Origin of the sequence: Streptomyces sp. AA1529, assembly GCF_000280905.1 — a bacterium.
Lineage (GTDB): Bacteria > Actinomycetota > Actinomycetes > Streptomycetales > Streptomycetaceae > Streptomyces.
This window is the reverse complement of record NZ_ALAP01000084.1, coordinates 1-55,682: the sequence shown is the minus strand read 5'-3', so window position 1 is coordinate 55,682 and position 55,682 is coordinate 1. Positions and strand designations below refer to the sequence as shown.

Genomic DNA, 55,682 nt, shown 5'->3' with positions numbered 1-55,682 from the left:
CAGCAGCGCGGGCAGAATCGTCACGGAGCCCAGCATCGCGATGCAGACGACCAGGATCGTGGCCACGGCGAAGCCCTTGAACAGCAGCAGCCCGGAGAAGAACATGCCCGCCATCGCCACCATCACCGTCAGCCCCGACACCAGCACGGCACGGCCGCTGGTGGCGGCGGCGATCCGCAGCGCGGTTTCCGGATCCCGCCCTGCGGCCCGCTCGTCCCGCTCCCGCCGCAGATAGAACAGGCAGTAGTCGACGCCGACCGCGAGGCCCATCAGCAGCATCACCGAGTTGGTCGTCTCGTCGATGTGCAGCGCGCCGGAGAGCAGCGCCAGGATGCCGTTCGCGGCGAGGAACGCGGTCAGCGCGAGCGCCACCGGCAGCAGCGCGGCCACCAGCGCTCCGAAGGCCACCAGCAGGATGCCCAGGGCCAGCGGGACAGCCGTCCACTCGGCCTTGGCGAAGTCGTCGCCCAGGATCCCGTTCAGCCACTTCATGGCGCTGGCCTCGCCGTACTGGCGGATCTCGATGCCGTCGCCGCGGTGCGCGTCGCGGACCCGGTCCACGGCGCCGAGCACCTTGTCGATCGGCTCCTCGTCGGCGCCGTCCGTCTCGTCCCGCATCCGGAAGCCGATCAGGCCCGCGCGGTCGTCGGCGGACGGTACGGGCTCGCGGACGTGTGCGACCTCGCCGGTCGCGCGGACGGCCCGGGCGACCTCGCCCGCCGCCGCCCGCCATCCGCCCTTGTCCGGGCTGGTGACCATCACCGACTCGGCCGGCGGCTCGTCGATCCCGGCGTCCTCCAGGATGGCGGTCGCCCGCGCCGAGTCCCGCACGGACTGCTCGCTCTCGGTCGGTTCCGTCAGCCCGGCCATCCCGCCGAGCGCGGTGGCGAGGACGACGAAGAGCAGCCAGCCGATCACGGCCGATCTGCGGTGCCGGACACTCCAGTCCGCGAGCCGCGCGGCCGCTCCCCGCGGGGCCGGCCGGGCGGCGCCTCCTGGAGGGCCGCTGGGTGTGGTCGCTCTGCGCATGGGTGCTCCCCGTCTCCTCGATACCGCGCCGATGGGCCCCGAAGCGGCCGCCGAACCTGTCCGCGCCGGGCAGGAACGACGCTAGGAACACCGGGTCGCCGCCCACAGCCGCCGAGCCCCCGTACCGCGGAGCGCCGAGCCCCCGTACCGCGGAGCCGGAAGGAGACCCCGGTGGTGGTGCTAGGTGCACCCCCGGGAAGGCGGCCCGGACCCGTGCCGGCGGGCCCGCGGCGACGCAGACTGGAGCCGTGCCCGGACGCCGGCACCGGGCCCGCTCCGCGGGCGGCGCGTACCCGGCGGACGAGACGTACGAGGCTTGAGGGACGTGCGAGGAAGGCGGGGACCAGCGGTGACCGGAGTCGAACGGTGGACGTGAGCGGAGCGGTCGAAGCCCGGGAGGCGGCGGGGCGTCCGGACGAGGGCCGGTCGGAAGCCGCGCCCCCGGGAAGGCGGGCGGCCGGCCCGACGGGCGCGGCGCTACTGGCGGCCGGGCGCGGCCTCGTCCTGATGGCGCTCTCCCTCGGCGTCTCACTGGCCCTGTTCGTGATGACGCTCGTGTCGCTGGCGCTGACGCTGCTCGGCATCGGAGCGGCCAGCACCCCGTGGCTCCTGCACGTCGTGCGGGTGCACGCCGACCAGCGCCGGGCGCTCGCCCGGGAATGGGCGGGCCTGGACATCGTCGGCCCCTACCGGCCGCTGCCGCCCGGCCCGCACGGCCTCACCGGGCACGTCGAGCGCTGCGTGCTGATGCTCAAGGACCCCGCCACCTGGCGGGACCTGTGCTGGCTGCTCACCGACGCCGTCGCCGGCTTCGTCCTCGCCCTGCTGCCGACCGCGCTGATCGGCTACGGCCTGGAGGGCTGGGTGATGTTCGCGGGCGTGTGGCGGGCCGTCGCGGGCGACTACTGGTACGGCTTCATCCACCTGGACACCTTCGGCGACGCGGCGCTGTGCGCGTTCCTCGGCAGCGCCGTGCTGGTGCTGGCCCGCTACGTCAACCCGCACCTGATCACCGCGCACTTCCGGCTGGCGGGGGAACTGCTGGCCCCCACCCGGGGCGCCCGCCTCTCCCGGCGCGTCGAGCAGCTGTACGAGACGCGGCACGACGCGGTGGACACCTCGGCGGCCGAACTGCGCCGCATCGAGCGGGACCTGCACGACGGCGCACAGGCCCGGCTGGTCGCCATGGGCATGAGCCTGGGCACCATCGAGGCGCTGGTCGAGCAGGACCCCGGAAAGGCCAAGCAGCTCCTCGGCCAGGCCCGGGCCTCCTCGGCGGAGGCGCTGACCGAACTTCGCGACCTGGTGCGCGGCATCCACCCGCCGGTGCTCGCCGAGCGCGGGCTGGGTGACGCGGCCGAAGCCCTCGCGCTGCGGACGCAGGTACCGGTCGAGACCGACATCGAGCTGCCCGGCCGGTTCGCCGAACCGGTCGAGTCGGCGGCGTACTTCGCGGTCAGCGAGGTTCTCACCAACGCGGTCAAGCATGCGCGGGCCGACCGCATCTGGCTGGACATCCACTACTCCTACGAAGCGGGCGGCATGCTGCGGATGTCCGTCACCGACGACGGACAGGGCGGCGCCGACGCCTCGAAGGGGTCGGGGATCGCCGGAATCGAGCGCCGGCTGGGCCCCTTCGACGGCATCGTGGCCGTCAGCAGTCCGCCCGGCGGCCCCACCATGGTCACTCTCGAGATCCCCTGCCGCCCGGTGCCCCGGGCCTGAGCCCGGCGCTGCTCCCGCCCCGGGCCCTGGGCGTGCGCCCGGTGGTCGCCCGCCGTGCCGCCACCCGGGCCCGCCCGGCCCGGCGACTCCCGGTCGGCTCCGTGCCCGGACGCGGGCCCGGACGCGGGCCCGGTGTTCAGGCCGCCGGCTCCGGGCCGGACCACAGTTCGCGGGCCAGCGCCGCCAGCTCCCGGACGGCCGGCGGCACCGAGCGGGCGGCGTGCCGGACGAAGAAGACGTCCAGCACCGGCCGGTGCTCCCAGGCCAGGGCGGCCAGTTCGCCGCGGGCGATCTCCCCGTCGACCGAGGAGGCCGGCGCGGCCCCCACTCCCAGGCCCGCCGCCGCACAGCGCCGCAGCGCCTCCAGGCTGAAGAACTCGACCGTGGGCGGGCACAGCCCCGCCCGGCTCAGTTCGCGCTCCATCACCACCCGTTGCACGCATCCCGGCTCCAGCAGCAGTACCGTCTCCCCGGCCAGCTCCTCCGTCGCGACCCGCCGCTTCCCGGCCAGCGGATGCTCCGGCCGGGCCACCAGCCGGAGGGGCTCGCGCCGCATCCGCTCGGCCGCCACCCCGGGCGCGGTGACCGCCTCCTCCTGGAGGAACCCCGCGTCGATCGTCCCCTCGGCCAGCGCGTCCAGCAGGGGACCGCGTCCCGCGGGCCGGAAGGCCAGGTGCAGCCGGGGGAAGCGGGTGCGCATGGCGCGCAGCACCGGCGGCAGATGGTGCGCGCACAGGCTCTCCGGCGCCGCCATCCGCAGCGTGCCCCGCATCTGGTCCGGGTCCTCGCCCGCGCCGCGCACAGCGTCCCGGGCCTGCTCGGCCCGGCCGAGCAGCACCCGCGCATGCCCGCACAGCTCCCGGCCCGATTCGGTCAGCGCCACCCGCCGCCCCGGGCGCTCGAACAGCGCCACCCCCAACTCCGCCTCCAGCGCCTTGACATGCGCCGTCACGCTGGACTGCACATACCCCAATTCCCTGGCCGCGCGGGTGAAGTGGAGGTGGCGGGCCACGACCAGGAAGGTCTCCAGATGCTTCAGCTCCATGGCCGTCGAGGCTAACTCCATGCATCGGCAATGCCGATGCGCCTGATCGGGAACGTTCGTTGGACTCGATGAGTACCGGCGTTCTACAACTCGTGTATGAGCACTCTCCCCTCCCGCCGCCCCCACCGGACGCGGTCGAGTTCCCCCGACCGCCCCTCCGCTGCCGCCGCAGTCGCAGCCGGAGGCCCGTCCGGTCCCGCGTCCGGGACGTCCGCCGCGCCCGGGCTGGCGAGCCGCGACTTCCTCCTCCTGCTCGCCGCCACCTTCGCCGTCTTCGGCAGCGCCACCCCGATGCTCTCGATCGTCCCGCTGTGGGCCGAGCACGGCGGAAGCGGACACGGCGGAGCGGGTGCGACGACTGCCGTGCACATGGCGACGACGGTGGCGACGCAGCTCACCACCGGCCGCATCCTGCGCCGGATACCGGCGTTCTGGGTGCTGGGCGGGGGCGCGCTGCTGATCGGCCTGCCCTGCCTGGGGTACGCGCTCACCGCGGCACTCCCGTGGACGGTGGCGGTCTCGGCCCTCCGCGGGACCGGTTTCGGCCTGGTCACCGTCGCGGGCAGCGCACTCGCCGCCCGGCTGGCCGGCCCGGGCCAGCGCGGCAGGGCGCTGGGCTGGTACGGCGTCGCCGTGGGGCTCCCGGCCGCGGCGCTGGTTCCCGCGGCGGTGTGGGCGGTGGCGGAGTTCGGCTTCGTCCCGGTCTTCGCGGTCTCCGCCGCACTGGGGATGCTCGGCGCCCCGCTCGGCGCCGCGGTCCTCGCCGGCCACGGCCCCTCCCGCGGCCGCCGCCGGGCACGCACCGCCGGACCGGGCGCTTCGGAAGCGGGCACCTCCGTACCGGAAGCCCGGAGTGCCCGCATCTCGACGGCCCCTACCGAGACGGCGCCGGGCTCCCGGAGCGGACCGGGCCCGATGCGCGGGCTTCCCGTACGCCTGCTGGCGGCGCCCGTTCTGCTGCTGCTGGCGCCCGTGTGCGCGCTGGGCAGCCTGATGTCCTTCCTCCCGCTCGCGCTCGCGCCCCAGGCGGCACCGGCCGCGCTGCTCACGCTCTCCGCCGCGCTGACCATCGGCCGCTGGGCCGCGGGGGAGTGGAGCGACCGGCGCGGCGGCACCGGGCGCTTCATGGCACCCTGCGCGGCCCTGTGCGCGCTGGCGACAGCGGCGTTCGCCGTCGTCGGAGGCGGCCCCGCGGCGCCGGAGGGCGGCGGCGCCGCGGCAGGCACGGTCGCGGCGGTGGCGGCGGCCCTCGTCTTCGGGCTGGGCATGGGCGCGCTGCAGAACGACACGCTCGTGGCGATGTTCCACCGGACCGGACCCGAGCGCCACGCAGCGATCAGCGCCGCCTGGAACATGACCTTCGACTCGGCCTACGGCGTCGGCGCACTGCTGACCGGCGCCGTGGCCCAGACCTTCTCCCTCAGCCTGCCCGCGACCTTCGGCGTCCTCGCCGCCCTGACGGCCGCCGTCCTCCCCGTGGCGGCCGCGCTCCGGCTCCGGCCCTCACACCATCGCTGAGACCTTCTCCCGGTACTGCCGCACCGCCGCCGCGTCCCGGTAGGGCTCCAGCCGCCGCTCGAAGTCCCGTACGTACTCGTGCGCCCGCACCGACCGCATCTCCGCGGCCTGGTGCGCGGCCTCGGCGGCCAGCCCGCACGCCTGCTCGATCTCGCCCAGGCCCAGCCGCGCCGAGGCCAGCACCACCCGGCAGAACAGCCGGCTGCGGGCGAACCCGGCGCCGCGCAACTGCAGCGACCGCTCCGCGTGCTGCGCCGCGGCGCGGTACTGCTGCAGATCGCGGTGGCAGTGCCCGAACTCGTCGGCGAGCTGCGCCTCGTCGAAGAACCGCGCCCAGCCGGGCACGTCCTCGCTCGGGCGGGCCGCCTCCAGCGCCCGCTCGGCGCGGGCCAGCGACGCCGTGCAGGCCCGCACCTCGCCCAGCACTCCGTGCCCGCGCGCCTCGGCCGCGTGCAGCAGCGCCTGGACCACCGGCGGCACCGAGGTACCCACACCCTGCTGCGCCACCCGGGCCAGCTGCACCGCCTCGCGCCCGTGCCCCAGATAGACGGCCTGCCTGCTCATCGTCACCAGCACATAGCTGCCGAACGCGCGGTCGCCCGCGGCCTGCGTCAGCCGCAGCGCCTGCACGAAGTAGCGCTGCGCCAGCCCGTGCGCGGCGATGTCGTAGGACGTCCAGCCCGCCAGCCGGGTCAGGTCGGCCGCGGCGGCGAAGAGCCGTCTGCCCAGCTGTTCGCCGTAGACGCCGCGCAGCATCGGCTCCGCCTCGTGCTCCAGATACCGCACCAGCGCCTGCCGCGCGTGCCCGCCGCCGTAGGCGTGGTCCAGGGCCCGGAAGAGTTCACACACCGAGCGCAGCGCCGCCACGTCGCCTCCCGAGACCCGCTGGCCCGGACCGCGCTCCACCCGCTCCAGCCGGGCCGCCGCCAGCGACGGCGCTCTGCTCGCCACGCCGATGCCGCCGCCGACCCGGGTCTGGGCCGGAACCCGCAGCCCGCCACCGGGACCCGCGCCGCCCGGCCTGGCAGCCGCGGCGGCGAGCCCGTGCCCGGAGCCCGCACCGTGCCCGGAGCCCTGTCCGCGGGACGCGCCCAGCGCGGTGCCGACCCCGGACGCGCCGACCCCGGCCGCGGCAGGGCCCGCCGGGCCGCCGCCACCCGGTCCCGGCGGCCCGCCGGGGCCGCCGCCCGGGCTCTCCGGCTCCGGCCCGCGGGCCACCCGCTCGTCGGCCCGGCCGATCAGCCAGTCCCGGCTCGGCACCACGAGCCCAGCCGGGGTGAACGCGATCTTCCGCAGCTCCGCGTGACTGCCGGAGTCCTTGCGCCACAGCCCGCTGACGATGTCCACCGCCTCGGCGGGGGACGCCGCGAACTCCAGCCCGGCATACACGGGCGCACACGCGTCGAGTCCGAGATCCTGCGCCGTCAGCCGCCGCCCCAGGCGCCGGGTGAAGACCTCGGCGATCAGTGCGGGCGTGGTGCCCCTGGGCTGCTGGCCGCGCAGCCACCGGGTCACCGATGTCTTGTCGTAGCGCAGGTCGAGGCCGTGTTCGAGGCCGAGCTGGTCCACCCGCCTGGCCAGGCCCGCGTTGGAGAAGCCGGCTTCCGCGATCAGGGCGGCGAGCTGGCGGTTGGGGATGCGCTGCTGGGAGGACGGTGCCGCGTCGGCCACGGTTTCCCCAGGTCGTTCCATCGTCATCAGGTATGCGGTCTCCTGCCCTCACGGCTTGGATCAGACGCCGGGGCGCCCTGCTGGAACGGCGCGAATGTAACGGGCCCCCGTACGGCGTTCGCCCCCTTCGTCGTGCATTCATCCGTACGTGTGAGTAGGCGACCACCTGCGGGGACGGCCCGCGGCGGCCGTAGAGTGGCGGGGGGCGCGCGTGTGGAGCAGCCCGCCACCCCGGGTGCGCGCAGCGGGCTTACGAAGGAGAGAAGGCATGGGAGACTCCCGGCCGACGGGTCCGGCGGACGGCGAACTGCGCTTCGTCCACCTCGGATTCGGCGAGAACGCCGTCGACTACCTGGACGCCTGGCAGGAGCAGAAGCGGGTGCACGCCGCGCGCTTCGCGGACGAGGTGCCCGACACCTGCCTGATGCTGGAGCACCCCCCGGTCTACACGGCCGGACGGCGTACCGAGGACAGCGAGCGCCCGCTCGACGGCACCCCGGTCGTGGACGTCGACCGCGGTGGCAAGATCACCTGGCACGGCCCCGGACAGCTGGTCGGCTACCCGATCCTGAAGCTGCCGCGCCCCGTGGATGTCGTCGCGCACGTGCGCCGCCTCGAGGAGGCCATGATCCGCGCCTGCGCCGAGCTCGGCCTGGAGACCACGCGCGTGGAGGGCCGCAGCGGCGTGTGGGTCCTGGGCGAGGACCTCGGCCGGGCCGCCGGGCCGTCCGCCGGCTCCGGCCTGGCCCTGGACTTCGATCCGCGGCTCGGCCAGGGCGGCCGGCCGCCGGTTCCGGAGGACTACGACCCGCGCCTGATGGGCCCCGAGTACGCGCCCTCCAACGCGGGCCAGCGGGGCGAGGACCGGAAGCTGGCACAGATCGGCATCCGCGTCGCCAAGGGTGTGACCATGCACGGCTTCGCCCTGAACTGCGACCCGGACACGACCGGTTTCGACCGGATTGTCCCCTGCGGCATCCGGGACGCGGGCGTCTCCTCGCTCTCCCAGGAGCTGGGCAGGAATGTCCCGGTGGCCGAGGTGCTTCCCCTCATGGAGAAGCACCTGCGCGAGGTGGTGGAGTCCGACACACCGATGCCCCGGGCGGTCTGAGCCCGCTCGGGGTCCGGCCGGGTCCACCGGCCGGACCGCGTGCGGCCGGTGAGATTTCCCGGGCTCCGGCCCGTGCGCAAGCAGTGAACCGCAGGCGTAGGCTGAGAGCCGCCGCTGAATCGAAAGTACGTAGGGAGTCGGACGTGTCCGCTGTCGCACCCGACGGTCGCAAGATGCTCCGCCTGGAGGTCCGCAACAGCCAGACCCCCATCGAGCGCAAGCCCGAGTGGATCAAGACCCGGGCGAAAATGGGCCCCGAGTACAACGCCCTCCAGAGCCTGGTCAAGAGCGAGGGGCTGCACACGGTCTGCCAGGAGGCGGGCTGCCCCAACATCTTCGAGTGCTGGGAGGACCGCGAGGCGACCTTCCTGATCGGCGGCGAGCAGTGCACCCGCCGCTGCGACTTCTGCCAGATCGACACCGGCAAGCCCGCCGAGCTGGACCGGGACGAGCCCCGCCGGGTCGCCGAGTCGGTCCGCACCATGGAGCTCCGCTACGCGACGATCACCGGCGTGGCCCGCGACGACCTCGACGACGGCGGCGCCTGGCTCTACGCCGAGACCGTGCGCCAGATCCACGGCATGATGCCCGACACCGGCGTCGAGCTGCTGATCCCCGACTTCAACGCCGAACCCGACCAGCTCGCCGAGGTCTTCTCCTCCCGCCCCGAGGTGCTGGCGCACAACGTCGAGACGGTGCCGCGCATCTTCAAGCGCATCCGCCCCGGCTTCCGCTACGAGCGGTCCCTGGAGGTCCTCACCCGCGCCCGCGAGGCCGGGCTGGTCGTCAAGTCCAACCTGATCCTGGGCCTGGGCGAGACCCGCGAGGAGATCAGCGAGGCCTTGCGGGACCTGCACGAGGCCGGTACCGAGCTGATCACCATCACCCAGTACCTGCGCCCCTCCCCGCGCCACCACCCCGTCGAGCGCTGGGTCAAGCCGCAGGAGTTCGTCGAGCTGAAGGACGAGGCCGACGCCATCGGGTACGCGGGCGTCATGTCCGGACCGCTGGTCCGCTCCTCCTACCGCGCCGGACGTCTGTACCAGCAGGCGGTCGAGGCCCGGCGCGCCGGAACGACGTCGGCCGCCTGAGCGGCCTCCCGGGCCGCTTCCGGTCGCTCATGGGCGGGCCGGCCCATGAGCGACCCGGGGTGGCCGGATCCGGGCGGCTCGGCCCGTACGGCGAAGCGGAACACGGGCTTCACCGACGTGAGTTTCGCCGCACAGGCTTTCGTGGACTTTGACCCTCCGGTCATCGCCTGGTAACACCAATGCGTAACGCTGAAACCACGTACCGCGCACACACGGCCCGTATGGCCGTGCGAGGCGCCCGGTTCAGACGGATGTGACGGAGGGGACGACAGTGCGGACCACCCTGTGGGCACTGGAAGGTCTGGAACACCTTTTCTTCGGCAACGGGCAGCGCGTGGCCCGGCGCAACGCATGGACGGCGGTCCTGGAGGACCGCCGCCGGGCCCGGGCCCGGCACGAGGCGGAGACCGTGCTGGAGGCGGCCTCGGACCGCCGGGCACTGCTGACGTCCCGGGGCTGAGCCCCGCCCGGTCCACCACCGGTCCCGGCCTGCGGTTTCGCGCCGGCGGTCGGCGGCCTGTCCGGGGCCTGTCCGGGCGCGAACCGGGTCTCCCGCCCGGGCTCCGACCGGGCCGGTCCCGGCCGCCGGGCCCGGTAGCCCCGGCCGCGCAGCACCCCGCCCGCGCTCCCACGTAAACTTCCCCGCATGGCGAGGAAGGACAACACCGAGAATCCTGGGCGGCTCAAGCAGATCGCCCAGACGTACAAGATGACCCGGCGCGTGGACCGGAAGATCGGTTGGATCCTGGCCGGCGTGGGGCTTGTCACCTTCGGTGTACTCCTCGCGGTCGGCTTTCTGATCGGTCACCCGGTCTACCTGGGGATCGTCGGCGTGCTGCTGGGCCTGCTGGCCTGCGCGATCATCTTCGGGCGCCGCGCGGAGCGGGCCGCGTTCGGGCAGATGGAGGGCCAGCCGGGAGCGGCGGCCGCCGTACTGGAGAACATCGGCCGCGGCTGGCAGGTCACCCCGGCCGTGTCGATGAACCGCAGTCAGGACGTGGTGCACCGGGCGGTCGGCAAGGCGGGCATCGTCCTGGTCGGCGAGGGCAACCCGAACCGGCTGCGCGGCCTGCTGGCGTCCGAGAAGAAGAAGATGAGCCGCGTCGTCGGCGACGTACCGGTCCACACGCTCGTCGTCGGCAACGACGAGGGGCAGGTCGAGCTGAAGAAGCTCCGGGTCAGGATCATGAAGCTGCCCCGCACGCTCCAGGGCTCCGAGGTCACCCAGATCAACGACCGCCTCCGCGCGCTCGGTGACCTCATGAGCAACATGCCCATCCCGAAGGGCCCGATGCCCAAGGGCATGAAGCTCCCCAAGGGCCCGCAGGGCCGCTAGCGGCGCTCCGCGCCCTCGCACGGGGGCGGCGAGCGGCGAGCCCGGAAGCGGCGAGCGAAGAGGCAGAGGCAGGGGCGGGGCTCCGGAAGGGGCTCCGCCCCCTGCTCATGTCCGCTGCGGCGAGTTCTCCTGCCCGCTGCGACGAGGAGACGGGAGGGGCGCGGTCCGCATGCCGGGCGCGCGGTCCTCATGTCCGGAGCGGGAGGGGCGCGAACGGTTCAGGCCCGTACCTGGACCGAGCCCGAGAGGCGGTCGTGCAGTCCGCGGTTGTCGCGGTCCCAGACGAGTGCCGGCACGGCGAGGCAGAGCAGGACTGTACGTACCGCGGCCCGCCACACCGGCAGCCTCTCCAGTCCGTCCAGCGCGACCACACGCAGCCCCAGCAGCCGTTTCCCGGGGGTGGCGCCGACCGTGCCGACGGTCAGCAGGCTCATGACGAGGAAGACGAGCAGCGTCCAGTTGTTGGTGGCCTCCAGGCGGCGTCCCGCGAGCAGCCCGAACGCGATGAGGGCCGCGAGTGCCCAGTCGATGAAGAGCGCACCGATCCTCCGGCCGACCGGCGCGATCGAGCCGGGGCCCTCGGCGGGGAGCCCGAGCTGCTTGCCGCGGTAGCCGAAATCGGCGCCCATCTCCTCCGCGGCGGCCCGCGGTCCGGACAGCCATGACCCGATTGCTTCCCTGTTGTCCACTCGGCAACGGTATCGCGCCGCCTTCCCGGCGGACCGGCCCCGTCCGGCGACCGGCCCGCCGGGCGACCGGAGGACAGGGCGACGAACCCGGGCGGGCGGGCGGCGACAGCTCGTACGCCGTAGGATGATCACCGTACGGCGTACATCTCTGCCGGTGCCCGCCCCGGAGCCCCCGAGGGGACGGCTCCGCGCGCCCACCACCTGGCGTCGAACGCCTCCCTGGGCGCCTCCCCGGCAAACGGTTCGCAAGACCCGCGCAAACCGAACGTAACAGTCGCACTCCGCACGGTTAACCGATACCGGCCCCGCCTGGTGGTTAACATCAGCGAAACAGTTGAGTCATGCTGGAGAAATGGCCCCTGCCTAATGTCGGCCACCAGGCGTGCGGAGCCCTTGTGCCCGCACCCGGAGCCGGAGCAAGCCCGTCCCGACGCGGCGGGACTAGGAGGATGGATGTTCCAGAACGCCGACGAGGCCAAGAAGTACATCGCGGACAACGACGTCAAATTCATCGACGTCCGGTTCTGCGACCTGCCCGGCGTCATGCAGCACTTCGCCGTGCCCGCGGAGTCCTTCGACCCGGCCGAGAGCCTGATGTTCGACGGCTCCTCGATCCGCGGATTCCAGGCCATCCACGAGTCCGACATGGCACTGGTCCCGGACCTGTCCACCGCGCGGATGGACCCGTTCCGCTCCGAGAAGCACCTCAACATCAACTTCTTCATCCACGACCCGATCACCGGCGAGCAGTACAGCCGTGACCCGCGGAACGTGGCCAAGAAGGCCGAGGCGTACCTCGCCTCCTCCGGGATCGCCGACACGGCGTTCTTCGGCCCGGAGGCGGAGTTCTACGTGTTCGACAGCGCCCGCTTCGAGACCACCGCGAACCGCTCCTTCTACGAGATCGACTCCGAGGCGGGAGCCTGGAACACCGGCGCTCTCGAGGACGGCGGCAACCGCGGCTACAAGGTCCGCTACAAGGGCGGCTACTTCCCGGCCCCGCCCGTCGACCACTTCGCCGACCTCCGCGCCGAGATCTCCCTCGAACTGACCCGCGCCGGACTCCAGGTCGAGCGCCAGCACCACGAGGTGGGCACCGCGGGCCAGGCGGAGATCAACTACAAGTTCAACACGCTGCTGGCCGCGGCGGACGACCTGATGCTGTTCAAGTACATCGTCAAGAACACCGCCTGGCGCAACGGCAAGACCGCCACCTTCATGCCCAAGCCGATCTTCGGCGACAACGGCTCCGGCATGCACGTCCACCAGTCCCTGTGGTCGGGCGGCGACCCCCTCTTCTACGACGAGCAGGGCTACGCGGGCCTCTCGGACACCGCCCGCTACTACATCGGCGGCATCCTGCGCCACGCCCCCTCGCTGCTGGCCTTCACCAACCCGACGGTGAACTCATACCACCGCCTGGTCCCCGGCTTCGAGGCCCCGGTCAACCTCGTCTACTCGCAGCGCAACCGCTCGGCCGCGATGCGGATCCCGATCACCGGGTCCAACCCCAAGGCCAAGCGCGTCGAGTTCCGCGCCCCGGACCCCTCGTCCAACCCGTACCTGGCCTTCTCCGCGCTGATGCTGGCCGGCCTGGACGGCATCAAGAACAAGATCGAGCCCGCCGAGCCGATCGACAAGGACCTCTACGAGCTCGCCCCCGAGGAGCACGCCGACGTCGCCCAGGTCCCCACCTCGCTCCCGGCCGTCCTGGACGCCCTGGAGGCCGACAACGAGTACCTCCAGGCCGGCGGCGTCTTCACCGCCGACCTGATCGAGACCTGGATCGACTACAAGCGCACCAACGAAATCGCCCCCATGCAGCTCCGCCCCCACCCGCACGAGTTCGAGCTGTACTTCGACCTCTGAGGAGCGGGGTCGGGCTACCTGGGCCGGGGCCCTGGAAATCTGCTGCGACCTGCGGGAACAGTGCTTTCTGTTTCTCATTGGTCCCGGCTGATTCCCGGGCTCTTGTGCACCGGGTGTGCACCGGCCGGTTGATTCTCTGACGTGACGTCAGGGCAGATGTGAGGGCCGCCATCCCTGGCCGGGATGGCGGCCCTTGTCGTCGGCTCGGCCACCGTCGGCCCGCATCATGGATGTCAAGGCCGGTACTCGCTGTGCGGAATGGCGAGGGACCACAGGGCATCGCGGAGCGCGACGGCCTCAGCGATGCCCTTGGGATCATCGATGATCTCGTGTCCCGTCACCCGCCCGGCATCGGTGTGGCCGACGGCCAGGAGGCGGTCGTCTATGAGCCACCAGTCCTTCCCGCCGAACGGGAAGTCCAGATCGCCGGGAACGGTGTGGCGGGGCAGCCAGCGGATCTCCTCGCCGGCCTCCAGGTTGCGGGGAGTGGTGCGGTGCTCCCACCGGATGTACGGCGTGTGAGGGTGGGAGACGACGCGGACGCGTCGAACGACCTTCCCCTCGCCCGACAGCCGCTTGACCATCCGCGTCCACGGCTTCATGAACGCGTAGTCCACCGGCTCGTCGCGCAGCCAGCTTTCGAACGGTCCGTCCTCGTCGGGCACCGAGTAGTCGTCCCGCAGTTCCAGGTGGAACGCGTCGTGCTCACAGGTCTCAATGAGCAGGTTGCGTTCGACGCCGGTGATCAGCTCCACGCGGTTCCTCCAGTAGGGCGGTGATCACGGTCTTGGGGGACCTCGACCACGGTCTCGTAGTCGGGGATCTCCATCTGCTCCAGGGCTTCGGCGTCGACCACCTCCGCCCCTTGGGCCGCGTACGCGCCCGTCGGCGTCAGGATCATGAGGGGCTCTTCCAGCCGCTTGAACTCCCCGGCCGGGAGAGCGTCCTCGGATAGATGCTCGAACAGCCCGGTTGGGACCTCCACCACGCTTGGCGGCAGTCCGGGCCCCCATTCGCATGTCGCCGCTAGCTGGAGCGCCACTGTGCCGCGTCGGTCTTTCCGCTTATCTGACTCGGGAGGCGGCTTTCCTGTCAGTGCCCAGCAGCATGCTGTGGGCCGCAGGGCTACGGGAGGGGACGAGGTGGCCAAGAACGATATCGATCATCGAGCGATCGAGAAGCATGTGAAGGCGATCAACAAGGCGTACGAGCGTGCCTTTGCCAAGTATCCGGTCACTATGCCGCCGATTCTGGGGAAGGGGTTCACCACTGCTTACGGGATCACGGGTGTGGGAATTGAGCAAGATCCGCAGATGGTCCGGTTCCTCATTTGGCTAGGTGAGAAACCCATCGGCTACCGCGGGGATCAGGGCGAATACTCTGAGGAGACCGGAGTGCCGCCGGAAGAGGTCAGCGTTCTCGCCGAAGCCCTGGAACGGGATGGCTTGATCGACATTCACCGTACCCTTGGTGAGGGCCAGTTCTGCCAGATCAGCGCGGACGGACGGGTCGAACTGAGGCGGCTCGCGCAGTTGCGTGGGGAGCCCGCTGCCCGGCACCGCTATGTCACCGACGCATTCTTGCGCTGGCTCTATGCGACCGCCCATGATCAGCAGCCCGCCGACCCGGCGCCCTTCCTGGAGACTGAGGCGTCCTACTTTGCCGGAGCCACACTGTCAGACACCGAGGTGCGCTACGCCTTGGCGCGTCTCGTCCACTCCGGCCTGGTTGAAGAGGCCACCACCGATCCTCGGACTTTCGCCATTACCATCGATGGCATCGACTGCGTCTTGTCAGGAGCAACCGTGAGTGACTATCTCAACCGGACGCGCCCCGGCGACTACTACAGCATCACCGGAACAAACGTGGTCGCCGGGTCGCAGGGCAAGGTTGAACAACACAACCACAACAACACCTTCGACCCCGCCGCCATGCGCGAGTTCGCCGAAATGGTCAAGCAGTTCGCCCCCACCTTCGGTATGGAACCCGCACAGCAAGCTGAGCTCATACACGACGCCGAAGTCCTCTGCGATGAAGCTAGCAGCGAGACCCCACAGCCTGGGCGCGTGCGCGCTGCCTTCGACGCCGTCATGAACGGGCTCACACAGATCGGTGCGGCATCTGCTGGCCTCGGCGCCACGATTCAGCATGGGAACCAAGCACTCAACGCCGTTTTCGGAGGCTGAGAAACCGCCCCCTAGTTCGCTATGACGAGACCGCCGCTCCGGTATAGGGGGACTAGCTCCTGTCGCTGAGCTTCCAGCTAATGGGCGATAGCCTCGATGGCTTCGAAGATGTCGGAGTCGGTTTCCTGCTGCCAGTCCGGGAGGTCGGGCCAGTCGGCGACGTAGGCGGGCTTGGGGTCGCCGAAGTGCTTGTACATCTGGGCCGTCCAGCAGGTGGCGACGAAGCGGCCCTTCTGTTCACGGGTGAGGCGCTTGGCGTTGCCGCCGCTCAGGTCGAGGAAGTGGCGCACCTGCTGGTAGACGGCTCCGGCGGCTTCGCGTTCCCAGCCGGGGGTGTCTTCCCAGGGCGTGACGTAGCTGGCTTTGGGTTCGCCCGGGTAGTGCTTGTTGACTCCCGCGATCCAGGTCTCCCGGAACAGGCGGGCGCCTTCGGTGTCCGTCATGCCTACCCCTCTCCTCACGTCGCGTGCAGGCTGCTGATGTCGGCGGCCAGTTCGGCTACGCGGCGATCGTGGCCGTAGGAGCGGAGATCGTCCCGTAGCGTCTGGAGTCTACGGGCGATGTAGCCCGAGCCCGATTGCCGCGCGAGCTGGAGTGCCTCGCGGCCGTGGGTGACGGCCTGTTCCGCGTCGTGGCGTTTGGCGCCGATCAGTGCGAGGTCGACCAAGACGGAGCCTCGGCGGCGGTAGGAGGTCCCCTTGGCCAGCGCGGTGGAGCCGAGGGCGCTCTTGAGGGCCTTCTCCGCGAGGTCGAGTCGCCCGAGCTGGACGAAGCGGGCTCCGCGTTCTTCGGGGAGGCGGGAGCCGTCGAAGCGGAGCCATCCGCCGTTGTGGACGGGGCCGGGGAGGTCGGTTACGTTCTGGGCCTCGTCGAGTGCGCGCTGGCAGGCGTTCAGGTCGCCGAGGTTTGCGTGGGCCTCGGCCTGGACGGAGGCGACCCAGTAGCGGGTGGACAGGGCCGGGTCGCCGCGCGTGGCGATGGTGCGGGCGACGTCCAGGGTCTCGGTGGCTTCCGTGAACTGCCTCTCGGACATGTCCACGTAGGCGTGGCGTACGAGCGCGCAGGCCCACAGGTCGAAGGCGTGCGCGCTGTCGCTGGCTGAGGCGGCCACAGAGTAAGCCGCGGCGGCGTCCGTGTACCGGCTGCTGTCGAAGGCCAGCTCGCCGGAGAGCTGGAAGAGGTCTCCGGCGGCTTCGCACATCGTGGCGGCCCGGCTTGATGAGCCTGTCTTCAGAGCGTCGGCGAGCGCGTCGAGCTGGTCCTGGACGACGCCGTGGACGGAGCGCTTGGAGCGGGCCAGTTGGTAAACCTGCCAGAGGTGGTCGTTCATGCGGCGGTAGTCATCGGCTGAGCCGCGCTCGGCGGCTACCGCTATGTCGTCGGCTGCCTCGGGTCCCAGGGCGGTCAGGGCTCCGGTCACCGTGAGCAGGCGCAGAAACTTGCGTCGGATCATTTCGTCGGATTCACCTGGGCCGTGAACGGGACGGGGTAGGGGCTGTGCTGGTGGCTGCGCGTGGTGAGCTGGTGGTGGATCCAGCACGCGGCCGAGTTCGGTGATGTCCAAGCGCAGAAGTTCGGCCATCTTCGGCCGGTGGACGCATTCGGGTGTGGTCTCACCGCGTTCCCAACGGCCGACCGTTGTGCGGTCGACGCCGAGCGCATGGGCGAATTTCTCCTGACTGTAGCCCATGGCTTTACGTCGTTCGGACAACCGCATGGTGCTCTCCCTCCCCGCCTGACCGGGGCTATACCCGCTGTGCACCCTGTGCATCAGAGGTGCATCAAGACTGCCGCATAGATGCCGTGGCTCGCAGCGATCTCCGGCGATTGGCTGGAGTCCTGAAAGTCGGACCGGCTCCCGCGACCACCCCCTGCATGAGGGGAGGCCGCTCTGGTCGAGCGACCGATCCCGGAGGGACGACCTGTGACCATGACGGCGGCAAGAGCGACGTCGATCGGCGCGCCCGGATACAGCCAGACGTTTCCGTCCGTGCCGGAGTCCGCGGGCCTTGCCCGGGACCTGGTGGCCACGGCGCTACGCGTATGGCGCCTCGAATCGCTTCTGAACGAGGCCACCTTGGTCGCGACCGAGCTGGTCGCGAACGCGGTACAGCATGGCTCAGGCCGCTACCTGGTCTTCAGCGCCGAGCGTCCCTCGCAGTTCCGCGTGCGTATCCGTGTGACCGACCAGTCCCGCGTCCGGCCCGTGCTGCGGTGTCCGGACGAGGAGGAGACGAAGGGCAGAGGGCTGCTCCTGGTCTCCGCCCTCGCCGTTGACTGGGGCACCGACCTGCACACGATTGGCAAGACCGTGTGGGCGGACTTGGTGGACGAGGCGGGTACGTGATGGCTCGCCACCGACGACCGCGCCGCTTCGCTCTCGTAGGCCGACACGAGCCCGTGGAACACGTCCCCGACAGCTCGCCGGTGGAACGCCGGACGCCAGGGCAAGCGTGCGATCACGAGGTCCCTGCCTTTGGCGAAGTCGCGTTCGAGGCGACCGACGACGCGACCCTTCGCCGCTTCCTGGAGGCGATGCGCCGCTGGCAGGCCGAAGAGCAGGACGAGCCGCTGGCCGTGACGCCCGAGACCGTTCGCCGCACGGTCGAGTACGTGCTCAGCCAGCACTTCGACTGCGCGAACGGGGGCGATCTGCGGCCGACGACCGACACCCTGCACGCCTACCTGGACGCTCTGGCGGACGCTGCCGAAGCCGAGCTGGACACCGGGCGGATCGTAGTCGCGGAGATGGTGGCCAGAGCCAGAGCCAGAGCCAGAGTCAGAGCCGCTGCGGGTGACGCCCCCCAACCGTCGCTGGCCGCAGCGCGGCAGACGGCCCGGACGACGCTGGACCTGCTGTCGCTCCTGGAGCGAGAGGGCTGGCAAGGCACTGGAGTGACGGCCTCATGACCCCGTTCGCAGCGTCCTTCGCACTGGGACCGGGCCGCGTTCCCCGGTACGCGAAGCACCCGCGCACCGGGCGTTCGGTGCGTGTGCCGTACGTGGCCATGTGGGACAGCGAGAGGGCGGTCATCGAGGCGGCGCTGGCCGTCGCACTCACGCCCGAGCCTCCCAGTCTGGTCTACCAGGGGCGGGAGCTTCCCTCTGATCGTGATGGGTTCGGGGTGCTGTGGGCCCGGTGCTCGTACTCGCCTGGAGTCGGCCGGCCGGACTTCGCGTCGATGCATCCGGGGCGGCAGTACGAGTGCATGTACGCGATGAAGTGCCAGGTCTGCGGCGGCCCGGCGGACCGCAACAAGGACGGGTGGCTCTTCTTCGACTGGCGCAATGAGCTGGACCCGTCCTCGTGGCCGGAGGGCGCGCTGAGCGCGATGCCGCCGCTGTGCGCGAAGGACGCGCGGCTGTCGATGGCCGTGTGTCCCAAGAGCGGGGCCTTCACCGTGCTGCGGGTGAGGGCGCCCCGGCTGTGGGGAGTGGGCGGGGTCAGCTACCGCCTCACCGTCGACGGCTGGCGGCTCAACCACGGCGACACCGACATCTGGCTGCCCAAGGACGACCCCGGGCTGCCTTCGATGCTCGCCTCCAAACTGATCCGCGAACTCCGCAGGGTCACCCCCGTCAACCCGCACGATCTGCGCACCTCGCTCTGAAGGACGACACCTTGACCGCCTTCCCGAAACTCCGGCACGCATTGACTCGCTGGCATAGCAGACGGCAAGCGAGTGCGCCGCGCCCGTTCGCCGTCCCGATGGAGGACCGGCTCAACGAGTGGCTGCTCGACCCCGCACTCCTGCCAGACTCCGCTATCCGATCCGTTACGAGAGGAAGTTGGCACCCTATGCACGTCGTCGAGTACGAGGCCAAGGCCCTGGAGATCGATCCGGAGGCGATGGCCGCGCGCATCAAGTCCGCGGGCGGCACCTTCCACGGCGAGCGACTGATGCGCCGTTACGTCTACGACCCCATCCCCCCGGTCGAGGGCCGCTGGGTGCGGCTGCGCGACGCGGGCGGCGCGGTGACGCTGTGCGTCAAGACGGTCAGCTCGGACGCGATCGACGGCACCCAGGAGACCGAGACCACCGTCGGCTCCTTCGAGGACACCCATACCCTCCTGGGCCTCATGGGGCTCACGCACCGCTCGTACCAGGAGAACCGCCGCAGCTCCTGGCTGCTGGACGGGGTACGGCTGGAGATCGACACCTGGCCCCGCATCCCCCCGTACCTCGAGATCGAGGGCGACGACGAGGAGCAGGTCTGGCAGACCGCCGAACGCCTCGGCATCCCCAGGGACGAGCTGACCAGCGAGAACACCCAGAAGATCTACGCCCGCTACGACATCGACCTCGACACCATCACCGACCTGCGCTTCTGACCCGGCCTGTCGGCGTACTCGACCCCAGCACGGAAGGCGGCCCGATGCACGACCCACTCGACGACGTCCCGGTCACGGTCGTTCCCGACCGCACCCTCCGCGTGAAGATCATCGATGCGTGCGGGCTGGCCTGCACCTTCTGCCACAACGAAGGCACCCCCGTCGCCACCGACAACACCGGCCGCCCACCCGACGCCTACACCGGAACTCCCGGCCGCTCCGGCAGGGTCTCCATCTACCTGGCCACCAACGGCGCCGACTTCCTCCCCCAGCGCATCCCCGCCGACACCGACTTCGCCCTCGCCCTGGCTGCTGTCCGCGGCAGCCTCCCCATCAACGAGGTCCACTTCACCGGCGGCGAACCCACCCTCCACCCGGACCTGCCCGATCTCGTCCGCATCGCGAGGCGGCTCGATCTGACCGTTGGGCTGACCTCCAACGGGGAGAACGGCGCGGCCGTGCTGCCCGCGTGCGCGGAGGCGGGGCTGGACCGCATCAACCTGTCCGTCCTCGGCACCACCCCCGAGGAACTCGCCGCCGTCCAGGCCCCCCGCCTCGCCTCACCCCGCCTGGCCGCCCGCAAGCTCGACGCCCTCACGGACACCATCGAGACCGCTTGCACATGACGCAGACAGGGCGCTCACCGCGATCGGGGTGAGGTCTATGCCCGGGCCGCAGTGGCAATCCTGCTGTCTGTTGTCCACTCAAGGCGCCGATGGCGGTGGCGGTTGTCCGGGGCTGCCGGGGCCGGCTGCTGCCAGGGCCTCCGCCGCCACTTTTCGCAGTGCACGCCTGGTGATCCAGCGGTTCTTCCCTCCGGCCAGGTACGCCGCGGCATGTCCCACCCATTCCGGGTCGCCGAGGAGATGCAGCTTTCCCTCGGTGGTGAGCTGCCGCAGCAGGTACTCCAACCGGAGCACGTCCACCGCCCGGTAGGGGCGCGTGTGCTGGTCGAAGCGCAACTGGTGGTCCTCGTACGGGTGGCGCAGTGTCGTGTGCATCCAGCCGCCTTCGCGGGTGGCGACCATTCCCCTCGGCGTGTAGAGGCCTCTGCTGTTCGTGTTCCAGGGGTGCTTGCCCCAGGTGAGCCAGATGCCATTCATGACCCTGGACCACGGGATCAGTTGCCCGTCGGAGTCCGGATTGTGCTGGTGGAAGCCGTTCGAGCGGAACTCCACCCAGTGGGTATCGGGCCGTGTGGCGTCCCCGACTCCCCAACGGCCGTCGGCCGGTTCCAACGGCCCCAGACATGAGCGGTTCCCCACCATGCGGTCATTGGATCACGTGCGGTGGCGGGCGGCACCGGCGCGGGCCCATGGCCGACCATGGGGCCGCGACGAGGTGGGGTGCAGCGGCGGCCGGTCAGGACGGATCGGGCAGACGGATCGCAACGCGAAAACGTTCCAAAACGACCCGGGTGGTGTCGTGCACGGTGAAGTGAGGATTCTCCAGGGCCTCTCGCATCTCTCCGCTGTGCCAGAACTCCTCGTGGTCCGCCCTCCAGTGCTCGATCGTGGTGTGGCCTTCGCCTTCGTCCCGCGCGTGGCTGATGTCCACTTCACCGAGCGGCACCACGCGCGTGTCCGTCACCTCGATGATCGCCACTGGGCGGTCGTCGGAGTCGACCACTGTCGAACGCCGGCCGATGGAGGGAAGTGGCTCCCCGTCATGCTCGTACTCGGCGAGCAGCCCGGTGGTCGCGGTCTTGGAGCCGTCGAGGATCGCGGCGACGAGCCGGTCCCGGAGGGGGCCCGGAAAGGCGAACTCGGCCTTGGGCGGAAGCCCCGGTTCCCTGTGCTGATCGGGGTCGTCTGTCATGCGACGATCCTAGAGTCGCATCAGGCAACGTCGGTCCCGGGCGGTCTGCGGCGCCGGATGACGCTATGGCACACCTGTGCGTTCCGTGTACGCGGCGACATTCGCTGCCGAGGACGAAAGGTGGCGTCTCGCGGGAAGCGTTTCGCCGTGACCCTTCGGTCGTGGTGCCGCAGATTGATTTCAAAGCGTCCATGGCCCTTTGCCCGTACGCGCGTCGTGGGCGAAGAGAGTCCTGCCCGCTCCGTAAAGGAGTCTTCCCGAGGCGTACGCGAGGCTCGTTGTCGGAGTGCGTCTGCGCCGCACCTTCCACACCTCAGCGCCGGTCCGAAGGTCCCATGCCTGCATGGTGGGTTTCCTTCCGCCCTCGATCACGAGGTCGTCGACGATGACGGGGTCAGGCAGATCCGATGCCCGGGGGTTCATGAAGGCGTAGGGCGTTGTCAAGTGCATCCATTGCGCCTCCCCCCGGAGGTCGACGCATTGAAGTGTGCAATTGGTCAAGCCCACGGCGATCCTGGACTCGGCGACTGCGGGTGGCATCAGGATGGCCGCCGACTTCTGGCGCTTCCAACCATCTGCGTCAACCCAGCTGTTGTGCGACCTCGTACTCCAGCGCAGCTCTCCCGTCTCGGCGTCAAGAGCGTGGAGCGAGCCGTCCCCATCACCCATGTAGGCCACCCCGGCGTGGATGACGGCGGGTGAGCCGCCATAAAAGTAGCTGTTGCGTGGTGTGGTCCACACCGGCGTTCCGTCGTGCAGGTCCCAGGCGGAGCACTGCGTCCGGCAGTTGATCACGACGAGGCCGCCGTCAACGGCTGCCGGGCCGGTCACCTCCTCGTCCACGGCAACACTCCACAGAGGCGTTCCGGTGTCGCGCCGGAGAACCGAGATCTGCTTCTGGCGGGTGACCACGATCTCGTCTTCGGTGAGCGCCACGGTCGGTGCGGTGTCAGCACCGGTCAAGCCGTCGGTCGTCCACCGGGCCCGGCCTGTCGTGGTCTCGATCGCGACGAGTGAGCGCGCTGTGGCGAGGTAGAGGACTCCGTCGGCAACCGCGCCACATCCCAGGGCGCTTGCGGAGCCGAGCCTCCTTCCGCTGCCCGGTTCGGCATCGGATCCGGCAACCTGTCGGCTCCAGAGGGGCCGGCCCGACGTGAGTTCGACTGCGCTGACCGACCCGTCCTCACAGGTGACGAAGCAGGCCTCCCCGGACAGTATGGGCCTGCAGGTGATCCTGGCGCCGAGTGCGGCCTTCCACCTCGTCTTTACCACGTTCGGAACTTACCAACACCGCCCCCCGGGGCGGCTACCCGTGGGGATCTGCTGATTTCCTCGGGATGCTTCAGGCCCGGCTGAGCCGGTCGGCGACCTGCCGGACCGCGCGGACCGCCACCCGCATGAGGCGGCCCATGTGGCGGCGGGCGTTGTGTACCGGAGGCAACGAAGGGTTCGCTGTGGTGTCACGATCGGGGCTCCCGCCGTGGCCGCGGCGCTGCCCGTGGTGTGGGATGGCGGGGGCGCACGATGAGACAGAGGGGGAACTGTGGCGCGAGCGAGAGCGCAGAACGTACGGAGGGTGGCCTCCGCGATGGCTTCCGGTGCCGATCCCCGGCAGGTGGCGGAGGAGGAGGTCCGCAGGCGTACGGGCCGATCCGCCGGGCGGGGGCCCACGCGGGGGCGGAGTGCCGAGGGCCGGGGCCAGGGGGAGGCCGGCCAGGAGGGCCAGGACGTGCAGGAACCGCAGGACGAGGGGATGGATCCCGCGGACTTCCCGGCGGCCCGGGAGCAGGGCGGTTCGATCGCCACCGTGATGGCGCAGCGGACCGTTTCGCTGGACGAGGCCGGCGAGGCACTCAACCAGAGCGGGCACAAGCGCGAGGACGGCGAGCAGGTTCATGAGATCTGCCCGATGGTGCTGCCGAAGGGGCGTTCGTTCCTGAGCATGCTCCCGGTGCTGATGCTGCTGGTGCTGGGCGCGGTGGGGACCGCCGTGGTGTCGACCGTGGACGACTCGCCGTTGACCAATCCGTTCTTCGGGCTGCACTACTGGGTCGTGGCGCTGGCCGCGATCGGCTTCGTGTGGTGGCGGCAGGGCATGGTCATGGTTCCGGACGGCTGCCAGGCGCTGATCACCCGGTTCGGGAAGCTGGAGAAGGTCGTCGGGCCCGGCCGGGTCATTCTGATCAGCCCGTGGAAGCGGGTGTCGTACATCGTCAACACCGTCCGCGAGTACCCGTTCAACGCGCCGGTGCGGGAAGCACCGACCAAGGGCGGGGTGAAGGCGTCGATCGACCTCTTCATCCAGTTCCGGATCAGCGACCCGACCGAGTTCGTCTACACGCTCGGTGCGGTCCGCGGCTTCGAGGAGAAGCTGAGCAACGCCGTCAGCGAGACCATCCGGAGCCTCATCTACGAGCAGGAGGCCGCCGGGATCTACGACATGGTCGGGGAGGACACCGGGCGTCTGCTGGAGCAGCTCAACCAGCAGTTCCGGCCCGCGGTCGAGCTGACCAACGCCAACATCACGCACGCCGAGCCGGCCGACCGGGGCTACCGGATGGACCTGGCCGCTCCGGAGATGGTGCGGATGGCGAAGGAGGCGTACACCCACGAGTACGCGCTGATGCTGCGCAAGGAGCAGGACGAGGGCGATCTGACCAAGGAGTTGGCGACCAGCCACGAGACGCTCTCCGCCATCCAGGCGGACATCGCCCAGTACCAGGCGCAGATGGACACGGCCGTGGAGCGCGAGACCAACCGGGCCGAGGCGCTCGCCCGGCAGCGCTATGTGCAGGCCGAGTCCGAGGCGAAGGCGAACGCGGCGCTGCTGGAGGCCCAGGCCCTCGACATCCGGGCCGTGACGGCGGCCGAGGCGCCCGAGATCCTGGAGTACCGCTACCAGCGGCAGATCCTCGACGCCCTGGTGGAGGTCGCCGACCATCTGCCGCGGCTGGTGCGGATCGGCGGTACGGCCGACGGGAGCGACGCGGCCGGGGTCGACTTCCTGCGCCTCGCCCGCGAACTGGTGGGGGAGCACGGCGGCGAGCTGTTCACGGAGGCCGACATGGCGGCTGTGCGGGAGCGCCTGGACGAGGTGTCCGCGCGGATCTCCGACCGCGAGAGCGAGATCGGGGCGCTGCTGGAGGCCGAGCGGCCCACGGTGGCCCCCGAGCCGGCCGGGACGTCCGAGGTGTCCGGTGCTCCTGACGCAACTGGCACCGCCGAGGCGTCCGGACGGTCTGACGGGACTGGTGTGCCCACCGGGGCCGGTGACCTTTCCGGGACGGACGTGACCGAAACGGCTGCCGGGACCGCGGGGTCCGCCGGGTCCGTTGGGACCGCGGGGTCCGCCGGGTCCGCGGCCGACGTCCCGCACCACTCCGAGGAGGACGACCAGTGAGCAGCGCACACACGAACCGCAGGTCGGTCATCTCCGAGGCGGTGGCGCCCTGGAGCGAGATCGCCCAACTGCTGCGGGGCGGCGAGGCCGGCACCCTGATCCCGGTCATCATCCCGCGCCACCGGCGCAGGCTGTGGTGGATGCTGCCGCTGTGGCTCGGGCTGTTCGCGCTGCTGGCGGGAGTGATGCTCTCGCTGCGCGGAGCCGGCGCCGAGGGGGCCTCCGACCTCGCCTACGGCGCGCTGGCCGGGCTCTCCTACGCTCTCGGCGCAGTGCTGCTGGTGATCGGCGGGCTCTGGTGGTGGCGCTCCTCGATCGTGGAGATCGAGCAGGGCACCCACGGGGTGCTGACCCGGTACGGTGCGGTCACCCGCACCCTGGACGCGGGGCGGCACTACCTGTGGCACCCCTGGTCGCGGGTCGACTTCGTGGTCGACACGGCCACCGAGATCCCGTACTCGGCGCCGGTGATGGCCTGCCCGACGCAGGAGAACGTGCCGCTGCGGTCGATCGAGTTCTTCCTGAAGTTCCGCATCACCGACGCGGTGCTCTTCGTGCGGACGATCGGCGCGGGCAACTTCGACCTGGTCCTCTCCAGCGCCGTGCAGGACGCCATCCGCCAGCGCGCCCGCCTGGTGCACACCGAGCACGCGTACGACCTGCGCGGCTCCGACGTGGCCGACATGCAGGAGTTGCTCAACCGGCTGCTGTCCCGCTACGGGGTGCGCATCACCGGCTCCAACATCCCGGACGTCCAGCTCCCCGCCCAGTACCAGCAGCACCTGGCCACCCGGGAGCGGGTCGCCAAGGAGCGTACGGCCTACGAGCAGGAGTGGGGTCTGACGCGCAAGCGCCGGATCGACAGCCTCGGCATGGACATCGAGCGGGCCAAGAAGGTGCGGGACGCGCGCATCGTCGAGGTGAAGGCCGCGCTGAACAAGGCCCGCGAGCAGGTGGCGCAGCTGCTGGAGGAGCAGGAGACCAACGCGCAGCGGGTGCGGTTCGAGATCGAGACGGAGGGCCGCAGCGGTCTGATCGCCGCCGAGAACGAGGCCCGGGCCCAGCGCGCGCTGGCCAAGGCCTACCGCGACAACCGCGCGGTGCTCCAGTACGAGTTGGCCCGCCGTCGCCTCGAGGTGGGCGCGGAGCTGGCGGGGAAGGCACCCCGGCCGGTCGTCGTGCGTACCGACGGCGGCAGCGGGGACAGCTCGGCGCTCTCGACGCTGCTCGCCGCGCAGCTCCTGCCCCGGATGACGCCGCTGCCCTCCGGGGAGACCTGGGCGGCGGACGCGGCCGGCGCGGCGGACGCGGCCGCGGTCCCGGACGAGGGGAACCGCGGGTGAGTGACGCCGTCGTCCGGCGGTGAGCCCGGCGGACGATGCCGCGGGCGAGCCCCGCGGGCGAGGCGCCCGTTCCCGGGCCCGGCGGAACACCTTCCGCCGGGCCCGGTCCCGTATGGCTCGGGAGGGAAGGGCGGCCAGCCGGGGCGGAGGGTCTGTCATGCCGACGACAGGTGCACGGCAGTCGCACGGCAGCCACACGACAGCGTCCGATTCTTGCGATACATTTACTTCTATCCGCATGTATCCGCTTTGGCGGATGACGGTTGCGGCATCGGTGCGGGCTGTGCGCAGTGGGGGTGTCGGGTCGGTGCCGGGACTCCCGCGAACCATCGGTGGAGGGACTGTGACGGGGGAGCTGGGCAGGTCGGAGGCGCTGCGGCTCGCCGGGCTCACGGCCGCCGCCGACCCCGGGATGGACCGGTTCGCGCGGCTCGTCACCCGGTTCCTCCGCGTCCCGGTGGCGCTGGTGTCGCTGCTGGAGGCCGAGCGGCAGGTCTTCCCCGGCATGGTGGGGCTGGCGGAGCCCTGGGCGGGGCGACGCCAGACGCCTCTGAACCGGTCTTTCTGCCAGCACGTCGTACACAGCGGCGAGCCGCTCGTGCTGAGCGACTCGCGACTCGATTCCCTCACACGTTCGAGTCTGGCCGTCTCCGAACTCCAGGTGATCGCCTACGCGGGGATGCCGCTGACGGACGCCGACGGCCACGTCCTGGGATCGCTGTGCGCGATCGACCACGAGCCCCGCGAGTGGACCGAGTCGGAGCTGCACGACCTGGCCGACCTCGCGGCCGCCTGTTCGGTCGAGCTGCGGCTGCGGATCGCCAGCGAGCAGGTCCGGCGCGACCGGGACCACGCCGGGCTCCTGCTGCGCGCTTCGGTCGAGCTGGCCCGCTCCCGCGACCTGACGGATGTGGTCCGCCGGCTGCGCCACCTGTTCGAGGGTTCCGCCAAGCCGGCCTACGTGGGCCTGCTGCTCGCCGACGGGGAGGCGCTGTGGCGCGTCGTCGAACCGGACGACGTGCGGCCGGTGGAGGCCGCCGTTCCGTCCATGGCGGTGGATTCCGGTTTCCCCAGCGCCCGGGCGATGCGCGAGCAGCGGGCGGTCTTCGTCCCCGACCACGCCGCGCTGGAGGCCGGCTACAGCGCGGACGCCGTGGCGGGGTACGACGCCCTCGGGCTCGGCTCCGCGTTCTGCGTCCCGCTGGCCCGCCACCGTGGGGTGCTGACCTGGTCCTGGGCGGGCGCCCACGCACTGGGTGTGACCGAGGAGGCGGTGCTCACCGCGGTCGCGGGATATGTGAGCCAGGCCGTGGAGCGGATGCGGTTCGTCGAGAGCCGGCTCAGCACGGCGCAGCAACTCCAGTCCGCCATGCTCACCGAACTGCCGGACGTGCCCGGTCTGGAGATGTCCACCCTGTACCTGCCCGCAGAGGACCAGGACATGGTGGGGGGCGACTGGTACGACGCCTACGTGCTGCCGACCGGACCGGGCGGGCGGCGGTCCTGCCTGGTGGCGTCCATCGGGGACGTCATCGGGCACGACATGCGGGCCGCCGTCGTCATGGGGCAGGTGCGGAGCATGCTGCGCCAGGCGACGCTCGGCCACCCGGAGCGCTCGCCCGCCGTCGCGCTGGCGGCGGTCGAGGCCGCCTTCGCCGCCCTGCCGCTGGGGCCGGGTGCCACCGCCGTACACGCCCGGCTGGACCCGCACCACGACCGGTGGCGGCTGACGATGTCCAACGCCGGACATCCGCCGCCGCTGCTGCGGCTGCCGGACGGCCGGGTCTCGACGCTGGACGAGCACGACCTGCTGCTGCTCGACGCCGCGATCGGCCTCGACCGCTGCGAACACGAGTACGAGATCCCGCCGGGCGCCGTTCTCCTGCTGTACACCGACGGCCTGGTGGAACGCCGGCACAGCGACATCGAAGACGGGATCCGGCGGGCGATGTCCACACTCTCCGCGTACGGGGACCGTCCCCTGCCGCAGCTCCTGGAGGCGCTCTCCCGGGGGGTGAAGAACTCCCCGGGACACGACGACATGGCCGTCCTCGCGATCCGGGTCACCGACGGGGCCGACGGGCCGGGCCACCGGCGGTGACCCGGCCCGGCCCCGCCGCCGGGGCCGGGGCCGGGCCGGGAACCGGCCGCTCCCGCGTCGCCGCCGGGGCGCCGCATCGCTACGCCGCCCGCGGGGAGCCGTCCTGCGGTGGGGGCGTCACCAGCCGTGGAGTCCGATGCCGGGGCCGTCGGCGAGGTCGAGGCAGCCGCGCAGGACGGTCGCGGCGCTGGGCAGCAGCGGTTCGGGAAGGGCTCGGGGGTCGGCCCAGCGCACGTGGGCGTGTTTGTGCGGTTCGCGGTTCCCGGGCGTGCCGGACCAGCTGCGGGCGGCGAAGACGACGCTGAGGAAGCCGTGCGGGAGACCGGCTCTCGGGGCGCCGTGGGTCAGATGCGCGAGGCGCAGCTGCTCCGGCCGGACGGTGAGACCGGTCTCCTCGGACAGTTCGCGCACCGCGGTGCCGGTGACCGGCTCGCCGGGTTCGGCCTTCCCTCCGGGGAGGTCCCACATGCCGGACGCGAACGAAGCCCCCGGACCGCGCTGGAGGAGCAGGACGCGGCCGGTGTCCGGGTCGTGGACGAGGACCGCTGCCACGAGCAGGGTCAGGGACCCCGGTGCGTTCGGCAGGGCCGGGGGCTCGTCGGGCGGCGGTGCGGGAGACATCGGCACTTCTCTTCCCTTCTTCCCTCGGTACGGGCGGCGGGGCGGTCCGCAGTCGTCCGGCCCTTCGTCCGGCCGCTCGTCCGGGGCCGCTCTGCAGACGGGTTAGCATATGAGCGCCGCCTAGCTCGAAAGATAGATCTGTGACTGTCAACGACGACGTGTTCACCAACTGGAAGCACCGCGAGGAGATCGCGGAATCGATGATCCCCATCATCGGGAAGCTGCACCGGGAGCGGGACGTCACCGTCCTGCTGCACAGCCGCTCCCTGGTGAACAAGTCGGTGATCAGCATCCTCAAGGCCCACCGCTTCGCGCGGCAGATAGCCGGGGAGGAACTGTCCGTCACCGGGACGCTGCCCTTCCTCCAGGCCCTCACCGCGCTCGACCTCGGCCCCTCCCAGATCGACATCGGGATGCTCGCCGCGACCTACCGGAACGACGACCGCGGCCTGTCCGTGGCGGATTTCACGGCGCAGGCCGTGGCCGGTGCGACCGGCGCCGACAAGATCGAGCGCCGGGCCTCCCGGGACGTGGTCCTCTACGGGTTCGGCCGCATCGGCCGCCTCCTCGCCCGTCTGCTCATCGAGAAGGCCGGGTCCGGCAACGGCCTGCGGCTGCGCGCCGTCGTCGTCCGCAGGGCCGCCGGTCAGGACCTGATCAAGCGGGCCTCGCTGCTGCGCCGCGACTCCATCCACGGGCAGTTCCAGGGCACCATCACCGTCGACGAGGCGAACAGCACGATCATCGCCAACGGCAACGAGATCAAGGTCATCTACTCCGACGACCCGACGTCGGTGGACTACACGGCGTACGGCATCAAGGACGCCGTCCTCATCGACAACACCGGCAGGTGGCGCGACCGCGAGGGGCTCTCCCAGCACCTGCGCCCCGGCATCGACAAGGTGATCCTGACCGCGCCCGGCAAGGGCGACGTGCCCAACGTGGTGCACGGCGTCAACCACGACATGATCAAGCCGGACGAGCGGATCATCTCCTGCGCGTCCTGCACCACCAACGCGATCGTCCCGCCGCTGAAGGCGATGGCGGACGAGTACGGGGTGCTGCGCGGTCACGTGGAGACGGTCCACTCGTTCACCAACGATCAGAACCTGCTGGACAACTACCACAAGTCCGACCGGCGGGGGCGTTCGGCGCCGCTCAACATGGTCATCACCGAGACCGGCGCCGCCTCGGCCGTCGCCAAGGCGCTGCCCGACCTCGAGGCGACGATCACCGGCAGTTCGATCCGTGTCCCGGTGCCGGACGTCTCGATCGCCATCCTCAATCTGCAGCTGGCCCGCGAGACCAGCCGCGCGGAGGTGCTGGACCACCTCCGCGAGGTCTCGCTGACCTCGCCGCTCAAGCGGCAGATCGACTTCACCAGCGCCCCCGACGCGGTCTCCAACGACTTCATCGGCTCGCGTCACGCCTCCATCGTCGACGCGGGCGCCACCAAGGTCGAGGGCGACAACGCGATCCTCTACCTCTGGTACGACAACGAGTTCGGCTACTCGTGCCAGGTCGTCCGGGTCGTCCAGCACGTCTCCGGAGCGGAGTACCCGACCTTCCCGGCCCCGGTGGCCTGAACCGGCCGCGGAGCCGGACCGGGTCCGCCCGGCCCCGGCCCCGGCCCCGGCCCCGGCCCGGTCGCCCGGCTCCGGCGCCGGCCTTCGCCCCGACCCCGGCCCGCCCCGACATCCGTCGGCGCGGGCCGGTGCGGGTCGCGGCCACCGGTCTCCGGGCCGGACGTGCCGCACGCCGGCGCTGGTGGGGCCGGGTGCCGCGGGGCGGTGTCGCACGGGGGTGCCCCGGGTGGCGGCCCGGGCACCCGGCTTCCGCGCGGCCAAGCGCGGGCCGCTTCACCGCGCCGCCCCGTCACGGGATATCTTGATATCGAGACGATGTAGACGCGAAGCGGAGTAGCGGTGACTGACTCGACCATCATCTATACGCACACTGACGAGGCCCCGGCCCTGGCGACGTACTCGTTCCTGCCCGTGGTCGAGGCGTACGCCTCGACGGCCGGCGTCGCCGTCGAGAGCCGCGACATCTCCCTGGCCGGCCGGATCATCGCCGGCTTCCCCGAGCGGCTGGAGGAGCACCAGCGCATCGAGGACGCGCTGGCGCAGCTCGGCGAACTGGCCAGGACCTCGCAGGCCAACATCATCAAGCTGCCGAACATCTCGGCGTCCATCCCGCAGCTCAAGGCCGCCATCGCCGAGCTGCAGGAGCAGGGCTACGCGCTGCCGGACTACCCGGACGACCCGCGGACCGAGGAGGAGCGGGAGGTGCGCGCCCGCTACGACAAGGTCAAGGGCAGCGCCGTCAACCCGGTCCTGCGCGAGGGCAACTCCGACCGCCGCGCGCCGGCCTCCGTCAAGAACTACGTCAAGGCCAACCCGCACCGCATGGGAGCCTGGCGCGCCGACTCGAAGACGAACGTCGCGCACATGGACGGTGACGACTTCCGCTCCACCGAGAAGTCCGCCGTGCTGGCCCAGGACGGTGCGCTGCGGATCGAGCTGCACGGCGACGACGGCTCCACCACGGTGCTGCGCGAGTCGGTGCCGGTGCAGGCCGGTGAGGTCGTCGACGCCGCGGTGATGCGGGTCGCCGCGCTGCGCGAGTTCCTCTCCGCGCAGGTCGGCCGGGCCAAGGCGGAGGGTGTGCTGTTCTCGGTGCACCTGAAGGCGACGATGATGAAGGTGTCCGACCCGATCCTCTTCGGGCACACCGTGCGCGCCTTCTTCCCGAAGACGTTCGCCACCTACGGCGACCAGCTCGCCGCGGCCGGGCTGACCCCCAACGACGGTCTGGGCGGCATCTACAAGGGCCTGGAGTCGCTGCCCGAGGGCGACAGGATCAAGGCGTCCTTCGACGCCGAGCTGGCCCAGGGCCCGGACCTGGCGATGGTCGACTCGCACCGCGGCATCAGCAACCTGCACGTGCCCAGCGACGTCATCGTGGACGCCTCCATGCCCGCGATGATCCGCACCTCGGGGCACATGTGGAACAAGGACGACCAGGAGCAGGACGCGCTCGCGGTCATCCCCGACAGCAGCTACGCGGGCATCTACCAGGCCGTCATCGAGGACTGCAAGGCCAACGGCGCCTTCGACCCGGCCACCATGGGCTCCGTGCCCAACGTCGGCCTGATGGCGCAGAAGGCCGAGGAGTACGGCAGCCACGACAAGACGTTCGAGATCCCGGCGACCGGCACCGTGCGGGTGCTCGACGACGCGGGCGAGCTGGTGCTGGAGCAGGCCGTCGGTGAGGGCGACATCTTCCGGATGTGCCAGACCAAGGACGTGCCGATCCAGGACTGGGTCAAGCTGGCCGTCACCCGCGCCCGCGCCACCGGCGACCCGGCCGTCTTCTGGCTGGACGAGACCCGCGCCCACGACCGGAACCTGATCGGGAAGGTCCGCGAGTACCTGCCGCTGCACGACACCGAGGGCCTGCGGATCGAGATCATGTCCCCGGCCGACGCGATGACGTTCTCGCTGGAGCGCATCCGCCGCGGCGAGAACACCATCTCGGTCACCGGCAACGTGCTGCGCGACTACCTGACCGACCTGTTCCCGATCATGGAACTGGGCACCAGTGCCAAGATGCTCTCCATCGTTCCGCTGATCAACGGCGGCGGGCTCTTCGAGACGGGTGCGGGCGGCTCGGCGCCCAAGCACGTGCAGCAGCTCGTCAAGGAGAACTACCTGCGCTGGGACAGCCTGGGCGAGTTCCTCGCGCTGGCCGTCAGCTTCGAGCACCTCGCGCACAAGACGGGCAACGCGCGCGCCCGGATCCTCGCGGACACCCTGGACCGCGCCACCGGCACGCTGCTGAACGAGAACAAGTCGCCCAGCCGCAAGCTCGGCAGCATCGACAACCGCGGCAGCCACTTCTACCTCGCCCTGTACTGGGCGCAGGAGCTGGCGGCGCAGACCGAGGACGCGGAGCTGGCCCAGGCGTTCGCGGAGCTGGCCGGGACCCTGGCCGGGCAGGAGCAGACGATCGTCGACGAACTGCTGGCCGTCCAGGGCGCGCCCGCCGACATCGGCGGCTACTACCAGCCGTCGACGGAGAAGGCGGCGGCCGTGATGCGTCCGTCGAAGACCTTCAACGAGGCGCTGGCCGCGCTGCGCTGACCTGGTACTCGCCCACCACGGGGCCCGGGACCGGCCGACGCCGCTCCCGGGCCCCGCGGTCGCCGCGAGGACGCCGGGTGTCCCCGGGGCCCGAGGTTCCTCGCCCGGCCCCGGCCCGCGCCGGGGTCAGGTGCTGCGCCAGCGCGCCACCGCGAACGAGAAGAGCCCGAAGAGGACGAGCCCCACCGCCACGGCCACCAGCAGCCACGGCCCCGCCGGGGTCTCGGCGAAGGCGCGCAGGGTGTCGTCCATCCCCTTGGCCCGTTCGGGGTCGTAGGCGACCGCGGCGCGGACCAGGAAGCCGCCGGCCGCGGCGAACACCAGACCGCGGGCGAGCCCGCCGGCCACTCCGGTGGTGTCCACGAACTTCCGCTGCCGCGCGGACATCCGGTGGGTGCGCAGATGCTTGTGGTATTTCCGCAGCGCCGCGCGCCCGCCCAGCACCACGCCGCCGATCACCACCGCGGCGCCCGCGGCTCCCACCAGCCACTGCCCGCCGGGCAGTCCCAGCGCGTCGGCCGTCACATCGCGCGAGCGCTTGTCGGAGGCGCCGCTGCCGCTGCCCTTGTCACCCGTGGCGAAGGCCAGTACGGAGTACGCGACGAACGTGTAGAAGGCGGCCCGCGCCCCGGAGGCAAGGCGCTTGGTCGCCTTGTCGCCGTCCGGCCCCGCGGCGCCCCAGACCGCTTCGGACAGCCGCCACAGCGCCATGCCGGCCAGTGCGAGGCCCAGCGCCCACAGCAGCAGGCCGCCGAAGGACTGCTCCGCCACCTGCTGGAGCGCCCCGCCCCGGTCCGCCTGTTCGCCGCCCTTCCCGCCGGTGAACGCCACCTGCACGGCCAGCATCCCGACCAGCAGATAGGTCACGCCGCGTCCGGTGAATCCGGCCCGCGCCGCGCCGCTCAGCACCGGCCGCGCCGTGGACCTGGCCTGCCGTGTCGCCTTCCCGGTGCCCGGCTTTGCCCTGCCGCGGAATCCGCGGAACCGGCCGCCCGGCTTGCGGCGTCTCGGAACGCTGATGTCCATGGATCCTCCCCATCGTCCGCGGACGGGTGCCCGCGGACGGCCATGGGAACCGCGCCAGTTCCTCCTCGGCTCCGGTCGGGGCCTGCGCGGCCGGCGGGCAGGAAGGGCGGGGGAGCGGGGGCAGCGCCCTCAGCAGTCGCAGCCGCAGCCGTCACAGCCGCACCCGTCGCAGTTGCCGCAGCAGTCACAGCAGTCGCAGCAATCCCCGCAGTCCAGGCACCCCTCCCGCTTCTTGCGGGACCAGGGGCCCTCGTACTCCGAGGCGCAGCACAGCCGGCAGGTGCAGCACAGGCCGACGAAGGCCGCGCAGCCCGCCCAGAAGCCGCGCGGCGGCCGCTGCCGGCCCGGCCCGCGGTCCCCGGAGCCGCCCGGGCCGCCGGTGCCGCCGCCTCCGTCGCCGCCCGGGCCGCCCGCGCCCGCGAACGGATTCCCGGGGCCGTTGAGGTTGTGCGGCGCCTGACCGTAGGGCGGCCGCCCCGGCTGCTGCTGCCCGTCCGCCTGCTGTCCGTACGGCTGCTGTCCGTACGGCTGCGGGGGCGGGCCGGTGTCCCCGTGCGGGCCCGCGACCGCCGCCGCTCCACCGGAGTGCGCGCACGCCGCCGTGCCGAACGCGCGGTCCACGGCGCGCGGCACCTCGTGCGCCAGCAGGGCGTGCGCCAGCCCCCGGTCCGCGAAGTCCACCGCGCGCAGCGCCCGCCGGATGCCGCGTGCCGCCTCGTCGCACACCTTCCGGGCCTCGGCCGGGGTGGTGCCGGTGGCCGCGAGCGGATTCCAGGCCCCCTCGGCGGCGTCCGCCGCACGGTCCTCGACCGCGTCCAGCAGGTGCGCGAGCTGTCCGAAGAGACGGCCCGCCTCGGCGAGCGGGGCCGCGTTGCCGGGGCGGCCGGCGAGGGCCGCCGTGTGCGCGAAGGCCGCCGCGGTGGCCGTCGCGGTCGGCTCGGTCACGGTCGCCAGCGGAGTGCCGGGGCCCGCGGCGCGCTCCACGTCCGTCTGCCGCTCCACTGCGTCGACCAGCAACGCCGTGTCGAATCCCAGCGCGCCGCCGGTTCGGGCACCGGCCCGGTCCCAGCCCGCCGCGGTCCGGCGGGCGGCGGCGGCCAGCGGACGGCGGCGCAGCACCCCGTCCCCGTCGGCTATGTGGTCCCGTATCTTCGCCGAGGCGAGGACCAGGGACACCGAGGCCGCCAGCCGCGCGCCCGCACCCCGGGCGACCGAGGCGGTGCGCATGCCCCGCAGCGGGCACGGTCCCGCGGTGCGGCGCCGGGAGGCGGCGGTCCCCGCCTGCGCGTCGGTCAGCACGGAGACCAGCAGCCCGTCATAGTTCGTCACGATCCGCGCCAACTGGCCGTGGCCGTCGCGCAGTGCGAGGCAGAGGCCGCACAGATGCGCCGTCCACTCGGCCCTGAGCGCCTCCGGCAACCGGTGCCTGCAGGGCCTGACGATCCCGAACACATGCTCCCCCGTACATCGATCGACTGCCGCGGTGCCGCGCGCAGTGCCGCGATGCTATCCACCGCCCGGACCGGCGCCCCCGGAACCCCGGACGGCGGGACGCCCTGGACGGGGCGGCCCGGCCCCGGAAAACCGGCGGACGGACGCGGCCCGCGCTGCTACGTTGCCCGCATGCAGCAGCGCGCCGTACAGACCGCCAGGACGACGACGCCGGACGAAGTCCCGGCGCGCTGACCGACGTACCCGTCAAGCCCCGGGCCGAGTGCCCGGGGCTTCGTCGTCCCCCTCGGGCGCGGCCCGTGCCCCCGAGGGAGGACCCCATGACCGCAGCCCACCACGACCACCGCTCGCTCGGCCGCGAGTTGCAGCTCTTCGGCACCGATCCGCTGATCGGCGCCGGACTGCCCTACTGGCTGCCGGACGGCGCCACCGTCCGGCACGCGCTGGAGGAGTACATCCGGGGCGTCGAGCGCCGCGCCGGGTACCGGCACGTCTGCTCGCCCGTCCTCGGCAAGCGCGAGCTGTACGAACTCTCCGGCCACTGGGACCACTACGCCGACGACATGTTCCCGCCCCTGGAGCGACGCGCGGGGAACGCCGCGGGGGACCCGGCGGAGGACGGTGCGGGGGAGGGGTCCGGGGAAGTGCTGGTGCTGCGCCCCAGCCTGTGCCCGCACCACGCGGTGATCTACCGCTCCCGCCCGCACAGCTACCGCGAACTGCCGCTGCGGATGGCCGAACTCGGCACCATGTACCGGGCCGAGCGCTCCGGAGTGCTGGGCGGACTCACCCGGGTACGTGCCATCCAGCTCAACGACGCGCACATCTTCTGCACCCTCGACCAGGTGGCGGCCGAGGCCGGGGCGGCACTGGAGCTGATCCGGGACGCCTACCGGGCGCTCGGCATCGAGGCGGCCCGCCACCGGCTCTCGCTCCCCGCGCCGGGCGGCGACCGGCTGCCCGGCCCGGACGCGTGGCGGCGGGCCACCGCGCTGCTGACCGAGGCGCTGGAGGACGCCGGGCTGCCGTACGAGGCGGCGGAAGGGGAGGCCGCCTTCTACGGGCCCAAGATCGACGTGCAGATCGCCGACGCGGCGGGCCGGGAGGCCACCCTCTCCACCGTCCAGGTCGACCTGCACCAGCCCGAGCGCTTCGACCTGTGCTACACCGGCGCGGACGGCGCCGCCCACCGGCCGGTCATGGTGCACCGGGCCGTCATCGGCAGCGTGGAGCGCGCGGTGGCGCAGCTGATCGAGGTGCACGGGGGCGCGTTCCCCGCCTGGCTGGCGCCCGTCCAGCTGGCCGTGCTGCCGGTGTCCGAGGCGGAACTGCCCGCGGGTGAGGCGTTCGTGCGGCGCTGCACCGCCGCGGGGCTGCGTGCCGAACTCGCTCCGCCCGGGCGCGGCAGTCTGGGCGCCCGGGTACGGGAGGCCCGCCGGGTCCCCTACCAGGCGGTGCTCGGCCGCCGGGAGGCCGCCGCCGGGCGGATCGCGGTACGGCTGCGGGACGGTCGCCGGCTCGATCCGCTGCCGGAGCACGAGGTCCTCGCGCGGATCGGCGCACTGGTGGAGGGGCACAGCACCGAGCTGTGGTGACGACCCGCCCCGACTCCTGCCCCCGACTCCTGCCCCCTGCCCCCTGCCCCCTGCCCCCTGCCCCGGCTGCCGGCGGCCCGGCTCGGTCCGTCGGGCAGTGCCGTCCGGCCGTCCGGCCGGCTCAGCGCGCCGCGTAGGCGCGCAGCCGGTCGGCGCGCGGGGTCAGGCAGCAGCTCGCGCAGCGGACGGCTTCCGCGCTGGTGTAGTAGAGGCAGCAGGTGTTGCGGAGGTAGCGCAGTCGGCGGCTCCCGTCGGCCCCGGTGACCTCGGCGAGGTCACCGAGCCGTGCCAGCTCCGGCCGCGGGCCGACGAACTCCGCCCAGCGCCGGGCCGACTCGTCGGGCGGGCGGGCCGCGGCGGCACTCAGCGCGGTGGCGCAGCCGTGGGCCACTCCGCCGTGCAGCTGCCGCAGCCCGGCACGGGTCGCCCCGCGCAGCGCGGCGGCGAGCGGCAGCAGATGGGAGTCCAGCACGGCCTCGTGGAGCGCCGCGAGCGTGCCGGCCGGTTCGGCGGAGGGTGCCGCGAGCAGCCGCGGGGTCCGCAGCCGCACGCCCGCGATCCCGTGGCCGCCGGGCCGCACCAGGACGTTCCGCGGCCGCACGTCCCACACCCGTCCGTCGAGCGCCCAGCCGAGGAGTGCCGCGGCCGTCACCCGCCCCGCGTACACCGCGATCAGGGTGAGCGCGGCCGCGTGTGCCGAACGGTGTCCGCTGCCCCGCCACTCGGCGGTCAGCAGCCGTTCCAGTTCGGCGCTTTCCGCGCTCAGCAGACGGTCCGCGGGCAGCCACGCCCCGGCGGCGCTCTCCGCGGGCGGCGGCTCGCCCGGCAGCATGTGGTAGCGGGGCCCGTGCGCCGAGGCCAGGTCCGTCAGGGCGCACAGCGCCGTCAGTTCGTCCAGCTCGGCCGGCCCGCCCGCGCCGGTCATCCCCGCGCCCCTTCCCGCGGCTCCTGCGCCTCCCCCGGCTCCGGCAACCCCCTCGGCTCCCGCGGCGGCAGGTACACCACCGTCGGCGCACCCGTCCGCGGATGCACCTGCACCTCGGCCCGCACTCCGTACACCTCGGCCAGCAGCCCCGGGGTGAGCACCTCCTCCGGCGTTCCGTCCGCCACGACCCGGCCCGCCTCCAGTACGTACAGCCGGTCGCAGAAGTACGCGGCGAGATTGAGGTCGTGCAGCGCGAGCAGACCGGTGGCGGGCAGGTCCCGGACGAGCGCCAGCAGCTCCCACTGATAGCGCACGTCCAGATGGTTGGTCGGCTCGTCCAGCACCAGCAGTCCGGGGTCCTGCACCAGGGCGCGGGCCACCAGCACCCGCTGCCGCTCGCCGCCGGACAGCTCGTCGAAGGGCCGCCCGGCCAGCGCGGCGGCCCCCGTCCGCTCCAGCGCCTCGGCGACCCGGGCCGCGTCCGCTGCGGTGTCGCCCTCCCAGAACCGCTTGTGCGGGGAGCGGCCCATCGCCGCGATCCGGCCCGCGGTCAGCCCGAACCCGCCGCCCGCGTCCTGCGGCACGGCCGCCACCCGCCTCGCCCGGGCCTTGACGCTCAGCGCCGCCGCGTCGTGGCCGCCCAGCGTGATCCGGCCGCCGGTGGGGCGCAGCGTTCCGTAGACGCACCGCAGCAGGGTGGTCTTGCCGCTGCCGTTCGGCCCGACGACGCCGACGGTCTCGCCCGGCGCGGCCCGCAGGCGCACCCCGTCCAGCAGGACGCGTCCCTCGGCCGCCCGGTAGGACACCTCCTCGACGTCCAGGGCGTGCGGCGCCGTCACCCCAGCACCCCCTCGGTGCGTCGGGTGCGGCGCAGCAGCCACAGGAAGAACGGCCCGCCGGTGAGGGCGGTCAGCACGCCGACCGGGATCTCCTCGGGCGCCGCCACCGTGCGCGCCGCCAGATCGGCCAGCACCAGGAAGGCCGCGCCGCCCAGCGCCGCGACGGGGAGCAGTGCCCGGTGCCCGGCGCCGACCGCCATCCGCGCCGCGTGCGGCACCATCAGTCCGACGAAGCCGATCGCGCCGCTCACCGTGACCAGCACCGCCGTCACCAGAGAGGCCAGGACGAACGAGGCCGCGCGGAAGCGTCCGGTGTCCAGTCCCAGAACGGTGGCGCCCTCCTCGCCGACCAGCAGCAGGTCCAGCGGCCGGGCCAGCGCCAGCAGCAGGGCGAGCCCGGCGCCCAGCACCAGCGCGGGCAGCAGCAGGGTGTGCCAGCGTGCCTGGCCCAGACCGCCCAGCGTCCAGAAGAGGATGGCCCGCAGATGCTCGTTCTCCGCCGAGGTCACCAGCACCAGGCTGGTCAGCGCGGAGAGCACGTACTGCACCGCGACTCCGGCCAGCACCAGCCGTCCCGTCGTCACCGCCGCGCCGCTCCGCGCCATCGCGTAGACCGTCACCATCGCCAGCAGCGCCCCGGCGAAGGCGCCCGCCTGCATCGAGACCGCCCCGACACCCAGGACGACGACCAGGACGGCGCCCGTGGAGGCGCCCGAGGAGATGCCCAGCAGATACGGATCGGCCAGCGGGTTGCGCACCAGCGCCTGCAGCACCGCGCCCACCAGCGCCAGTCCGGCGCCGACGACGGCCGCCAGCAGCACCCGCGGCAGCCGCACATCGAGCACGATGGTGGTGAACGGGCCCGGCTGCGCCCGGCCGGTCAGGGCCGCCAGCACGTCGGCGACCGGGATCCGGGCCGCGCCGAGCGCCAGCCCGGCCAGTGCCCCGGCGACCAGGAGGGCGGCCAGCACTCCGCACACCAGGGCACACCGCAGCGGAGCGGCGGAGGCGCGCGGCGCGGTGCTACTGCGCACCGGCGTCACCGGCGTCGTCCGGGTGCAGCTGCCGGGCCAGCGCGTCCACCGCGTCGGGCACCCGCGGGCCCAGCACCGCCGAGGAGAGCGGCAGCACGGCGAACCGCTCGTGTTCGATCGCGGGCACGTCCGCCAGCGCGGGATCCTCCAACAGCCGCTTCTTCTTCTGCGCGACGGTCGTGCCGCCGTAGTCGTAGATCACCACGACGTCCGGCTCGCGCTTGACGACCTGTTCCCAGGAGACGTCGGCGAACGTCTTGTCGAGGCCGGCGAAGACGTTGCGGGCGCCGGCCCGGCGCAGGATCTCGTCGCCGATGCCCGCGCCGCCCGCCGTGAACGCGGAGCTCTCCCCGCTGTCGTAGACGAACACCCGGGTGCTCTTCGTCCCCTTCAGCCGCTTCGCGGTGGCCGCCAGCTGCCGGTCCTGCTTCCGGACCAGCGCCGCAGCACGCTCCGGCACGCCGAAGATCCGGCCGACTTCCCGGAACTCCCGGTGCAGCGTGTCGATGTCCACGTCATCGGTGCAGGACTCCAGGTTGAGCCGGGTCCGGACGCCGCTCTCCCGCAGCGCCGCGCGCGACCGCCCCTCCGTCTTGTCGAAGGAGCTGGCGTAGCCGCCGTAGACGAAGTCCGGTGCGGCGCCCAGCAGGGTCTCCTTGGACGGGTACTTCTTCGCCAGGACGTCGATGCCGCGGTAGGCCTTCGCGTAGCGGGGCAGGATCCGGTCGTCCAGGTAGGCGGTGCCGGCCATCCGGTCCTGCAGGCCGAGCGCCAGCATGATCTCGGTGACGTGCTGGTTCATGGTCACCGTCCGGCGCGGCGGCCCGGTGAAGGTGGTCTTCACCCCGCAGTTGGTGACGGTGTACGGGAAGCCCTCGGCGGAGGAGCCGCGCGCGTCCCCGTCTGCGCCGCCGGACCCTCCGGCGCAGGCGGTCAGGGACATCAGCAGCAGCGCGGCGAGGACCGCGCGGCCGGTGCGGCGCGGCGGGCACGGGGCGGCGGGCCGGCCGGCGGCTGCCGAGCGGTCGCGGGCGGCTGCCGGGGGACGGCCCGGCACGAGGGCGCGGATACGGCGCGGTCGGCGCATGGCCAGCAGATCCTTCTCCGTCAGAGGCCCGATCGCGGGGCCCGGCGTCGTACCGCGCCGGGGGTTGTCCGGGCGCGGCCGCCAGCAGGTCTTCGGACTCGGGACTGCGGGGGCGGTGCGCCTTCCCGGGGACTGCGCCCCAGTGGCCTCGTGCACGCCCCAGTCCCACACCGCTGCGCGTCAGCTCCGGATTCGCACCGGATTCCCTGACCCGATCAAGGGTTTGACTGGCTGCTGCAACGTACCACGCGCCCGGACACCGGGGACGGGTGCGGCGTCGCACCGGGACCCGGCCGACGGAAGGGAGGGGAAGGGACCCCGGGGCTTTACCCGGCCCCGGGGTCCTGGGTGCCGCTCGTTCGCACGCCCTGACGGTTCATGGGCGGATCGTTCGGCGATGTCCTCGCGTGGAGCCACTCCACCACGGCGCAGCGTGGATGCGCCGGCTGGGTTCGAACCAGCGTCTCGAGGTCGTCACCGCCCCGGTTGCCGGGCGATGAACGGCGATGCTGAGCGTGGAGCGAGAGGTTGAGACTGACCGGCGCCTGCGAGGTGCAGTGCGGCCGGGGGTTCACACATCAGCTTCAGTTTCAGCTTTGCGCTCCTGGCGCACCCCGGGCCGACGGGGCGTCGGCCCCTGACCCGGGGAGTCTGGGATGTCGGTCGTCGCGGGCACTCTCCCGGTCGGTCGGGGGGACGGCACACGGGGGGCCGCACGGTCAGGATACGGAGGTCCGGGGCGCGGACGCCCGCACCGGCGCCGGGCGCCGGTGCGAGCGGTCAGGCGAACAGGTACCCGAAGACGGCCTCGCCGGCCCGCTTGTCGGCGACCTCGGTCCCGTTCGCCTCCTCGCGGGCGAACTTCACCGCGGCCGCCAGCTTGTCCAGCCGCTCCAGCAGTTCGTTGACCCGCCGGGCCGGGAGGGCCCCGGAGTACTTGACCGTGGTCCAGTAGCCGACGGGGATGTCCTCGTAGTAGACCTCGACCTGGGCCGGGTGCTTCTCGGTTGCCTCCGCCTTCACGTGGTTGCGCGGCACCTTCTTGGTGCGCACCGTGCGGACCTGCTCCGTCTTCCACCAGTCGGTGGAGGGGTCGATCTCCCACGCCTCCGCGCCGTCCAGGATCGGCAGCTTCCGCAGGAACGAGCCGAGTTCGCCCAGCTGCTTCTCCAGGAACAGCAGGTAGGAGACCGGCACGTCGGAGAGCACCGTGCGGCCGTCGACCGCGACGTCGGCGCGGGCCGAGAGGTTCGACCAGTCCTTGGTGGCCGTCACATCGAACAGCCGCGTCAGGATCTTCGCCGTTTCCTTGAGTACATCCTCGGCCTTGACCTGGACGCGGGTCGACTCCGGCGGAAGCTGTTCGCCCTCTTCGTCCTTGGGCTGGTACGTACGCGAGATACCCGCGAGCATCTGCGGTTTCGTCAGCCCGTGCTGGGCCTGTGCCAGGTCCTGCACCACCTTGGACTTGACGCCCTTCTCGACTGCGATGATCTGATTCAGCTTCGCCACGAAAGCGAAGCTAGCAGCCCGACTCGGCGCACAGCCACGGGTTTTGTTCGACGGGCTCCGCAGCAGTCCTCACACATCCGGGTGAAAAAGGATGTTCGTCATTCCAGTGCGGGTAGGCCGAATTCGCACCGAAACGACGAGCCGAGGGACGAACGTTGTCGCAACCCTTCGAACTGCCCGACTTCTACGTGCCCCACCCCGCCCGTCTGAACCCGCACGTCGACCAGGCGCGCACCCATTCCCGGGAGTGGGCACGGCAGATGGGGATGCTGGAGGGGTCCGGGATCTGGGACACCGCCGACCTGGACGCGCACGACTACGCGCTGCTGTGCGCCTACACCCACCCCGATGCCACCGCCGACGACCTGGCGCTGGTCACGGACTGGTACGTGTGGGTCTTCTTCTTCGACGACCACTTCCTGGAGGAGTTCAAACGCACCCAGGACCGCTCGGGCGGCAAGGCGTATCTGGACCGGCTGCCGCTGTTCATGCCGCTGGAGGACGACCCGGCGGCGCCGCCCGCTCCGGCCAACCCGGTCGAGGCGGGGCTGGCCGACCTGTGGGCCAGGACGGTGCCGTCGATGTCGGCGGACTGGCGTGCGCGGTTCGCGCTCAGCACCGAGAACCTGCTCAACGAGTCGCTGTGGGAGCTGTCCAACATCAACATCGGCCGGGTGCCCAACCCGGTCGAGTACATCGAGATGCGCCGCAAGGTCGGCGGCGCCCCCTGGTCGGCCGGGCTGGTGGAGTTCGCCGAGCACGCCGAGGTGCCCGCGGCCGTCGCCGCGTCCCGTCCGCTGTGCGTGCTGCGCGACACCTTCTCCGACGCCGTGCATCTGCGCAACGACCTGTTCTCCTACGAGCGCGAGATCGGCGAGGAGGGCGAACTGTCCAACGGTGTGCTGGTGCTGGAGACGTTCCTGGAGTGCACCACCCAGGAGGCCGCCGAGTCCGTGAACGACCTGCTGACCTCCCGGCTCCAGCAGTTCGAGCACACGGCACTGACCGAACTGCCGGCGCTCTGCGCCGAGACGGGACTGGACGCGGCGGCCTGCGCCGATGTCGCCGCCTACGTCAAGGGGCTCCAGGACTGGCAGTCGGGCGGCCACGAGTGGCACATGCGCTCCAGCCGCTACATGAACGGCGGGGGAGCGGTCGCCGCTCGCCCGGCGCGGCTGCCGTTCGTCCCCTCGGGGCCGGGCACCTCGGCGCTGGCGACGCTGCGACCCGCCCCGCGGGCGCAGGCGCGCCGGGCCCGCTCCTTCGCGCACGTACCGCACGAGCGCACCGGCCCCTCGGTGCTGCCGCAGTTCGAGATGCCCTTCGCCGACCGGCTCAGCCCGCATCTGGACGGCGCCCGGGAGCGGGTCGTCGCCTGGGCGCACGGGACGGGGCTGCTGGGCCCGCAGCCGGACGTGGCGGGCGGCCGGGTGTGGGACGAGGAGCTGATCCGGGACTACGACCTGCCGCTGTGCGCCGCCGGGATCCACCCCGATGCGACAGCCGACCAACTCGACCTGAGTTCGGCCTGGCTGGCCTGGGGCACCTGGGGCGACGACTACTATCCGGTCCGCTTCGGCCGCACCCGGGACCTGGCGGGCGCCAGGGAGTGCACCCGGAGGCTCTCCCTCTTCATGCCCGTCGACGGGGAGTCCGCGCCGTCGCCGGGCAGTCCGCTGGAGTGCTCGCTGGCCGACCTGTGGGCCAGGACGGCCGGGCCGATGCCGCCCGCCAAGCGCCGCCGCTTCCGCACCGCCATCGAGGTGATGGCCGAGAGCTGGCTGTGGGAGCTGGACAACCAGGCGCTCAACCGCATCCCCGACCCCGTCGACTACGTCGAGATGCGGCGCCGGACGTTCGGCTCCGACCTGACGATGAGCCTGTGCCGGCTGGCCCAGCCGGACACGATCCCGGAGGCCGTCTACCGCAGCGGGCCCGTGAAGTCGCTGGAGAACGCCGCCGCCGACTACGCCTGCCTGCTCAACGACGTCTTCTCGTACCAGAAGGAGATCGAGTTCGAGGGCGAGCTGCACAACGGCGTGCTGGTGGTGCGCAACTTCTTCGACTGCGACCACCCCACCGCGCTGCGCATCGTCGACGACCTGATGAAGTCCCGGATGCGGCAGTTCCAGCACGTGGCCGCGCACGAGTTCCCCGTGCTCTACGACGACTTCGCGCTCGACGAGGCGAGCCGGGCCGCGCTGGACGGCTATGTGCGGGAGCTGGAGAACTGGATGTCCGGGATCCTGGTGTGGCACCGCGACTGCCGCCGGTACGGGGAGGCCGATCTGCGCCGCCACTTCCTTCCTAGCTGGCCGTTCGACGGCCCGAGGGGGCTGGGGACGTCGGCTGCCCGGCCGGCGGCGGTGCGGTAGCGGCGGCGACCGGCTGCGGGGGGCGCGGGCTCCGGCTCCGGGAGCGGGAGACCGCGACCCCCGCCAGGCACAGCAGACCGCCCGCGAGGGCCAGCACGCCGGGCACCTCGTCCAGGACGAGCCAGGACATCAGCACGACGAGGAAGGGCACGACGTAGGTGGTGGACCCCATCCGGCCCGCGGTGCTGCGGGAGAGTGCGTAGGCCCAGGTGGAGAAGGCCAGCGCGGTCGGGAACACGCCCAGGTAGACGGTGTTGAGGGTGGCGGACAGCGGCGCGTCCGCCATGTCGGAGGCCAACTGCCCGCTGAACGGCAGGCAGGCGACGAACCCGATCAGGCAGCTGAACGCGGTGACCTGGAGCGGTGAGGCGTGCCGCAGCGCGGGCTTCTGGCTGACGACCCCGACCGCGTAGGCGACGGCGGCCAGTACGCACAGCACCACGCCCAGGGGCGAGGAGCCCTCGCCGTCGGAGACGGACAGGCCGACCACGACGGCACCCGCGAAGGAGACCGCCATTCCGGCCAGCAGCCGGGCGGGGAAGCCCTCCTTGAGCAGCCAGCCGCCCAGCAGCGCCATCAGAATGGGGCCGATGTTGACGAGCATGGCGGCCGTCCCGGCGTCCACGAGGCGCTCACCCCAGTTGAGGACGACCATGTAGCCGCCGAACCACAGCAGTCCGGAGGTGATGATGCCGGGCCAGGCGGCGCGCGGTGGGATTCCCTCCCGGCGCACGAGGAGCACCGCGCACAGGACGAGGGCACCGGCGCCCAGCCGCCCCAGGGCCAGTGCACCGGGGGCGAAGTGTTCACCGGTACTGCGGATGGAGACGAACGACGAGGCCCACAGCACGACCGTGACGGCGGCCGCCACCAGCGCCTTGACATCGGTGCGTCTTGCGTCTGCCGCCATGGGGGCTCCTTCATGGGTTCGCCTGACCGACCGTGACGTCAGGACCGTAAGGCACCCATGCTCATGACGCCACCGGTTTTCCGGCGCCCCGGCTCCGGAGCGGCGGAGCCCATCCAGCGCCGCCCGGCCCAGGGTGCGGGCCGGGCGGCGCGGGAGGGCGGGATCAGGGCAGCAGCGAGCGCACCAGACGGCAGGTGGTGAGGGACGGCGGGTGCACGCCGATGCGGTGCGCCGTCGTACGGATGGTGCGGTTCCGGGCCTGCGCGGCGGTGTGGACACCGGTGTCGAGCAGGGCTATCGCGATCCGCATGGCCTTGAGGCGCCGGTTGTGCGCCTCGTACCACTCGCGCGGCCGGCCGGGCGGAAGCGGTTTCTTGGGCAGCACGGGAAGGGTGGACATCTTCGGCAGGTGCTGCTGCCGGGGTGTGGTGCGGGTCGTGGGGCGGGAGTGCGAACGAGGGGTTCGGGAACGGACAGCAGTCATCGACGGCCTCCTCCAGACGTCGGTGCGCTTCCTGATTACTACCCCATATTCTACCCCGCCCCACTGACAGAACCCGCTGGTCATCTGGGAGTTCGGGACTCGTGTTCGATTATGCGGCGGTCTCCTGCGCCGCCTCTCGCACGGGCTCGTGCGCCGCTTCTCGCGCACCCGGTGCGGCGGACTCGGGCGCGCCCTGAGCGGGGGCCGCCGGACGGCCGAAGTCCCGCAGGATCTGCTCCGTCGCGCGCTCGGCCGACCGCAGCGCCCCGCGCGGTGTGCTGGTGTCCCGGTGCTCCCCGCACACGTACAGGCCCGACAGCACCCGGACCGGACGCCGCGGGTCGTGCGGCGCGGGCATCGCCGGTACCGCGTCCGGATCGTGGTAGGCGGCCAGCAACTCCCAGCGGTCCGTCGGCACCCCGTAGACACGGGCCAGTTGGCAGCGGGCGGCCGCATCCAGCGCGGCGGCCGGCTCGCTCGCACGCGTGCCCAGGACGACCGAGGTCAGCAGCGCCCGGCCGGGCGCGGCCCGCGACGGGTCCACCGCCGAGGCCGCCCAGGTGTGGCTGACCGGACCCGGCTCCGCCACCTCCCGCTCGGCGCACACCGTGAACGACGGTCCGTCCGCACCCGGCGGGAGGGGCTCGGGAGCGGCGTGGTGCAGCACGGTCACCGGATGGAACTCCGGTACCCGCAGCCCCGGCAGCAGCGCGGCGGCCGAACGGGCACCCGTGGCCACCAGCGCCGCCTCGCAGCCGAACGTACCGTGCTCGGCGGTGCGGACGGCGTGCGTGCTCACCGAGGTGACCCGCACGCCCGTGTGTATCGAGTCCGGCGGCAGCGCGGCGGCCAGCAACTCCACAGCGGCCTCCTGCCCCCCGGCCGGTACGCCCAGACCGCCGCGGGCGAAGCCGCGCAGGGTCAGATCGGCGACCCGGCTGGAGGTGGTCAGCGCGGGGTCCGACAGCAGCGCGGTGAGCAGCGGACGCACCAGCGTCTCCGCGGGCCGGGTCGGCAGCCCGCGTGCGGACAGCGCCTGGCCGGCCGGCAGTTCGGGCCGCGACAGCAGGCCCTGGGGCGGCACCGCGGCGAACCGGTCCAGGGAGGCGCGGAGCCGGACGAGGCCCAGCGCGTCGGACATGTCGGCCCGGCTCCGCGCTCCTGTGAGCGCGCGAGCGGTGGTGAGTGCGCCCCGAGTGCTCCCTGCGCCCCTCGTGCGCCGGTCGAACAGCACCGCACGGCCGGCCCGCGGCGGCGGACAGCGGCGCTCCGCCGACCGGGCCGCCACCCGGTGGGTGCGGCCCTCCGAGTGCAGCAGCGCCCCCGGCGGGAACGGGCGCAGCGCGAGCCCCTCCAGGGCCGGCAGCCGGGTGAGCGCCTCCGCGTCCCGGTCCAGGCTGAGCACACCCGGACTCCGGTCCAGCCGGAAGCCCTGGACACGGTCGGTCCGCGACCGGCCCCCGACGTGCTGCGCCGCCTCCAGGACCAGGACGCGCAGCCCCGCGCCGGTCAGCCGGTGCGCCGCGGCCAGTCCGGCCAGTCCCGCTCCGACGATCACCACGTCCGCGGTCCTGGCCCTGCCCCGGCCCTCCACCTCCTCGTCGCCGGTCCCGGTCCGGGTGCCTGCGTATGCGCTGCTGATCAGCACGTTTCCTCCCGACGTCGACGCGCGTACGAGCCGATGGGTCTGCCTTCTCACTGCTGCCTGTTCTCGTGCTGTGCGGCTGTGCGGCTGTGCTGTTGCCGTGCGGTGGTGCTGTTGCTGTGCGGCGCTGCTGTTGCCGTGCGGCGGTGCGTGTGTCCGGCTGTGCGTCTCCGCGTCCGTGTGTGTGCGGGTCCGTGTGCCGCGAGTGCTGCCTGCGGCTGCTGTGCGTGCCGGTGTCCGCGCCTGTGCGGGCGCGTTCCGACCTGTCCGGGTGCGTGGGTCCCTGTGCTGCTGCGGGCGCCGGCTGCCGTCCTGATGCCCCGGCGCGCTCAGCTCATACCCGTGTTCGAGCGTTCGTGTGCCGCCGCCCGCGCGGTACGTCGCGCGAGGGGCGCCCGGATGCACATCCCCGGCGTCCACCGCCGTGACGCACCGCTCCCGGACCCGCTCCCGGACCCGATTCCGGCTCCTCCGGCGCCGGACGCCCGCGCCCGCCCGCCGGAGGGGAGAGGGCTCACAGGGCGGCGCGGATGGCCTCCGTGACCGTGGGGAAGGCGAACCGGAAGCCCGCATCCAGCAGCCGGCGGGGCAGGACGCGCTGGCTGCCCAGCACGTCCCCGGCGAACTCGCCCAGAGCGGCCCGCAGGACGGGCGCCGGCACCGGGAACGGGGTGGGGCGGCGCAGCACGTGCCCCATGGCGGCGGTCACCTCGCGGTTGGTGGCCGGTTCCGGTGCGGTCAGGTTCACCGGCCCGGCCGGTGCCTCCTCGTCCAGCAGGAACCGCAGCGCCGCCACATGATCGTGCAGGGCGATATGGCTCCAGTACTGCCGCCCGTCACCCAGCCGCCCCCCGAGGCCCGCCTTGAACAGCGGGAAGAGCCGCCCCCACGCCCCGCCGCCGCGGGCGACGACCAGGCCGGTGCGGCCCAGCACCGTGCGGATCCCGGCGTCCTGCGCGGCACCGGCCGCCGCTTCCCAGTCCTGGCACAGCTCTGCCAGGAACCCCTCGCCGGGCGGGGCGGACTCGTCGACGGCCCGGTCCCCGGTGTCGCCGTAATAGCCGATCGCCGAGCCGACGATCAGGGTGCGGGGCGGGGTGTCCAGTCCGGCCAGCGCCTCGGCGACGGTCCGGGTGCCCTGCACCCGGCTGTCGCGCAGCTCGCGCTTGTAGCTGTCCGTCCAACGGTGATCGCCGATCCCGGCGCCCGCCAGATGGACGACGGCCTCGCACCCGGCCAGCCCCGCGGTGTCCACCCGGCCCGCTCTCGGGTCCCACCGCACCTCGTCGGCCGCGGCCGCGGGGCGCCGCACCAGCCGCAGCACGTCGTGGCCCTCTGCCCGCAGGGAGCGGGTGAGCGCCGAGCCGATGAGTCCGCTGGATCCGGTGACCGCGATACGCATGCGCCCATCCTGACGTATGCGCCGGGCCGTTGTCGGCCGCGGCTCACGGTCCGCGTACGGCGGCGACCGTGAACGGCGTCCGCGGCGTGCCCGGTCCCATCGGGTCCGCCCCGGTCGAACCGCGAGCGGACCGGGTACAGCGTGCCGCGCGAGCGGGGCAGCGGGATAAGCAGGTGCAGGCCGCGGTCGGTGCGGTGGCCGTGGCGGCGACGAGCGCGGCCGGGGGTGCGGCGGCGGACGGAGTGACGCCGCCGGGGTCACTCGCCCCGGAAGCGGTCCCACAGCCGGGGCAGGCGGTCGGCCAGTGCCCCGGTGTCCTCCAGGTCGAGGGCGACGCCCTCCGGGTCGGCCGGAGCCTCCGGCAGCCCCAGGTCGGGCAGGACGGTGCCGGTGAGCTGCTCGTACGCCTCGTCCGCCGCGAAGCCCAGCTCCTCGCCGTCGCCGTCCAGCTCCTCGTCGAAGTCGTCCAGCAGCTCGGCGAGCGCGTCCGCGTCGTGGGCGGCGCCCTCGAAGACCTCCCGGCCCTGGCCGATCAGCCAGCAGCGGAACGCGTCGAAGACGTCGTCGCTCGCGCCGTCCAGCAGGATCCAGGCGGCCGCCCACAGATCCCACTGGTAGGCCCGGTTGTAGCGCGACTCGAAGTGGCGGGCGAAGTACGTCACCGCGTCGGGGTCGAGCTGCGTCAGCCGCTCCACCAGCAGGTCCGCCTGTTCCTGGGGATCGCTGTCGGCCTCCTGCCGGGTGGAGTCGATCAGCTCCCAGAACTCCGTCTCGTCCATCACGCACTCAGCATCGGGCCTGGAGGCCCGCAATGCACGCGGAGTGCGCCAGATGCGGCTGTGTCGTTACGAGAGGTGCACCGCACGGCAATTCCGGTTCCGATACCCGACAGGCGGTGTCCGGTATCACCGGCAGTGTGTCCCGCCCGGACGGATGCGGCGGCGGCGCCCGGCCGGACGCCGCCGCACACCCCGGCACGCCGGTACACCCAGGTATGCCGAGGGCGCCGCGAGAGAGCCGTGCGGAGCACTGAGAAGTCGTCGAAGGCGCGGGTAGCCGCGAGAAGGAGCAACAGGTGCAGGAGCAGAGCAGTTCCCCGGGGCCGCTGGCCGGCAAGGTCGCCCTGGTCGCCGGAGCCACCAGGGGAGCGGGCCGGGCGATGGCCGTCGAACTGTGCCGGGCCGGGGCCGCCGTCTACGCCACCGGCCGTACCACCCGCGCCACGACCAGCGAGGTCGGCCGGGCGAGCGAGACGATCGAGGAGACGGCCGAACTGGCGGGCGAAGCCGGTCGGGAGAGCGGGGGCAGCGCCACCGCCGTCGCCGTCGACCACCTCGACCCCGCCCGGGTGCGTGCGCTGATCGACCGCATCGACCGGGAGACGGGCGCGCTCGACATCCTGGTCAACGACCTGTGGGGCGGTGACCATCTGGTCGGCTGGGGCAAGAAGCTGTGGGAGCACGACCTGGCCGACGGGCTGCGGGTGCTGCGGCTGAGCATCGACGCCCACCTGATCACCAGCAGCCATGCGCTGCCGTTGCTGACCCGGCGTCCGGGCGGGCTGCTCGTCGAGGTCACCGACGGCACCGAGGAGTACAACCGGCGCTACCGGGAGCCGGTCTACTACGACCTGGCCAAGTCCGCGCCGCTCCGAGTCGCCCGGGGGCTGGCCCAGGAGACCGAGGAGTTCGGCACCACCGTGGTCTGCCTGACCCCGGGCTGGCTGCGCTCGGAGGCGATGCTGGACACCCACTTCCGGGTGACGGAAGAGAACTGGCGGGACGGCTGTGCCGTCGACCGGCACTTCGCCATCTCCGAGAGCCCCGTCTTCGTGGGCCGCGCCGTGGCCGCGCTCGCCACCGACCCGCAGCGGGCACGCTGGAGCGGGCAGTCCCTCTCCAGCGGCGGACTGGCCCGGGCCTACGGCTTCACCGACACGGACGGCTCGGCGCCGGACGCCTGGCGCTACCTCGTCGACATCGAGCAGGCAGACGCCGGCACGCCGGTGGACCCGGCCGACTACCGCTGAGCGTCCGGGCCCGCGGCCCGGCCCGCCGCGGCGCCCGCGACCGGGTCCGCCACGGCGCCGGCCGCCGGGCCCGCCGCGGGGGCCGCCGCCCGTCCCGGGACCCTCTCCCGCTCCGGGACCCGCTGCGGCCCCGGCTGCGGGGGCGGCCCCGCGTCCCCCGGGGCGGGACCGTCCGCGGCCTCCGGGTAGAGGGCCGCCGTCCGCCGCGCCGCGTCCGCGAAGCGCTGCCGCAGCGACGGCGGCCCCAGGACCTCGCACTCCGGACCCAGCGTCAGAAGCTGTTCGAAACCCACCTCCTCGCTCTCCACCCCCAGCACCACCGTCGTGCGGCCCCGCCCGTCCACGGTGCCGCCCGCCAGCGCCTCGTCGGCAGCGGCCCGGTCGGTGACGTACCGCAGCCGGCGGACACCCGGGGCGGTGAGCCGCACCGTCACCTCCGACCGCAGCAGCGAGTGCGCGAACGCCGCCGCGTGCTCCGCCCAGAAGCCCGCCAGGTCGAATCCGCCGTCCCGGTCGAAGTGCGCGTCGTGCACGGTGACCTCGGTGAACCGGCCCACCCGGTAGACCCGCCAGGGGGACCGGTCCGCCCGGCCCGCGTCCGCGGGGACGCGGGCCGTCAGATACCACCGGCCCGCCTTCAGCACCAGGCCGTGCGGCTCCAGCTCCCGCTCGACCTCCCGGTCACCGGGCGTGTCACCGCGGCGGTAGCGGACCAGGATCCCGCGGTCGGACCAGACGGCGTCGGCCAGCGCGGGCAGCAGGGCCGGGGTCTCGGGCGCCTGCCACCAGCCGGGCGCGTCCAGATGGAAGCGCTGCGCCGCACTGCCGTGCACATCGCCCAGCGCCGGATCCAGCGCCGCCGAGACCTTCAGCCGCGCCGCCGAGGCCGCGTCGGCCAGCCCCAGATCGCGCAGCGCCGAGGGCACCCCGGACAGGAACAGCGCCTCCGCCTCGCTGCGGCCCATCCCGGTCAGCCGGGTGCGGTAGCCGCCGACCAGCCGGTATCCGCCCGCACGTCCGCGGTCCGCGTACACCGGCACGCCCGCTTCGGAGAGTGCCAGGACATCGCGTGAGACAGTACGCTCGGAGACCTCCAGTTCCGCTGCGAGCTCCGCGGCGGTCATCTCCCGCCGCGCCTGGAGCAGCAGCACCATCCTGATCAGCCGGGCTGCCCGCATGCTGAATACTCCTCCCGTGGGCCGTGGCCCGCTGTTAACGTTCCGCCCGTTATACAGCGAACTAGGAAACGGTCATGTCTCAGCAAAATCGCGAACAGCGCGAACAGTGGGGCTCGCGGGCCGGATTCCTGATGGCGGCCATCGGTTCCGCCGTCGGGTTGGGAAACATCTGGCGCTTTCCCGCTGAGGCCTACAAGAACGGCGGCGGGGCCTTCCTGCTCCCGTATCTCGTCGCGCTGCTCACAGCGGGCCTCCCGCTGCTCATCCTCGAATACACCGTCGGCCGGAAGTACCGGAAGTCGCCGCCCGCGGCCTTCCGGCAGATCTCCCGCCCGGCCGAGGCGATCGGCTGGTGGCAGGTCGCCATCTGCTTCGTCATCGCCTCCTATTACGCCGTGATCGTGGCGTGGGCCGTACGCTACGCCGGATTCTCCTTCGGCAAGGACTGGGGCGACGACCCCGAGGGGTTCTTCGGCGGCGACTTCCTGCACGCCGCGGCCGAACCCGGACTCCCCAGCTCCTTCGTCGGCAATGTGTTCTGGCCGCTGCTCGCCGTATGGCTGATCGTGCTGATCATCCTGGCGCTGGGCGTGCGCCGCGGCATCGAACGGGCCAACAAGATCTTCATCCCGGCCCTGGTGGTCTTCTTCGTCGTCCTGGTGGTCCGCGCCGTGACGCTGGACGGCGCGGCCAAGGGGCTGGACGCCCTCTTCGCCCCCGACTGGAGCGCGCTGACCGACGGCAGCGTCTGGGTCGCCGCCTACGGGCAGATCTTCTTCTCGCTCTCCATCGGCTTCGGCATCATGGTCACCTACGCCTCCTACCTGGGCCGCCGCGCCGACCTGACCGGCTCCGCGCTGGTGGCCGGCTTCGCCAACAGCTCCTTCGAGATCCTGGCCGGTATCGGGGTGTTCGCCACTCTGGGCTTCATGGCGCAGTCCAGCGGTGCCGCCGTCGGCGACGTCGTCAGCGAAGGAGTGGGGCTGGCCTTCATCGCCTTCCCGGCGGTCATCTCGCAGATGCCGCTGGGCGCGGCCTTCGGGGTGGTCTTCTTCGTCTCGCTGGCCATCGCGGGGCTCTCCTCGCTGATCAGCATCGTGCAGGTGGTCATCTCGGCCGTGCAGGACCGCACCGGCATGCGCCGGGTGCCCGCCGTGTGGATCGTCGGCGGCCTGCTGGCGGTGGTCTCGCTGGCGCTCTTCCCCACGGACGCGGGCCTGTCCCTGCTGGACGCGGCCGACCACTTCATCAACCAGTACGGCATCGCGCTGGCCGCGCTCGTCTTCCTGATCGTCATGGCCTGGGTGCTGCGCCGGCTGCGGACCTTCCAGGCCCATGCCGACGAGACCTCGGCCGTGCGGCTGGGCACGTGGTGGCGGGTCTGCCTGGGGATCATCACCCCGCTGGTGCTCGGCTGGATGATGATCGACAGCTTCCGCAAGGAGCTGGACGAGAACTACGCCGGATACCCCCTCTCCTTCCTCGCCTGGGCCGGATGGGGCGTCGCCGCCGGCGCACTGCTGGTGGGGGTGCTGATCTCGCTCATCCCCTGGCGCGGGGCACCCGGTGCGGGAGAGACCGAGAGCACTGCCGACAGTGAGGAGGTGCGCTGATGTCGACCGGAGCCATCGTGATGATGGCCGTGGCCATCCTCATCGTCTGGGGCGGCCTGGTAGCCGCCATTCTCCGACTGCGCAAGCACCCCGAGCCGGAGTGACCGGACCGCGGTGACCGGTCACCGGCACTGACGCCGGTCACCGGTCACCGGTCACCGGTCGTCGGTCACCGGAGCAGCGCGAAGGCCCTGCCCCCGCGGATGGATTCCGGGGGCAGGGCCTTCGTGTGCTGCGGCCGTGCTCTTCCGCCGCGTCCCCGGCCGAGCTCTTCCGAGCCGCCGGGGACGCGGCGGACCGCGTCAGGCCAGACCGTACTTCTCGGCGGCGCGGCGGACGTCCTCCGCCTTGACCTCGCCCCGCCGCGCGAGCCGGGACAGCGCGGCGACCACGACCGACTCGGCGTCCACGCCGAAGTAGCGGCGGGCTGCCTCCCGGGTGTCGGAGAGCCCGAACCCGTCCGTGCCCAGCGAGGCCCAGTCCTGCTCCACCCACTGGCTGATCTGGTCGGGCACGGCCCGCATCCAGTCGCTGACCGCCAGCACCGGACCCGGAGCGCCCTCCAGCGCGCGGGTCACATACGGCACCCGCTCCTCGCCGCGCAGCGCGGCGGCGTCGCACTCCATGGCCTCGCGCCGCAGCTCCGTCCAGGACGGCGCCGACCACACGTCGGCCGCCACGCCCCACTCCTCGGCGAGGATCCGCTGCGCCTCCAGCACCCAGTGGATCGCCGTACCGGAGGCCAGGAGCTGGATGCGCGGTGCGTCGTCGGCGGCGTCCTCCGCCTCCTGGAAGCGGTACAGCCCCTTGAGGATGCCCTCCTCGACGCCCTCGCCCGCGGGCATGGGCGGCTGCACCTTGGTCTCGTTGTAGACCGTCAGGTAGTAGAAGACGTCTTCCTGCGCCGCCGCGTCCGGGCCGTACATCCGGCGCAGGCCCTCCTTGACGATGGCGCCGACCTCGTAGGCGAACGCCGGGTCGTAGGAGACGACGGCCGGATTGGTGGAGGCCAGCAGGTGCGAGTGGCCGTCGGCGTGCTGGAGGCCCTCGCCGGTCATCGTGGTGCGGCCCGCGGTGGCGCCGATGACGAAGCCGCGGCCGAGCTGGTCGGCCAGCGCCCAGAACTGGTCCGCGGTGCGCTGGAACCCGAACATCGAGTAGAAGATGTAGAACGGGATCATCGGTTCGCCGTGGGTGGCGTACGACGTCGCGGCCGCGGTGAAGTCCGCCAGCGAACCGGCCTCGGTGATCCCCTCGTTGAGGATCTGGCCTTCCTCGGCCTCCTTGTAGTACAGCAGCTGGTCGCGGTCGACCGGGTCGTAGTTCTGGCCGAGCGGCGAGTAGATGCCGGCCGACGGGAACAGCGACTCCATACCGAAGGTGCGGGCCTCGTCGGGCACGATCGGTACCCAGCGCTTCCCGGTCTCCTTGTCCCGCATCAGGTCCTTGACCAGCCGCACGAACGCCATCGTGGTGGCGATCTCCTGCGAGCCGGAGCCCTTCTCGAGCGCGGCGAAGGGTTTGTCGGCGGGCGCGGGCAGGCCG

At 72.4% G+C, this 55,682-nt stretch carries 48 protein-coding genes, 1 pseudogene and 1 riboswitch; of the genes and pseudogenes, 23 read left to right on the top strand and 26 right to left on the bottom strand.

All coding sequences use genetic code 11. The annotated features are described in order from the left end of the window. On the bottom strand, positions 1 to 1,029 hold a 1,029-nt coding region (locus tag A949_RS0124905; RefSeq protein ID WP_158687632.1), incomplete at its 3' end, for an MMPL family transporter. A 366-nt stretch (positions 1,030 to 1,395) separates the two neighbouring features. Between A949_RS0124905 and A949_RS0124900 the strand changes: the two genes are divergently transcribed. After that, positions 1,396 to 2,754, top strand: coding sequence for a sensor histidine kinase (locus A949_RS0124900; protein ID WP_019358762.1), 1,359 nt, complete (start codon positions 1,396 to 1,398; stop codon positions 2,752 to 2,754). A 136-nt stretch (positions 2,755 to 2,890) separates the two neighbouring features. Here the strand turns inward: A949_RS0124900 and A949_RS0124895 are convergent, their stop codons facing one another. Then, a complete protein-coding gene (locus A949_RS0124895; protein ID WP_019358761.1) occupies positions 2,891 to 3,799 on the bottom strand; it encodes a LysR family transcriptional regulator in 909 nt (302 codons plus the stop codon). A gap of 96 nt (positions 3,800 to 3,895) precedes the next feature. Here A949_RS0124895 and A949_RS34450 point away from each other — a divergent pair, with 96 nt between their 5' ends. Then, the gene (locus tag A949_RS34450) at positions 3,896 to 5,317 is read left to right on the top strand and encodes an MFS transporter (RefSeq protein ID WP_019358760.1); all 1,422 of its coding nucleotides are present in this window, start codon (positions 3,896 to 3,898) and stop codon (positions 5,315 to 5,317) included. Here the strand turns inward: A949_RS34450 and A949_RS0124885 are convergent. After that, the gene (locus tag A949_RS0124885) at positions 5,303 to 7,015 is read right to left on the bottom strand and encodes a hypothetical protein (RefSeq protein WP_037707566.1); all 1,713 of its coding nucleotides are present in this window, start codon (positions 7,013 to 7,015) and stop codon (positions 5,303 to 5,305) included. The two genes, A949_RS34450 and A949_RS0124885, sit on opposite strands and share 15 nt — an antisense overlap. Positions 7,016 to 7,256: 241 nt before the next feature. On the opposite strand from A949_RS0124885, the gene lipB reads away from it, so the two are divergent. From lipB to A949_RS0124860, 4 genes are all read left to right on the top strand, one after another. Next, positions 7,257 to 8,099 carry a lipoyl(octanoyl) transferase LipB gene (lipB, locus tag A949_RS0124880; protein WP_019358758.1) on the top strand — a complete coding sequence of 281 codons (843 nt, stop codon included), beginning with the start codon at positions 7,257 to 7,259 and terminating at the stop codon, positions 8,097 to 8,099. A gap of 143 nt (positions 8,100 to 8,242) precedes the next feature. Then, positions 8,243 to 9,190: a lipoyl synthase gene (lipA, locus tag A949_RS0124875; protein WP_019358757.1), complete on the top strand. Its 948-nt coding sequence runs from the start codon at positions 8,243 to 8,245 to the stop codon at positions 9,188 to 9,190. Between the two features lie 271 nt (positions 9,191 to 9,461). Next, entirely contained in the window at positions 9,462 to 9,650 is a 189-nt protein-coding gene (locus A949_RS0124870) for a hypothetical protein (RefSeq protein ID WP_019358756.1), read from the top strand. Between the two features lie 186 nt (positions 9,651 to 9,836). Continuing rightward, the gene (locus A949_RS0124860) at positions 9,837 to 10,526 is read left to right on the top strand and encodes a DUF4191 domain-containing protein (RefSeq protein ID WP_019358755.1); all 690 of its coding nucleotides are present in this window, start codon (positions 9,837 to 9,839) and stop codon (positions 10,524 to 10,526) included. 218 nt (positions 10,527 to 10,744) lie between these two features. Here the strand turns inward: A949_RS0124860 and A949_RS0124855 are convergent, their stop codons facing one another. Further along, positions 10,745 to 11,215, bottom strand: a complete 471-nt coding sequence (locus tag A949_RS0124855) for an RDD family protein (RefSeq protein WP_026005003.1) — start codon at positions 11,213 to 11,215, stop codon at positions 10,745 to 10,747. A gap of 453 nt (positions 11,216 to 11,668) precedes the next feature. Between A949_RS0124855 and glnA the strand changes: the two genes are divergently transcribed. Beyond that, positions 11,669 to 13,084, top strand: coding sequence for a type I glutamate--ammonia ligase (glnA, locus tag A949_RS0124850; protein WP_019358753.1), 1,416 nt, complete (start codon positions 11,669 to 11,671; stop codon positions 13,082 to 13,084). Between the two features lie 233 nt (positions 13,085 to 13,317). Here the strand turns inward: glnA and A949_RS0124845 are convergent, their stop codons facing one another. Together A949_RS0124845 and A949_RS34445 are read right to left on the bottom strand one after the other, a co-directional pair. Next, a complete protein-coding gene (locus A949_RS0124845; RefSeq protein ID WP_019358752.1) occupies positions 13,318 to 13,839 on the bottom strand; it encodes a DUF6879 family protein in 522 nt (173 codons plus the stop codon). Further along, positions 13,830 to 14,072 (bottom strand): hypothetical protein, encoded by a 243-nt coding sequence (locus A949_RS34445; RefSeq protein WP_019358751.1) that lies wholly within the window; start codon positions 14,070 to 14,072, stop codon positions 13,830 to 13,832. The genes A949_RS0124845 and A949_RS34445 overlap by 10 nt, the downstream gene beginning before the upstream one ends. 154 nt (positions 14,073 to 14,226) lie before the next feature. Here A949_RS34445 and A949_RS0124835 point away from each other — a divergent pair, with 154 nt between their 5' ends. Next, positions 14,227 to 15,270 carry a hypothetical protein gene (locus tag A949_RS0124835; protein WP_019358750.1) on the top strand — a complete coding sequence of 348 codons (1,044 nt, stop codon included), beginning with the start codon at positions 14,227 to 14,229 and terminating at the stop codon, positions 15,268 to 15,270. A 77-nt stretch (positions 15,271 to 15,347) separates the two neighbouring features. On the opposite strand, the gene A949_RS0124830 is transcribed toward A949_RS0124835, so the two are convergent. Both A949_RS0124830 and A949_RS0124825 read right to left on the bottom strand, forming a co-directional pair. Next, the gene (locus A949_RS0124830; RefSeq protein WP_019358749.1) at positions 15,348 to 15,713 is read right to left on the bottom strand and encodes a hypothetical protein; all 366 of its coding nucleotides are present in this window, start codon (positions 15,711 to 15,713) and stop codon (positions 15,348 to 15,350) included. Between the two features lie 14 nt (positions 15,714 to 15,727). Beyond that, positions 15,728 to 16,960, bottom strand: coding sequence for a helix-turn-helix domain-containing protein (locus A949_RS0124825; RefSeq protein WP_037707562.1), 1,233 nt, complete (start codon positions 16,958 to 16,960; stop codon positions 15,728 to 15,730). A 240-nt stretch (positions 16,961 to 17,200) separates the two neighbouring features. Here A949_RS0124825 and A949_RS0124820 point away from each other — a divergent pair, with 240 nt between their 5' ends. From A949_RS0124820 to A949_RS34435, 5 genes and pseudogenes are all read left to right on the top strand, one after another. Then, on the top strand, positions 17,201 to 17,617 hold the full coding sequence (locus A949_RS0124820; protein ID WP_037707584.1) for an ATP-binding protein: 417 nt from the start codon (positions 17,201 to 17,203) through the stop codon (positions 17,615 to 17,617). A 53-nt stretch (positions 17,618 to 17,670) separates the two neighbouring features. After that, on the top strand, positions 17,671 to 18,180 hold the full coding sequence (locus A949_RS0124815; RefSeq protein WP_019358746.1) for a DUF6415 family natural product biosynthesis protein: 510 nt from the start codon (positions 17,671 to 17,673) through the stop codon (positions 18,178 to 18,180). Next, complete coding sequence (locus tag A949_RS35710; protein ID WP_019358745.1) at positions 18,177 to 18,881, top strand: hypothetical protein; 705 nt, start codon at positions 18,177 to 18,179, stop codon at positions 18,879 to 18,881. The genes A949_RS0124815 and A949_RS35710 overlap by 4 nt, the downstream gene beginning before the upstream one ends. A gap of 188 nt (positions 18,882 to 19,069) precedes the next feature. Next, positions 19,070 to 19,603, top strand: a complete 534-nt coding sequence (locus A949_RS0124805) for a class IV adenylate cyclase (protein ID WP_019358744.1) — start codon at positions 19,070 to 19,072, stop codon at positions 19,601 to 19,603. A gap of 44 nt (positions 19,604 to 19,647) precedes the next feature. Beyond that, a pseudogene (locus tag A949_RS34435) lies at positions 19,648 to 20,220 on the top strand (radical SAM protein); the annotation flags it as partial. 87 nt (positions 20,221 to 20,307) lie between these two features. Here the strand turns inward: A949_RS34435 and A949_RS34430 are convergent. From A949_RS34430 to A949_RS0124785, 3 genes are all read right to left on the bottom strand, one after another. Then, the gene (locus A949_RS34430; RefSeq protein WP_019358742.1) at positions 20,308 to 20,781 is read right to left on the bottom strand and encodes a hypothetical protein; all 474 of its coding nucleotides are present in this window, start codon (positions 20,779 to 20,781) and stop codon (positions 20,308 to 20,310) included. A gap of 184 nt (positions 20,782 to 20,965) precedes the next feature. Beyond that, positions 20,966 to 21,421: an ASCH domain-containing protein gene (locus tag A949_RS0124790; protein ID WP_019358741.1), complete on the bottom strand. Its 456-nt coding sequence runs from the start codon at positions 21,419 to 21,421 to the stop codon at positions 20,966 to 20,968. Positions 21,422 to 21,601: 180 nt separating this feature from the next. Further along, positions 21,602 to 22,693 carry an outer membrane protein assembly factor BamB family protein gene (locus A949_RS0124785; RefSeq protein WP_019358740.1) on the bottom strand — a complete coding sequence of 364 codons (1,092 nt, stop codon included), beginning with the start codon at positions 22,691 to 22,693 and terminating at the stop codon, positions 21,602 to 21,604. A 271-nt stretch (positions 22,694 to 22,964) separates the two neighbouring features. Here A949_RS0124785 and A949_RS0124780 point away from each other — a divergent pair, with 271 nt between their 5' ends. The 3 genes from A949_RS0124780 (at position 22,965) to A949_RS0124770 (ending at position 28,265) form a co-directional block, all read left to right on the top strand. After that, entirely contained in the window at positions 22,965 to 24,821 is a 1,857-nt protein-coding gene (locus tag A949_RS0124780) for an SPFH domain-containing protein (RefSeq protein ID WP_078565521.1), read from the top strand. Continuing rightward, positions 24,818 to 26,164: an SPFH domain-containing protein gene (locus tag A949_RS0124775; RefSeq protein WP_019358738.1), complete on the top strand. Its 1,347-nt coding sequence runs from the start codon at positions 24,818 to 24,820 to the stop codon at positions 26,162 to 26,164. Before A949_RS0124780 ends, A949_RS0124775 begins: the two co-directional genes overlap by 4 nt. Before the next feature lie 343 nt (positions 26,165 to 26,507). Beyond that, positions 26,508 to 28,265 (top strand): SpoIIE family protein phosphatase, encoded by a 1,758-nt coding sequence (locus A949_RS0124770; protein WP_019358737.1) that lies wholly within the window; start codon positions 26,508 to 26,510, stop codon positions 28,263 to 28,265. A 117-nt stretch (positions 28,266 to 28,382) separates the two neighbouring features. Here A949_RS0124770 and A949_RS0124765 read toward each other — a convergent pair whose 3' ends face one another. Next, complete coding sequence (locus A949_RS0124765) at positions 28,383 to 28,886, bottom strand: NUDIX domain-containing protein (protein ID WP_019358736.1); 504 nt, start codon at positions 28,884 to 28,886, stop codon at positions 28,383 to 28,385. A gap of 140 nt (positions 28,887 to 29,026) precedes the next feature. Between A949_RS0124765 and A949_RS0124760 the strand changes: the two genes are divergently transcribed. Both A949_RS0124760 and A949_RS0124755 read left to right on the top strand, forming a co-directional pair. Next, complete coding sequence (locus A949_RS0124760; protein ID WP_019358735.1) at positions 29,027 to 30,472, top strand: glyceraldehyde-3-phosphate dehydrogenase; 1,446 nt, start codon at positions 29,027 to 29,029, stop codon at positions 30,470 to 30,472. A 339-nt stretch (positions 30,473 to 30,811) separates the two neighbouring features. Then, positions 30,812 to 33,031: an NADP-dependent isocitrate dehydrogenase gene (locus tag A949_RS0124755; RefSeq protein WP_019358734.1), complete on the top strand. Its 2,220-nt coding sequence runs from the start codon at positions 30,812 to 30,814 to the stop codon at positions 33,029 to 33,031. 126 nt (positions 33,032 to 33,157) lie between these two features. Here A949_RS0124755 and A949_RS0124750 read toward each other — a convergent pair whose 3' ends face one another. After that, positions 33,158 to 34,057 carry a DUF1206 domain-containing protein gene (locus tag A949_RS0124750; protein ID WP_019358733.1) on the bottom strand — a complete coding sequence of 300 codons (900 nt, stop codon included), beginning with the start codon at positions 34,055 to 34,057 and terminating at the stop codon, positions 33,158 to 33,160. Positions 34,058 to 34,186: 129 nt separating this feature from the next. Next, on the bottom strand, positions 34,187 to 35,509 hold the full coding sequence (locus A949_RS0124745) for a DUF5685 family protein (protein ID WP_019358732.1): 1,323 nt from the start codon (positions 35,507 to 35,509) through the stop codon (positions 34,187 to 34,189). A 320-nt stretch (positions 35,510 to 35,829) separates the two neighbouring features. Here A949_RS0124745 and thrS point away from each other — a divergent pair, with 320 nt between their 5' ends. Beyond that, positions 35,830 to 37,104: a threonine--tRNA ligase gene (thrS, locus tag A949_RS0124740; protein WP_019358731.1), complete on the top strand. Its 1,275-nt coding sequence runs from the start codon at positions 35,830 to 35,832 to the stop codon at positions 37,102 to 37,104. Between the two features lie 121 nt (positions 37,105 to 37,225). Here the strand turns inward: thrS and A949_RS0124735 are convergent, their stop codons facing one another. From A949_RS0124735 to A949_RS0124715, 5 genes are all read right to left on the bottom strand, one after another. Next, positions 37,226 to 38,029, bottom strand: coding sequence for a (2Fe-2S)-binding protein (locus A949_RS0124735; protein ID WP_019358730.1), 804 nt, complete (start codon positions 38,027 to 38,029; stop codon positions 37,226 to 37,228). Continuing rightward, positions 38,026 to 38,868, bottom strand: a complete 843-nt coding sequence (locus A949_RS0124730) for an ABC transporter ATP-binding protein (protein WP_019358729.1) — start codon at positions 38,866 to 38,868, stop codon at positions 38,026 to 38,028. Before A949_RS0124730 ends, A949_RS0124735 begins: the two co-directional genes overlap by 4 nt. Next, positions 38,865 to 39,863 carry a FecCD family ABC transporter permease gene (locus A949_RS0124725; RefSeq protein WP_026005000.1) on the bottom strand — a complete coding sequence of 333 codons (999 nt, stop codon included), beginning with the start codon at positions 39,861 to 39,863 and terminating at the stop codon, positions 38,865 to 38,867. Before A949_RS0124725 ends, A949_RS0124730 begins: the two co-directional genes overlap by 4 nt. 28 nt (positions 39,864 to 39,891) lie before the next feature. Beyond that, positions 39,892 to 40,845 (bottom strand): ABC transporter substrate-binding protein, encoded by a 954-nt coding sequence (locus A949_RS0124720; protein WP_070032958.1) that lies wholly within the window; start codon positions 40,843 to 40,845, stop codon positions 39,892 to 39,894. A 210-nt stretch (positions 40,846 to 41,055) separates the two neighbouring features. Further along, a riboswitch (cobalamin riboswitch) is annotated at positions 41,056 to 41,236 on the bottom strand. A 533-nt stretch (positions 41,237 to 41,769) separates the two neighbouring features. Then, positions 41,770 to 42,501, bottom strand: coding sequence for a DUF7873 family protein (locus tag A949_RS0124715; protein ID WP_019358726.1), 732 nt, complete (start codon positions 42,499 to 42,501; stop codon positions 41,770 to 41,772). A gap of 155 nt (positions 42,502 to 42,656) precedes the next feature. Between A949_RS0124715 and A949_RS0124710 the strand changes: the two genes are divergently transcribed. After that, on the top strand, positions 42,657 to 44,876 hold the full coding sequence (locus A949_RS0124710) for a terpene synthase family protein (RefSeq protein WP_019358725.1): 2,220 nt from the start codon (positions 42,657 to 42,659) through the stop codon (positions 44,874 to 44,876). On the opposite strand, the gene A949_RS0124705 is transcribed toward A949_RS0124710, so the two are convergent. The 5 genes from A949_RS0124705 to A949_RS0124685 form a co-directional block, all read right to left on the bottom strand. Continuing rightward, a complete protein-coding gene (locus A949_RS0124705; RefSeq protein ID WP_019358724.1) occupies positions 44,809 to 45,786 on the bottom strand; it encodes a DMT family transporter in 978 nt (325 codons plus the stop codon). The two genes, A949_RS0124710 and A949_RS0124705, sit on opposite strands and share 68 nt — an antisense overlap. A gap of 163 nt (positions 45,787 to 45,949) precedes the next feature. Further along, positions 45,950 to 46,186 (bottom strand): hypothetical protein, encoded by a 237-nt coding sequence (locus tag A949_RS0124700; RefSeq protein ID WP_019358723.1) that lies wholly within the window; start codon positions 46,184 to 46,186, stop codon positions 45,950 to 45,952. A 193-nt stretch (positions 46,187 to 46,379) separates the two neighbouring features. Next, entirely contained in the window at positions 46,380 to 47,918 is a 1,539-nt protein-coding gene (locus A949_RS0124695; RefSeq protein ID WP_019358722.1) for an FAD-dependent oxidoreductase, read from the bottom strand. Between the two features lie 511 nt (positions 47,919 to 48,429). Continuing rightward, the gene (locus A949_RS0124690; RefSeq protein ID WP_019358721.1) at positions 48,430 to 49,317 is read right to left on the bottom strand and encodes a TIGR01777 family oxidoreductase; all 888 of its coding nucleotides are present in this window, start codon (positions 49,315 to 49,317) and stop codon (positions 48,430 to 48,432) included. 257 nt (positions 49,318 to 49,574) lie between these two features. Further along, positions 49,575 to 50,096 carry a DUF4240 domain-containing protein gene (locus A949_RS0124685; protein ID WP_019358720.1) on the bottom strand — a complete coding sequence of 174 codons (522 nt, stop codon included), beginning with the start codon at positions 50,094 to 50,096 and terminating at the stop codon, positions 49,575 to 49,577. A 296-nt stretch (positions 50,097 to 50,392) separates the two neighbouring features. Here A949_RS0124685 and A949_RS0124680 point away from each other — a divergent pair, with 296 nt between their 5' ends. Beyond that, the gene (locus tag A949_RS0124680) at positions 50,393 to 51,346 is read left to right on the top strand and encodes an SDR family oxidoreductase (protein WP_019358719.1); all 954 of its coding nucleotides are present in this window, start codon (positions 50,393 to 50,395) and stop codon (positions 51,344 to 51,346) included. Here A949_RS0124680 and A949_RS35705 read toward each other — a convergent pair. After that, positions 51,337 to 52,524: a helix-turn-helix transcriptional regulator gene (locus A949_RS35705; protein WP_019358718.1), complete on the bottom strand. Its 1,188-nt coding sequence runs from the start codon at positions 52,522 to 52,524 to the stop codon at positions 51,337 to 51,339. The two genes, A949_RS0124680 and A949_RS35705, sit on opposite strands and share 10 nt — an antisense overlap. Before the next feature lie 74 nt (positions 52,525 to 52,598). Here A949_RS35705 and A949_RS0124670 point away from each other — a divergent pair, with 74 nt between their 5' ends. Continuing rightward, entirely contained in the window at positions 52,599 to 54,137 is a 1,539-nt protein-coding gene (locus A949_RS0124670; protein ID WP_037707556.1) for a sodium-dependent transporter, read from the top strand. Next, entirely contained in the window at positions 54,137 to 54,241 is a 105-nt protein-coding gene (locus A949_RS36765) for a methionine/alanine import family NSS transporter small subunit (protein WP_019358716.1), read from the top strand. Before A949_RS0124670 ends, A949_RS36765 begins: the two co-directional genes overlap by 1 nt. 198 nt (positions 54,242 to 54,439) lie before the next feature. Here A949_RS36765 and A949_RS0124660 read toward each other — a convergent pair. Continuing rightward, on the bottom strand, positions 54,440 to 55,682 hold a 1,243-nt coding region (locus A949_RS0124660), incomplete at its 5' end, for a transketolase-like TK C-terminal-containing protein (protein ID WP_019358715.1).

Coding starts and splice junctions, on each gene's coding strand:
- A949_RS0124685 (WP_019358720.1), bottom strand. CDS start 50,096: ATGGACGAGACGGAGTTCTGGGAGCTGATCGACTCCACCCGGCAGGAG.
- A949_RS0124690 (WP_019358721.1), bottom strand. CDS start 49,317: ATGCGTATCGCGGTCACCGGATCCAGCGGACTCATCGGCTCGGCGCTC.
- A949_RS0124670 (WP_037707556.1), top strand. CDS start 52,599: ATGTCTCAGCAAAATCGCGAACAGCGCGAACAGTGGGGCTCGCGGGCC.
- A949_RS0124820 (WP_037707584.1), top strand. CDS start 17,201: ATGACGGCGGCAAGAGCGACGTCGATCGGCGCGCCCGGATACAGCCAG.
- A949_RS0124825 (WP_037707562.1), bottom strand. CDS start 16,960: ATGGGCTACAGTCAGGAGAAATTCGCCCATGCGCTCGGCGTCGACCGC.
- thrS (WP_019358731.1), top strand. CDS start 35,830: ATGACCGCAGCCCACCACGACCACCGCTCGCTCGGCCGCGAGTTGCAG.
- A949_RS0124720 (WP_070032958.1), bottom strand. CDS start 40,845: ATGTCCCTGACCGCCTGCGCCGGAGGGTCCGGCGGCGCAGACGGGGAC.
- A949_RS0124860 (WP_019358755.1), top strand. CDS start 9,837: ATGGCGAGGAAGGACAACACCGAGAATCCTGGGCGGCTCAAGCAGATC.
- A949_RS0124750 (WP_019358733.1), bottom strand. CDS start 34,057: ATGGACATCAGCGTTCCGAGACGCCGCAAGCCGGGCGGCCGGTTCCGC.
- A949_RS36765 (WP_019358716.1), top strand. CDS start 54,137: ATGTCGACCGGAGCCATCGTGATGATGGCCGTGGCCATCCTCATCGTC.
- A949_RS0124895 (WP_019358761.1), bottom strand. CDS start 3,799: ATGGAGCTGAAGCATCTGGAGACCTTCCTGGTCGTGGCCCGCCACCTC.
- A949_RS0124790 (WP_019358741.1), bottom strand. CDS start 21,421: ATGACAGACGACCCCGATCAGCACAGGGAACCGGGGCTTCCGCCCAAG.
- glnA (WP_019358753.1), top strand. CDS start 11,669: ATGTTCCAGAACGCCGACGAGGCCAAGAAGTACATCGCGGACAACGAC.
- lipB (WP_019358758.1), top strand. CDS start 7,257: ATGGGAGACTCCCGGCCGACGGGTCCGGCGGACGGCGAACTGCGCTTC.
- A949_RS0124735 (WP_019358730.1), bottom strand. CDS start 38,029: ATGACCGGCGCGGGCGGGCCGGCCGAGCTGGACGAACTGACGGCGCTG.
- A949_RS0124830 (WP_019358749.1), bottom strand. CDS start 15,713: ATGACGGACACCGAAGGCGCCCGCCTGTTCCGGGAGACCTGGATCGCG.
- A949_RS35710 (WP_019358745.1), top strand. CDS start 18,177: ATGACCCCGTTCGCAGCGTCCTTCGCACTGGGACCGGGCCGCGTTCCC.
- A949_RS0124765 (WP_019358736.1), bottom strand. CDS start 28,886: ATGTCTCCCGCACCGCCGCCCGACGAGCCCCCGGCCCTGCCGAACGCA.
- A949_RS0124805 (WP_019358744.1), top strand. CDS start 19,070: ATGCACGTCGTCGAGTACGAGGCCAAGGCCCTGGAGATCGATCCGGAG.
- A949_RS34450 (WP_019358760.1), top strand. CDS start 3,896: ATGAGCACTCTCCCCTCCCGCCGCCCCCACCGGACGCGGTCGAGTTCC.
- A949_RS35705 (WP_019358718.1), bottom strand. CDS start 52,524: ATGCGGGCAGCCCGGCTGATCAGGATGGTGCTGCTGCTCCAGGCGCGG.
- A949_RS0124885 (WP_037707566.1), bottom strand. CDS start 7,015: ATGACGATGGAACGACCTGGGGAAACCGTGGCCGACGCGGCACCGTCC.
- A949_RS0124705 (WP_019358724.1), bottom strand. CDS start 45,786: ATGGCGGCAGACGCAAGACGCACCGATGTCAAGGCGCTGGTGGCGGCC.
- A949_RS0124700 (WP_019358723.1), bottom strand. CDS start 46,186: ATGTCCACCCTTCCCGTGCTGCCCAAGAAACCGCTTCCGCCCGGCCGG.